This is a genomic window from Ancylobacter sp. FA202, assembly GCF_000380205.1.
Lineage (GTDB): Bacteria > Pseudomonadota > Alphaproteobacteria > Rhizobiales > Xanthobacteraceae > Ancylobacter.
Genome location: NZ_KB904818.1, coordinates 3641583 through 3696596, shown reverse-complemented (window position 1 = coordinate 3696596; position 55014 = coordinate 3641583). Strand labels below are relative to the sequence as shown.

General features: G+C 64.6%; 57 protein-coding genes and 1 pseudogene (1 of these 58 cut by a window edge). 42 read left to right on the top strand and 16 right to left on the bottom strand.

Going from position 1 to position 55014, the window contains the following annotated elements; genetic code table 11:
- Positions 1-1346, bottom strand: partial view of an IS21 family transposase gene (gene istA / locus A3M1_RS0116920; RefSeq protein WP_026221262.1) — the 5' portion only. 184 nt of this gene lie to the left of the window's left edge; 1346 of the gene's 1530 nt are visible here — the first part of the coding sequence; the start codon lies at positions 1344-1346; the stop codon falls past the left edge of the window.
- Between the two features lie 97 nt (positions 1347-1443).
- Positions 1444-3117, bottom strand: a complete 1674-nt coding sequence (locus tag A3M1_RS0116915; protein WP_018390181.1) for a DUF262 domain-containing protein — start codon at positions 3115-3117, stop codon at positions 1444-1446.
- Between the two features lie 833 nt (positions 3118-3950).
- Here A3M1_RS0116915 and A3M1_RS0116910 point away from each other — a divergent pair.
- The 19 genes and pseudogenes from A3M1_RS0116910 to A3M1_RS25940 all read left to right on the top strand — a co-directional run.
- Positions 3951-4274: a DUF736 domain-containing protein gene (locus A3M1_RS0116910; RefSeq protein WP_018390180.1), complete on the top strand. Its 324-nt coding sequence runs from the start codon at positions 3951-3953 to the stop codon at positions 4272-4274.
- Between the two features lie 391 nt (positions 4275-4665).
- Positions 4666-5508 carry a DUF932 domain-containing protein gene (locus A3M1_RS0116905; RefSeq protein ID WP_018390179.1) on the top strand — a complete coding sequence of 281 codons (843 nt, stop codon included), beginning with the start codon at positions 4666-4668 and terminating at the stop codon, positions 5506-5508.
- A 264-nt stretch (positions 5509-5772) separates the two neighbouring features.
- Complete coding sequence (locus A3M1_RS26920) at positions 5773-6027, top strand: transcriptional regulator domain-containing protein (protein WP_085930255.1); 255 nt, start codon at positions 5773-5775, stop codon at positions 6025-6027.
- A gap of 46 nt (positions 6028-6073) precedes the next feature.
- A complete protein-coding gene (locus A3M1_RS0116900; RefSeq protein ID WP_245261717.1) occupies positions 6074-6565 on the top strand; it encodes a DUF2285 domain-containing protein in 492 nt (163 codons plus the stop codon).
- 191 nt (positions 6566-6756) lie between these two features.
- A complete protein-coding gene (locus A3M1_RS0116895; protein WP_018390177.1) occupies positions 6757-7026 on the top strand; it encodes an AlpA family transcriptional regulator in 270 nt (89 codons plus the stop codon).
- Positions 7027-8121: a replication initiator protein A gene (locus A3M1_RS0116890; protein WP_018390176.1), complete on the top strand. Its 1095-nt coding sequence runs from the start codon at positions 7027-7029 to the stop codon at positions 8119-8121.
- Complete coding sequence (parA, locus tag A3M1_RS0116885) at positions 8118-8756, top strand: ParA family partition ATPase (RefSeq protein WP_018390175.1); 639 nt, start codon at positions 8118-8120, stop codon at positions 8754-8756. Before A3M1_RS0116890 ends, parA begins: the two co-directional genes overlap by 4 nt.
- Positions 8753-9007 (top strand): hypothetical protein, encoded by a 255-nt coding sequence (locus A3M1_RS25945; protein ID WP_026221355.1) that lies wholly within the window; start codon positions 8753-8755, stop codon positions 9005-9007. Before parA ends, A3M1_RS25945 begins: the two co-directional genes overlap by 4 nt.
- Positions 9004-9525 carry a DUF2840 domain-containing protein gene (locus A3M1_RS0116875; protein WP_018390173.1) on the top strand — a complete coding sequence of 174 codons (522 nt, stop codon included), beginning with the start codon at positions 9004-9006 and terminating at the stop codon, positions 9523-9525. The genes A3M1_RS25945 and A3M1_RS0116875 overlap by 4 nt, the downstream gene beginning before the upstream one ends.
- Positions 9522-10079 carry a S26 family signal peptidase gene (locus A3M1_RS0116870; protein ID WP_018390172.1) on the top strand — a complete coding sequence of 186 codons (558 nt, stop codon included), beginning with the start codon at positions 9522-9524 and terminating at the stop codon, positions 10077-10079. Before A3M1_RS0116875 ends, A3M1_RS0116870 begins: the two co-directional genes overlap by 4 nt.
- Before the next feature lie 66 nt (positions 10080-10145).
- Positions 10146-10481 (top strand): DUF736 domain-containing protein, encoded by a 336-nt coding sequence (locus tag A3M1_RS0116865; RefSeq protein WP_018390171.1) that lies wholly within the window; start codon positions 10146-10148, stop codon positions 10479-10481.
- A 4-nt stretch (positions 10482-10485) separates the two neighbouring features.
- A complete protein-coding gene (locus tag A3M1_RS0116860; protein WP_245261715.1) occupies positions 10486-11400 on the top strand; it encodes a lytic transglycosylase domain-containing protein in 915 nt (304 codons plus the stop codon).
- Between the two features lie 292 nt (positions 11401-11692).
- The gene (locus A3M1_RS0116855) at positions 11693-13741 is read left to right on the top strand and encodes a relaxase/mobilization nuclease domain-containing protein (RefSeq protein ID WP_018390169.1); all 2049 of its coding nucleotides are present in this window, start codon (positions 11693-11695) and stop codon (positions 13739-13741) included.
- 130 nt (positions 13742-13871) lie between these two features.
- Positions 13872-14588 carry an IclR family transcriptional regulator gene (locus tag A3M1_RS0116850; protein ID WP_018390168.1) on the top strand — a complete coding sequence of 239 codons (717 nt, stop codon included), beginning with the start codon at positions 13872-13874 and terminating at the stop codon, positions 14586-14588.
- 52 nt (positions 14589-14640) lie between these two features.
- Positions 14641-14937 carry a putative quinol monooxygenase gene (locus A3M1_RS0116845; RefSeq protein ID WP_018390167.1) on the top strand — a complete coding sequence of 99 codons (297 nt, stop codon included), beginning with the start codon at positions 14641-14643 and terminating at the stop codon, positions 14935-14937.
- A 140-nt stretch (positions 14938-15077) separates the two neighbouring features.
- A complete protein-coding gene (locus tag A3M1_RS0116840) occupies positions 15078-15476 on the top strand; it encodes a heme-binding protein (protein ID WP_018390166.1) in 399 nt (132 codons plus the stop codon).
- A 16-nt stretch (positions 15477-15492) separates the two neighbouring features.
- Positions 15493-16665, top strand: coding sequence for an MFS transporter (locus A3M1_RS0116835; protein ID WP_018964048.1), 1173 nt, complete (start codon positions 15493-15495; stop codon positions 16663-16665).
- 88 nt (positions 16666-16753) lie between these two features.
- Positions 16754-17635 (top strand): LysR family transcriptional regulator, encoded by an 882-nt coding sequence (locus tag A3M1_RS0116830; RefSeq protein ID WP_018390164.1) that lies wholly within the window; start codon positions 16754-16756, stop codon positions 17633-17635.
- Positions 17636-17686: 51 nt separating this feature from the next.
- A pseudogene (locus A3M1_RS25940) lies at positions 17687-17815 on the top strand (DUF3363 domain-containing protein); the annotation flags it as partial.
- A gap of 18 nt (positions 17816-17833) precedes the next feature.
- Here the strand turns inward: A3M1_RS25940 and A3M1_RS0116825 are convergent.
- On the bottom strand, positions 17834-18733 hold the full coding sequence (locus A3M1_RS0116825) for a LysR substrate-binding domain-containing protein (protein WP_018390163.1): 900 nt from the start codon (positions 18731-18733) through the stop codon (positions 17834-17836).
- 169 nt (positions 18734-18902) lie between these two features.
- Here A3M1_RS0116825 and A3M1_RS0116820 point away from each other — a divergent pair, with 169 nt between their 5' ends.
- Genes A3M1_RS0116820 through A3M1_RS0116810 form a run of 3 tightly spaced genes read left to right on the top strand, consistent with a single transcriptional unit; the run spans position 18903 to position 20636 of the window.
- Entirely contained in the window at positions 18903-19448 is a 546-nt protein-coding gene (locus A3M1_RS0116820) for a hypothetical protein (RefSeq protein ID WP_018390162.1), read from the top strand.
- Between the two features lie 5 nt (positions 19449-19453).
- Positions 19454-19780 carry a hypothetical protein gene (locus A3M1_RS25140; RefSeq protein WP_038196877.1) on the top strand — a complete coding sequence of 109 codons (327 nt, stop codon included), beginning with the start codon at positions 19454-19456 and terminating at the stop codon, positions 19778-19780.
- A gap of 16 nt (positions 19781-19796) precedes the next feature.
- Positions 19797-20636 (top strand): MBL fold metallo-hydrolase, encoded by an 840-nt coding sequence (locus A3M1_RS0116810; RefSeq protein ID WP_018390160.1) that lies wholly within the window; start codon positions 19797-19799, stop codon positions 20634-20636.
- A 130-nt stretch (positions 20637-20766) separates the two neighbouring features.
- Here A3M1_RS0116810 and A3M1_RS0116805 read toward each other — a convergent pair whose 3' ends face one another.
- Positions 20767-21648: a LysR family transcriptional regulator gene (locus A3M1_RS0116805; protein ID WP_018390159.1), complete on the bottom strand. Its 882-nt coding sequence runs from the start codon at positions 21646-21648 to the stop codon at positions 20767-20769.
- A 101-nt stretch (positions 21649-21749) separates the two neighbouring features.
- Between A3M1_RS0116805 and A3M1_RS0116800 the strand changes: the two genes are divergently transcribed.
- Both A3M1_RS0116800 and A3M1_RS0116795 read left to right on the top strand, forming a co-directional pair.
- Positions 21750-22457: a type 1 glutamine amidotransferase domain-containing protein gene (locus A3M1_RS0116800; protein ID WP_018390158.1), complete on the top strand. Its 708-nt coding sequence runs from the start codon at positions 21750-21752 to the stop codon at positions 22455-22457.
- A gap of 38 nt (positions 22458-22495) precedes the next feature.
- The gene (locus A3M1_RS0116795; protein ID WP_018390157.1) at positions 22496-23677 is read left to right on the top strand and encodes an MFS transporter; all 1182 of its coding nucleotides are present in this window, start codon (positions 22496-22498) and stop codon (positions 23675-23677) included.
- Between the two features lie 179 nt (positions 23678-23856).
- Here A3M1_RS0116795 and A3M1_RS25135 read toward each other — a convergent pair whose 3' ends face one another.
- Positions 23857-24813 (bottom strand): AraC family transcriptional regulator, encoded by a 957-nt coding sequence (locus A3M1_RS25135; protein WP_081620337.1) that lies wholly within the window; start codon positions 24811-24813, stop codon positions 23857-23859.
- A gap of 113 nt (positions 24814-24926) precedes the next feature.
- Here A3M1_RS25135 and A3M1_RS0116785 point away from each other — a divergent pair, with 113 nt between their 5' ends.
- The gene (locus tag A3M1_RS0116785) at positions 24927-25940 is read left to right on the top strand and encodes an SDR family NAD(P)-dependent oxidoreductase (RefSeq protein WP_018390155.1); all 1014 of its coding nucleotides are present in this window, start codon (positions 24927-24929) and stop codon (positions 25938-25940) included.
- A gap of 99 nt (positions 25941-26039) precedes the next feature.
- Positions 26040-26957, top strand: coding sequence for a LysR family transcriptional regulator (locus A3M1_RS0116780; protein ID WP_018964049.1), 918 nt, complete (start codon positions 26040-26042; stop codon positions 26955-26957).
- Positions 26958-27081: 124 nt separating this feature from the next.
- Here the strand turns inward: A3M1_RS0116780 and A3M1_RS0116775 are convergent, their stop codons facing one another.
- The gene (locus A3M1_RS0116775) at positions 27082-27330 is read right to left on the bottom strand and encodes a helix-turn-helix domain-containing protein (RefSeq protein ID WP_018390153.1); all 249 of its coding nucleotides are present in this window, start codon (positions 27328-27330) and stop codon (positions 27082-27084) included.
- Between the two features lie 103 nt (positions 27331-27433).
- Here A3M1_RS0116775 and A3M1_RS0116770 point away from each other — a divergent pair, with 103 nt between their 5' ends.
- The 3 genes from A3M1_RS0116770 to A3M1_RS0116760 all read left to right on the top strand — a co-directional run bounded on the left by A3M1_RS0116770 (position 27434) and on the right by A3M1_RS0116760 (position 30295).
- Complete coding sequence (locus tag A3M1_RS0116770) at positions 27434-27733, top strand: DNA -binding domain-containing protein (protein ID WP_018390152.1); 300 nt, start codon at positions 27434-27436, stop codon at positions 27731-27733.
- A gap of 117 nt (positions 27734-27850) precedes the next feature.
- A complete protein-coding gene (locus A3M1_RS0116765) occupies positions 27851-29845 on the top strand; it encodes a conjugal transfer protein TraG (protein WP_018390151.1) in 1995 nt (664 codons plus the stop codon).
- A gap of 12 nt (positions 29846-29857) precedes the next feature.
- The gene (locus tag A3M1_RS0116760) at positions 29858-30295 is read left to right on the top strand and encodes a CopG family transcriptional regulator (RefSeq protein WP_018390150.1); all 438 of its coding nucleotides are present in this window, start codon (positions 29858-29860) and stop codon (positions 30293-30295) included.
- A 29-nt stretch (positions 30296-30324) separates the two neighbouring features.
- Here the strand turns inward: A3M1_RS0116760 and A3M1_RS0116755 are convergent, their stop codons facing one another.
- Positions 30325-30654: a hypothetical protein gene (locus A3M1_RS0116755; protein ID WP_018390149.1), complete on the bottom strand. Its 330-nt coding sequence runs from the start codon at positions 30652-30654 to the stop codon at positions 30325-30327.
- Between the two features lie 201 nt (positions 30655-30855).
- On the opposite strand from A3M1_RS0116755, the gene trbB reads away from it, so the two are divergent.
- The 12 genes from trbB to A3M1_RS25935 all read left to right on the top strand — a co-directional run bounded on the left by trbB (position 30856) and on the right by A3M1_RS25935 (position 41072).
- Complete coding sequence (gene trbB / locus A3M1_RS0116750; RefSeq protein WP_018964050.1) at positions 30856-31866, top strand: P-type conjugative transfer ATPase TrbB; 1011 nt, start codon at positions 30856-30858, stop codon at positions 31864-31866.
- Positions 31863-32195 (top strand): TrbC/VirB2 family protein, encoded by a 333-nt coding sequence (locus tag A3M1_RS0116745; RefSeq protein WP_018390147.1) that lies wholly within the window; start codon positions 31863-31865, stop codon positions 32193-32195. The genes trbB and A3M1_RS0116745 overlap by 4 nt, the downstream gene beginning before the upstream one ends.
- Complete coding sequence (locus tag A3M1_RS0116740; RefSeq protein WP_018390146.1) at positions 32195-32473, top strand: VirB3 family type IV secretion system protein; 279 nt, start codon at positions 32195-32197, stop codon at positions 32471-32473. The genes A3M1_RS0116745 and A3M1_RS0116740 overlap by 1 nt, the downstream gene beginning before the upstream one ends.
- Positions 32474-32486: 13 nt before the next feature.
- Positions 32487-34925: a conjugal transfer protein TrbE gene (trbE, locus tag A3M1_RS0116735; RefSeq protein WP_018390145.1), complete on the top strand. Its 2439-nt coding sequence runs from the start codon at positions 32487-32489 to the stop codon at positions 34923-34925.
- Complete coding sequence (gene trbJ / locus A3M1_RS0116730; RefSeq protein WP_018390144.1) at positions 34922-35695, top strand: P-type conjugative transfer protein TrbJ; 774 nt, start codon at positions 34922-34924, stop codon at positions 35693-35695. Before trbE ends, trbJ begins: the two co-directional genes overlap by 4 nt.
- Positions 35696-35710: 15 nt before the next feature.
- Positions 35711-36073, top strand: a complete 363-nt coding sequence (trbK-alt, locus tag A3M1_RS0116725) for a putative entry exclusion protein TrbK-alt (protein WP_018390143.1) — start codon at positions 35711-35713, stop codon at positions 36071-36073.
- A 2-nt stretch (positions 36074-36075) separates the two neighbouring features.
- Entirely contained in the window at positions 36076-37383 is a 1308-nt protein-coding gene (gene trbL / locus A3M1_RS0116720) for a P-type conjugative transfer protein TrbL (protein ID WP_018390142.1), read from the top strand.
- A complete protein-coding gene (trbF, locus tag A3M1_RS0116715) occupies positions 37383-38066 on the top strand; it encodes a conjugal transfer protein TrbF (RefSeq protein WP_018390141.1) in 684 nt (227 codons plus the stop codon). The genes trbL and trbF overlap by 1 nt, the downstream gene beginning before the upstream one ends.
- On the top strand, positions 38063-39139 hold the full coding sequence (trbG, locus tag A3M1_RS0116710) for a P-type conjugative transfer protein TrbG (RefSeq protein ID WP_018390140.1): 1077 nt from the start codon (positions 38063-38065) through the stop codon (positions 39137-39139). The genes trbF and trbG overlap by 4 nt, the downstream gene beginning before the upstream one ends.
- A complete protein-coding gene (locus A3M1_RS0116705; protein ID WP_018390139.1) occupies positions 39136-40371 on the top strand; it encodes a TrbI/VirB10 family protein in 1236 nt (411 codons plus the stop codon). The genes trbG and A3M1_RS0116705 overlap by 4 nt, the downstream gene beginning before the upstream one ends.
- Entirely contained in the window at positions 40368-40595 is a 228-nt protein-coding gene (locus A3M1_RS0116700) for a DUF2274 domain-containing protein (RefSeq protein ID WP_018390138.1), read from the top strand. Before A3M1_RS0116705 ends, A3M1_RS0116700 begins: the two co-directional genes overlap by 4 nt.
- Before the next feature lie 204 nt (positions 40596-40799).
- Positions 40800-41072, top strand: coding sequence for an AlpA family transcriptional regulator (locus tag A3M1_RS25935; protein WP_081620339.1), 273 nt, complete (start codon positions 40800-40802; stop codon positions 41070-41072).
- On the opposite strand, the gene A3M1_RS0116695 is transcribed toward A3M1_RS25935, so the two are convergent.
- The 5 genes from A3M1_RS0116695 to guaB form a co-directional block, all read right to left on the bottom strand.
- Positions 41062-42318: a tyrosine-type recombinase/integrase gene (locus A3M1_RS0116695; protein ID WP_018390137.1), complete on the bottom strand. Its 1257-nt coding sequence runs from the start codon at positions 42316-42318 to the stop codon at positions 41062-41064. The two genes, A3M1_RS25935 and A3M1_RS0116695, sit on opposite strands and share 11 nt — an antisense overlap.
- 318 nt (positions 42319-42636) lie before the next feature.
- Positions 42637-44217, bottom strand: coding sequence for a glutamine-hydrolyzing GMP synthase (gene guaA, locus A3M1_RS0116690; RefSeq protein WP_018390136.1), 1581 nt, complete (start codon positions 44215-44217; stop codon positions 42637-42639).
- Positions 44218-44285: 68 nt separating this feature from the next.
- Positions 44286-45608, bottom strand: coding sequence for an RsmB/NOP family class I SAM-dependent RNA methyltransferase (locus A3M1_RS0116685; RefSeq protein ID WP_018390135.1), 1323 nt, complete (start codon positions 45606-45608; stop codon positions 44286-44288).
- 25 nt (positions 45609-45633) lie between these two features.
- The gene (locus A3M1_RS0116680; RefSeq protein WP_018390134.1) at positions 45634-46065 is read right to left on the bottom strand and encodes an MAPEG family protein; all 432 of its coding nucleotides are present in this window, start codon (positions 46063-46065) and stop codon (positions 45634-45636) included.
- A gap of 46 nt (positions 46066-46111) precedes the next feature.
- Positions 46112-47602, bottom strand: coding sequence for an IMP dehydrogenase (gene guaB, locus A3M1_RS0116675; protein WP_018390133.1), 1491 nt, complete (start codon positions 47600-47602; stop codon positions 46112-46114).
- A 312-nt stretch (positions 47603-47914) separates the two neighbouring features.
- On the opposite strand from guaB, the gene A3M1_RS0116670 reads away from it, so the two are divergent.
- Complete coding sequence (locus A3M1_RS0116670) at positions 47915-49348, top strand: MFS transporter (RefSeq protein ID WP_018390132.1); 1434 nt, start codon at positions 47915-47917, stop codon at positions 49346-49348.
- On the opposite strand, the gene A3M1_RS0116665 is transcribed toward A3M1_RS0116670, so the two are convergent.
- The 4 genes from A3M1_RS0116665 to A3M1_RS0116650 form a co-directional block, all read right to left on the bottom strand.
- Positions 49345-50076 (bottom strand): RlmE family RNA methyltransferase, encoded by a 732-nt coding sequence (locus A3M1_RS0116665; protein ID WP_018390131.1) that lies wholly within the window; start codon positions 50074-50076, stop codon positions 49345-49347. The genes A3M1_RS0116670 and A3M1_RS0116665 overlap by 4 nt on opposite strands.
- The gene (locus A3M1_RS25130; RefSeq protein WP_018390130.1) at positions 50073-51236 is read right to left on the bottom strand and encodes a Ppx/GppA phosphatase family protein; all 1164 of its coding nucleotides are present in this window, start codon (positions 51234-51236) and stop codon (positions 50073-50075) included. Before A3M1_RS25130 ends, A3M1_RS0116665 begins: the two co-directional genes overlap by 4 nt.
- Before the next feature lie 318 nt (positions 51237-51554).
- The gene (locus tag A3M1_RS0116655; RefSeq protein WP_018390129.1) at positions 51555-52094 is read right to left on the bottom strand and encodes an invasion associated locus B family protein; all 540 of its coding nucleotides are present in this window, start codon (positions 52092-52094) and stop codon (positions 51555-51557) included.
- Positions 52095-52395: 301 nt separating this feature from the next.
- Positions 52396-55014: autotransporter outer membrane beta-barrel domain-containing protein (locus tag A3M1_RS0116650; protein WP_018390128.1), on the bottom strand; the 2619-nt coding region annotated here is incomplete at its 5' end.

The following is a 55014-nucleotide window of genomic DNA, read 5'->3' as shown; positions in this document are numbered from 1 at the left end:
CATGCCAACTCGACGGCCGTGAGCACGACCTGTTCGTCATGCTGCAAGACCAGGGACAGGATCTCGACCATCTCGCGGTCGCCACCCGGTGTTTTGAGCAGATGTTGCTGGAGGGAACGGAAGGCAGTTGGCATCTCGGCGAAGGGAGCCCCGTTCCGCAGGGCTCCGGGTTTGCGCTGGACGACCGCCAGATAGTGCCGCCAGTCGTAGATCGTCTGGCTCTGGCGATCATGAGATCGGACAAAGGCTCGGCGATGCTCGCAGATCGCGTGCCCCTCGGCGACGATGACGATCCGGTCGGGATAGACGCGCAAGCTGACGGGTCGATTGGCGAAGGACGCCGGCACGCTGTATCGATTGCGCTCCAGATGAACCAAGCAGGTTGGCGTCACCCGTTTGGTGTGCTCGACGAAGCCGTCGAAGGGGCGGGGCATCGCCATAAGGTGCCGGACCTCTTCGGCCCACACATCGGCGATCGTACCGGGTTGCGAGCCATGCTCGATCTGTGACCACAACTCCCGGCATCGCTTCTCCAGCCAGTCATTCAAGGCTGCCAGGGACGGGACGTTGGGCAGGGGCTGCCAGAGCCGATGGCGGGCATCCTGTACGTTCTTCTCGATCTGCCCCTTCTCCCAGCCCGAGGCCGGATTGCAAAACTCGGCCTCGAACAGGAGGTGGCTCACCATGGCCGAGAAGCGGATGTTGACCTGGCGCTGCTTGCCACGGCCGACCTTGTCGACGGCCGTTTTCATGTTGTCGTAAATGCCCCGCCGCGGCACGCCGCCGAAAACCCGGAAGGCGTGGTTATGGGCATCGAACAGCATCTCATGGGTCTGGAGTGGGTAGGCGCGCAGCATGAAGGCGCGGCTGTAGGACAGCTTCACATGAGCGACCTGCAGCTTGGTGCGCTCGCCGGCGATGATCGCCCAGTCCTCAGACCAGTCGAACTGGAAGGCCTCTCCGGGCACAAAAGCCAGCGGCACGAAGGTGCCGCGGCCGCTGGTCTGCTGCTCGCGCAGCCGGGCTGCCTTCCAGTCCCGGGCGAAGGCCGCCACCCGATTGTACGATCCCTCATAGCCCAGCGTCACAAGATCGGCGTGCAGCTGCTTCACCGTGCGCTTGTGCTTACGCGACTCGCCAGCCTCGACCTGCAGCATCGCCGCAAGCTTGTCGGCATAGGGATCGAGTTTGCTCGGCCGGTCAGGAGCCTGAAACTGCGGCTCGACGCTGTCCGCCCGCAGATACTTGCGCACGGTGTTCCTCGAGAGGCCGGTGCTGCGGGATATCTCTCGGATCGAGCGACGATCCCGATGATGCCAGCGTCTGATGACGCTCAATAACTCCATGTCGATCACTCCGCTGTCCCCCGCGTAGCCCGCGTGAGACGTGGTGAAAACATGGGTCACTTCTCGATGGAAAAATCCCCGGCAGACGGGTCAGATCTCAATGGAATTCAACACCGGCCATCTCTTCCTCGTAATCGTCATCCCGTGCAGGCTGACCATCCGTATCGATCTGCCGCGAGATGATGCGCCTTCCCAACTCCGCGCTGATCAACAGCGCGCGTTGCTGAAGGAAGGCCTCGTAGTCATTCTCCCAAACGCCAAACTCGTCCAGATCGCCGATGAGATGCGAACTCATGGTCTCGGCAAGCGCCTTGTTGGATTTCTTGAAGCCCTTCATGTAGGTCGCAGGCGGCTTGGCGCGGATTTCTCGCTTGTTCAGATAGTCATCGACAATCGTGATATTGAGGATGTTGTTGATCTTCCACTCTTCGACCTTCGCCTTGCCGAGATAGGCGCGTGGGAAGAAATGGTGGTAGTTCTTACTGTTGGCCTGTTTCAGCCAGTAATTCCGGATGCTGACCAAAGAATTGTCGTTGAACGATTTTGGTTGCTGGAACGCATAGAGGCACAGGATCGCCTTGATCGAGCTTCTGCCCGCGTTGAACCAGCCATTGTCGAGCAGAAATTCCGGCGTGATATCGACGGCCCAGTCGTAGTCCGGTGACTTTCCGTCAAGGATAAGATCGATCCGCCGAACATCCTGCGCCAGCTTGCTCTCCACGGACGACGAGTACCGCGCCCCAAGGGAGCAGCGCCAGAAGAAGTCTTCCAGCAGCGGTCTTTGCTCGACCGAGGGCTTGTCCGGATGATGGTAGAAGAAGTACGCGAACGGCACGAGCAGCGTATTGTACGGCAGCAACTGCGAAACTGGTATCCGATAGCTGTTGCGAAAGAACTCGACCGCTCGCTCAAAGGCGTCGATGGCGCGCGGCCACGCATCGATGAATGCCGTTTTGCTGAGCTTGAGGATCGTCTGCTTCTTGCAATCCTTGGTTAGTATCAGAGAGACTAGTTGGAGCAGCGTGGCGTCCGAGACGGTTTCGTAGTCCAGCGGTTCAAGCTTGGCGATCAGCTCATCGAATTTTTCCGCCAGATCGAACTCCCGTACCTCGTCATAGGTCTTAGCGACCATGATCTCGAAGACGCTGAGCGGTTTGCCGCCGACATTAATGCGAGTGAAAATTTCCGTTGCGACGTCGATCGGAACATCCTTCACCTGGATGATCGAGAAGTCATAGGACTCCACCCGGCGGCGATATTCGGAGAGGCGGGCATGGTAGTGCTGCGGAAATGCCGCGAGCTGCTGGAAGCCGCCGTAGATCAGGTCATGCAGCCGTATCCAGGTTGCGTCCGGCAAGTCCGAAACCTCGGTCAGAACGATCTGATCGTCCTCGCTCGCTTCGAGGTTGATGAACATCTGAGCGAAATCGTCTTCCTTTCCGGAATTGCGCTGAACCTTCAGGCCGCGAAGCGATGCATAGAGGCTGGTGAGACGCTGCTGGCCATCGAGCACGAAAGAGACGGTCTCGCCTTCCTTGGGTTCCGGCAGCGGCGTGTTTCCCAAGTCCCGGACACTACGCAGGCGTTCCTTCGTCGACCAGAATATGAAGGTTCCGACCGGATATCCTTTGATAATGCTGTCGAGCAACGCTGCGGACTTCTGGATCGTCCAGACGAAATCACGCTGGAATTGCGGAATCTTGACCTGTCCGCGCTCAATGTCCGTAAGCAGATTTGTGTAGTTCGAATGCGTCGGACTTGGCAGCATCATAAAATATTCCCCCCAGATCAAGATCAGCTTCAGTTGTTCTGATTCGACTAATCATCCATCGATTGCACATAAGCCGGGAGGTTTCGAGGGGCGTTGCCCTGCGGGCCGCGCTTTCGGCTGCGCCGGAACCACGCCAGGGGCGTGTTTCCGCCATCCGGCTTCAATCGCTAACGCGAAGAGCGGCGGGTGGTGGCCCTTCCGCTAATGAAGCCCTGCTCGGGCGCGAGCCGGGCTTATGAAGTTGTCTGTTCACAGCAGCAGCGGTAGGCCCGTGACGGCGGGATCGCCGTTCTCGGCATCGACACACTCGGTCGGGTAGCGCGTTGGGAAGCTTGAATCGCTAGGCGGCGGGAACGGTCACGTTGCTACGGCGGGTGATCGTCTCCAGCCTGCCAATGCCGGCGTTGCGAATACGGTGAAGATCGGGAAGCAGCCACGTCCGCCGATGGACGATGGACGGGCCTTGCCGTCGGAGGTCAGGGGAAGGTTGAACCGACGGACAGTTCTCCGCCGTTCTTACGTCTGGCGCGGAGGCCGACCGCCGCCATTTTGTCGCATTTCCTTCCGAGTTGCCTGCCAGCCACGCCCACGGCGTCCTCGAATGGATTGGGTCTGACCGAAGACCGGCTGCGCCTCGCTCGTCTTCCCGCAACGTCCGTCGCCAGCTTTTTTCTGCCGCGCGCGAGCGCGCTTTGCATCGCGAAGCAAAAAAGCCGTCGCCGGCCGCCGTCCACTACGTTCCCGCCCCTTCGGGTGCGGGCCGATCGTCCCCGGTCGCACGACCACCATCGATGCCGCGATAGGCGCGGCCGGATGCGAAAAGGAACACGGCAATGGCGACCATCGGCACCTTCACCAAGAACGACAACGGCTCGGCTGGCTTCACCGGCGCGGTCAAGACCCTGACCCTCAACGTCAAGACCGTGAAGTTCGTCACGACCGAGGGCGACAGCGAGCGCGGCCCCGACTTCCGCATCTTCGCAGGGGCCACGGAATTCGGCGCGGCCTGGAAGAAGACCGCCCGAGAGACGCAGCGCGAATATCTCTCCGTCAAGCTGGACGATCCGAGCTTCCCCGCACCGATCTACGCCAGCCTGGTCGAGGGCAAGAACGGCGAAGGCCACAATCTCATCTGGTCGCGCCGCAACGGCGACTGAGACCGGACATCTCAAGAAGCCCCGCTCACCCGAGCAGGGCTTCGTCATGGTCATGGCCGCCCACCGTTTGTCAGGGAATACGGCGATCAGGATGTGCGGTTGTCAGGGTTTGCGACTTTGCACATCCCGATCAGATCCTGATGCCCGGCGCCCGCTGGCGCTCATGCCGGGTGGGTTTTGCTAGGGGTTCCACCCCCGCGCGGCGCAAGGGATCGCTGACGCTCGTCCAGGCCGGTGTCCCCGGCCTTCCTCCACGTCGTTCCTCCGTTCCGTGCAGGCCGGGTGATCCCCCTCCGACCCGGCCACCCTTGCACCTTGCTACCCCGGTCTCGGCGACGGCCAGGGTTGCAGCGCAGCGCTGCGCTCCAACCCAAGCCCACGGAGACAGAACATGTATCATCAACTCGCCACCCGGTTCGGCCGGAATTCCCATCAGGTCAGCGGGCGCGAAGCCCTCGACAACGAAGCCCTCTACCGCCACGTCCCGTCCGTCTTCGCCCGCGAGGCGCATGACAGCCGGTCGGATCGGTATGTTTACGTCCCTACGATCGAGATCGTGGAGGGGCTGCGAAAGGAAGGATGGTTCCCGTTCTTCGCCGTGCAGTCGGTGCCGCGCGACGGCAGCCGCCACGGCCACGCCAAGCACATGCTGCGCCTGCGCCGGGATGACGGCATCGGCAAACCAGAGGCGGCGGAAGTCATCATCGTGAATTCCCACGATGGAACCTCGGCCTATCAGATGTTCGCGGGAATGCTGCGCTTCGTTTGCACCAACAGCATGATTGCGGGCGAGCGCTTCGAGGAAGTCCGCGTTCCCCATAAGGGCGGCATACAGGATCAGATTATCGAGGGCGTCTATACGGTCGCGGAGGATTTCCCGCGCCTGATCGACGCCACCGAGACTATGAAGGACACCAGACTGTCGCAGGACGAACAGCGCGTGCTGGCCGAGGCGAGCCTTGTCGCCCGTTATGGCGAGGACGAAAGCCCCGTCCGCCCGGATCAGATCATCGCGCCGCGCCGCCGCGAGGATGTCGGGCAAAGCCTGTGGAGCACGTTCAACGTCATTCAGGAGAACATGATACGCGGCGGGCTGGACGGTCGCCGCACCAATGCCGATGGCCGTATCCGCCGCAGCCGGACCCGCCCGATCAACGGCATCGATCAGAATGTCGGGCTGAACCGTGCGCTTTGGACGCTGGCGGAAGGGATGCAGCGCCTGAAACAAGGATGATCGTAAAGCCGTGCAGCCGGATTTCCGGTTGCACGGCTTTGCGTCTTTCCGGTTCCGCACATCCCCAGATTTTCCGCCGATCCGTGGAGCCGGATCGGCGAGCGGCTCGCCAAATCACATCTGCGATGTTAAGTAATGATTCACCAATATTGATCGGATTGTACGATCTACATATCCGATAACAGCAAGTTCAAAATATACCTCAAGTTGTGAACACTTCGTCTTTCCGGCGCCGACGGCGCATGGGAAGAAAGAGGTGACGCCATGCCGAGTTCTGACTGGCGGGCGCCGGCCGCCTATGGACATGCTCAGAGCATTCCTGCTGCCGGCTTCGCTTGGGAATATCTCCGCCGCGACGACGAGTATCGCCGCGACTTCCATCGCATGAAACGGAAATCCCGGCACGACACCGAGGCGCGAACCGCGTTCTCCAACCGCTGGGGGTTGCGATTTCGCTGCGGACCCGGACCAGCCTGCCGATCGCGCCGCGCTCTTCTGGACGCCCGCACTCCAGCCTGAAGCCTTCGAGCTTCGTCCATCAGGCGATCCACCCGGCGACTTTGCCATGCCCATTGTGCTGCCGGGGCTTCCCGGTCTCGCGGCACGATCGCCGATGGACACCGCTTGGCACGGTCTTTGGCGCGGATCGGGCGGGGAGCATCGCTTCTGGCTCGCGGCCCCGCCGCCGGACGGCCGGGCGAACTTCGTCGTCGTCCTGCCGCTCGACGCCCTGTTCGAGCTGCGCGCCGAGGCCGCGCTGCGCTTTTGGCTGGCGCTGGCCGGACGACCACCGGGCGACCGGCGGCACGACCTTCCGGCCCAGACCCGCGAGCGTCATATCCTGATCCTGCGCGCGCTCGATGCAAAACTTGCCGGGGCCAGTTATCGCGTCATCGCCGAGGCGTTGTTCGGCTTTCACGGCCGGTCAAAGAACGATTGGGAGGTCAGCCCTTTGAAGAACAAGGTCCGCCGCCTCGTTGCGGACGGCCTGTTCTACATGCGTGGCGGCTATCGCGAGCTGCTCCATTATCCGGTCCGCCTGCGGCGTCGACGCTGAGGAGCGACCTGGCCTCGGTTTCAGCCGACATCTTCGGGGTGCCGGATCGTCACCTCTCCGATTCCGGCATCGGGTGCCGGATTCGTTCCCCCACGATTCCGGCACGCTGCAAGCCGCCGATCCTCCGCCACGGTTCGCCATAGCCCGCTGTCGCCGCCGACAGCCGCCGAACCTGACCCGGAGACCCGACCATGATCGACCCGAAGACGGGGCTACCGCCCCGATTCCTGCGCACGCCCGATGCAGCGCGCTTTCTCGGCATCTCGCTGCGGACGCTGGAGAAGCACCGCACCTACGGCACTGGCCCGACCTATCGCAAGATCGGCGGGCGCGTCGTCTATGCACTGGACGATCTGCAAGCCTGGACGGCCGTCGCCGCCCGCAAATCCACGACCGACAAGGATGCGACCCGCGTTTTCCCAGCGCGTCCCCTGACGCCCGCCGAGCGGGGCGCACGCTGAATGCGCGCCGGTTCATCCCCCGATGCCGGACGGCGTTCGCAACGCCTTATCGGCAGCGAGCGGGCGAGGCTCGATCCTTTCGTCGTCGCGACGGGCGATGCGTCGCCCCGCGACCAGCGCGATCTCATGGAGCGGCCGTTCTTCTCGCTCGCCAAGACCAAGCGGGTGACGCCGATCCTCTACGAATCCGGCGGCGTCCGCGTCGAGGTCTTCGCCATGCCCGAACATGGCATGGCGACCATCTGGGACGCGGACGTGCTGATCTGGGCGGCCTCGCAGATCGTCGAGGCCGAGAACCATGGCCTGAAGACTTCGCGCTTCCTGCGCTTCACGCCGTACCAGCTCCTGCTGGCGATCGGCCGGGGCACCGGCGCGCGCGAATACCGGCTGCTCAAGGGCGCCTTCGCCCGCCTGCAATCGACCGTTATCGCCACGACCATCCGCCATGGCGAGCGTTGGCGGCGACATCAGTTCTCCTGGATCAACGAATGGGAGGAGATGACCACCCATGACGGCCGCGTCGAGGGCATGGAGTTCGTTCTGCCCGACTGGTTCTATCGCGGCGTCATCGACCGCTCGCTGGTCCTGACCATCGACCCGGACTATTTCCGGCTGACCGGCGGGATCGAACGCTGGCTCTACCGCGTCGCTCGCAAGCACGCCGGCCGGCAGCCGCATGGCTGGCTGTTCGAGGTCCCCCATCTCCACGAAAAATCCGGCAGTCTGGCGCGGCCGTCCGACTTCGCGCTCGACATCCGACGTATCGTCGCCCGCCAACCACTGCCCGGCTATCAGCTCAAGATCTCCCGCCAGGGGCGGCGCGAACTACTGCATATCCGGCCGACCTTGTTGTCCACAGTGCCTGTGGACGAGGCTGTTGAAGCGCTCGTGACTTCGGGCGCAAACGGTATCGGGACTTCGGGCGCAGGACTATCGGGATTTCGGGCGCACGGACCGCAGTTAAACCTTTGGCCCGAAACGCGGAATCCGACCGCTAACTTAGAGTCTAACCAAGAATCTAACTCATTTTCTTTGACGCGCGCGGGCGCGACCCATGGTGCCGGTGCCGCCGGGCGATCGAGGCGCGTGCCATGATCGTCGCGCTGCTCAATCAAAAAGGCGGCGTCGGCAAGACGACGCTGGCCCTGCATCTCGCCGGAGAATGGGCAAGGACGGGTAGCCGCGTCACACTGATCGACGCGGACCCGCAGGGCTCGGCGCTGGACTGGTCGCAGCAGCGGGCGCGGGAGGGCCGCCCACGGCTGTTCGGCGTCGTCGGCCTGGCCCGCGATACCTTGCACCGGGAAGCCCCCGAGCTGGCGCGCGATGTCGATCATATCGTCATAGACGGACCGCCCCGCGTCGCCGGGCTGATGCGCTCGGCTTTGCTCGCCGCCGATCTCGTACTGATCCCGGTGCAGCCATCGCCGTTCGATGGCTGGGCTTCCGCCGAGATGCTGGCGCTGCTCACCGAGGCGCGCATCTACCGGCCGGAGCTTGCCGCACGCTTCGTGCTCAATCGCTGTGGCGCGCGCACCGTCATCGCCCGTGAGACGGCCGAAACGCTGGCCGATCACGATCCGCCCTTGCTCACCGCCACCATCGGCCAGCGCGTCGTCTTCGCCGACGCCGCGCAGTCCGGGCGGCTGGCCTCGGAGATCGACGCCGACAGTCCCGCTGCGTGCGAGATAGCCGCGCTGGCTGCCGAGATCGCGAGGCTTACGCCATGAGCGAACGATCCCCGAAACGCGGTTTCGCGGCGCGTCCAGCCGATCCCGAAAGCTGGGTGAAGGCCGCAGACCCGCCATCGCCCCGCACGGGCGACACTGCTGCGTTCACCGCACGATTGACGGTCGACATCACGCCCGAGCTGCGCGGCCGGATCAAGATCCTCGCCTTCCAGCGCGGCGTCACCGTCGCAGACATGCTGCGCGACCTCCTCGCGCGCGAATTTCCACCCACCGAAGGAGACACACCATGACCGGCAACGCGGCTCCCCGTGTGCGCGGCGGCCCCGTGCCGTCAGCGCACCCCTCCGACGACCTGACCCATGTCGAACTGACTCATATCGAGAAGAAGATCGAGCACTGGGTTCGTTTCGGCCACCTCGCGGCGGAAACCATCCTCGACCGCCGTCGTCGCATCTTTTCGTTCCGGCCCGGTGCGATCTTCGCCTTCGTCCGCTGGGCGTCGAATGACTTCGGCACGATCATCTCGCGCATCGACATCGTGCGCACCGTGGAGCCGGGCGAACCCTATCAGACGCTGCCCTTCGTGCGGCCCGGCGGCGATATCCTGCTTAAGATCGATGGCTGGCCCAAGGTCGAACAGGTGCTCCGGCATATCGACGCCATCCAGGCGATCGGCATCGATCCGGAGGATGTTTCGCCCGACCATTGGCGGCACGTCCACAACCGTCTGACCGCCGGACACGAGCCGCGCGCCTATACGGCCGATCAGCATCGGGCGTTCCTGCTGCGCCGGAGGGCCGAGCCATGACCCGCTTCGGCTATGTGATGGTGACGTACTTTTCCATCATGGGCGTCGCCATCGCGTCCTTCATCCCGACGCCGACGCGACTGGTCTGGAACGTCTCCGCCAGCGCACCGATCGGCCTCTATGCCATCGATCCGCCCGGCGACTTGACCGTCACCGATCTGGTCGCGGTCGATCCGCCCGAACACCTCGCCGACTTCATGGTGGCGCGCGGCTATATCGGCCGCGGCGTGCCGCTCTTGAAGCGCGTCATGGGACTGGCGGGGCAAGATGTCTGCCGCATCCGCCGCACCATCACGATCGATGGCGTCGAACTTGGCGCGGCGCTCGACCGCGACCGATCGGGCCGCGACCTGCCGGTGTGGAACGGCTGCCGCCGCATCGCCGGTGACGAGATATTCCCGATGAACGCCGATGCCCGCGACAGCCTGGACGGCCGCTATTTCGGTCCGATCCCGGCGAGCGCCGTCATCGGTCGTGCGACGCCGATCTACACCGACGAGGACGGCGACGGCCGCTTCGTCTGGCGCGCCAAAACCGCAGCAACGTCGCGCTGACCGCCCGATTCCGGCGGGCATGGCGCGCGCCGGCTTCCACCCAACCCCCACATCGAGGAGACTTCCATGCCGCAGATCGGCCAATTCACCCGCGAGACAACAGGCTTCATCGGGCGCGTCCATACGCTCACGCTCTACCGCGAACTCACCATCGTGCCGGCCGAGCCGTCCGATGCCGAGAACGCGCCGGACTATCGCATCCACCACGGCGCCGATGACGGGCCGGAGATCGGCGCGGGCTGGAAACGCACCGGCGAGCGCGCCGGCGAATACATCTCGCTGCTGATTGACGATCCGGCCTTGCCGCAACCGATCCGCGCCAACCTGTTCCGCGACGACGACGGCGGGGCCGCCTGGTCGCTGCACTGGACGCGCCCGGTCAAGCGCGGCGAGCGGGAGTGATCCCATGTGCTATCCCTTCAGAATTGAGCGCCTGCTGTCCCGTCGAAGTCCCATCCCTTTGTTCGCGAACAGACCGTCTCATCCCTTCGTCCCGCTCGACGATCTGTCGGCCGGCGCGCGGAGCGAAGGTCCAGAGCGATCGAAGATCGGCGCTTCGCGCGAACCCCTGACCGTAGCGAGCACGCTGGCAGGCTCGCGTCGATACGGAGACAGGATGCCCGTCCGATCGGCGGTCCTTTTCCTTTCGATCGTGCTCGCCGTCGTAATGCCGCTGCCCTGTCAGGCGCAGCCCGAGCCGGCCCATCGCCAATCCCGGGCCGATCCTCATGCCGCGCACATCGCCGAGGCGGCGCAGCGGTTCGGCATTCCGGCCGCCTGGATTAGGGCCGTCATGCGCGTCGAAAGCGCCAATGACGTGCGGGCGATCTCGTCCAAGGGCGCGATGGGTCTGATGCAGATCATGCCGGCGACCTGGGACGATTTGCGCGCCCGGCATCGGCTCGGCAGCGATCCCTATGATCCGCGCGACAACATTCTGGCGGGCGCGGCGTATCTGCGCGAGCTACACGACCGCTACGGATCGCCGGGGTTTCTGGCCACCTACAATGCCGGTCCCGGTCGATACGAAGAGCATCTCGCGGGCCGTCCGTTGCCCGCAGAGACGCGCGCCTATGTCGCCACGCTCGCACCGCTGATCGGCGGCGGCGCGATCACCGCGCCGGTCGAAGTCGCGGCGGCCGATCCGCAGTCATGGACCCGCGCGCCGCTATTCGTCGCGCAGGCTGAGCGCACATCGTCCGCCGATGCTGTGCAGTCGAATGAGACTCCGGCTGCAACGCCCGTGGGCGATGTCTCGGCGATCGCGCCGCAATCGGGCGGCCTGTTCGTGGCCCGAACAGAAACGGGAGGGCCACGATGAGCATGGCGGTTGGGTGTGCCCGGCGGTCCGTTCCAGTGTGCAGCGTGTATGGATCGGATCAGGCGGAATCAGGGTCAGGACGGGCAGAAGGGGCAGAGAGGCGGGAGGGCAAGATTAAAGCGGACGGCACCCCATGGGTACGATCCGGGGGGCAAGCCCTTGTCTGCACACTGTTTGGGGCGGCACCGTCGCCGAGCCTGCATGGTGCCGCGAGGCGCGGTAAAGCCAGTATCTGCCACGTTCTTCGCGGCACTCTTTCCCGGAATCGGCGGTTTCGGGCGGGTTGCCGCCGATGAGCGCCGACGACGACAACCGCTTCCGGCCGAAGCCCGGCCGCATCCGCTCCGATGCGACGAAGGCCGGCCAGGCCAAGAGCTTCCTCACCAAGGTTCGGAAGATCGCGCGCCAGCAGGGCGCGGCTTCCGATCGGGTGTCGCGCGGCAGCTCCGGAGCATCCGGAGGGCCGGGCCGCAACGGCGCGGTTGCGTCCGGCCGAGGCGTCAAGCGCGGGCGCGGCGCGGCTTTCGTCCGCGCCCGCAACCTGTCGAACGGCTGGAACCATCGTCAGGCCGGCAGCCGCCGTGTCATCGTCAAATCGCGCTCGGTCCGCGCCGCCGGCAAGAGCGGCAAGGCTGCCGCCCATCTGCGCTATATCCAGCGCGACGGCACCTCGCGCGACGGCGAGCGCGGCCGGCTCTATTCGGCGACCGAGGACCGCGCCGATGGCGACGCCTTCCTCGATCGCGGCAAGGACGATCGTCACCAGTTCCGTTTTATCGTCTCGCCGGAAGACGCCGCCGAGATCGAAGACTTGACCGGCCATACCCGCGACCTGATGCGCCAGCTCGAAGCCGACCTCGGCACGAAGCTCGATTGGGTCGCGGTCAACCACTTCAACACCGGCCATCCGCATGTCCATGTCATCGTCAACGGCCGCGACGATCTCGGCGAGGATCTGGTCATCAACGGCGACTATCTCGCCAACGGCATCCGCGAACGGGCGAGCGAGCTGGCGACGCTGGAACTCGGTCCCGTCACCGAGATCGAGCAGCGGCGCAAGCTGACGGCCGAGATCGATCAGGACCGCTTCACCCGCATCGACCGGGCGATGCTGAAGGAAGCCGATGGCGGTGCGCTCGATCTGCGCCACGCGCCCGATGATGCGCGGGGCTGGGAAGACCGGACGCTGCGCATCCGCCGTCTCGGTAAGTTGGAGAAGATGGGCCTCGCCATCGAACCGTCGCCCGGCATCTGGGAACTGAGCGACCGGCTGGAGCCGACGCTGCGCGAAATGGGCGAGCGCGGCGACATCGTGCGCACCATACAGAAGGCGATGCGCGCCGAGGGGCATGAACGCGACCCGATGAGCTTCCAGATACACGACGCCGCGCCCGCGACGCCGATCGTCGGCCGCGTGGTGGACAAGCATCTTTCCGACGAACTGGGCGAGAACCTGACGCTGGTGATCGACGGCATCGATGGCCGCACGCATCACATCTCCGGCGTCGATCAGGCGAAGGTCGCGGACGCCCGCATCGGCAGCGTCATTCAGATCCAAGCGACCGACGCCGGACCACGCCCGGCCGACCGCGCCATCGCCGGCATGGCCGAGGACGGCATCTATCGACCGAGCCGACATCTGGAGCAGGCCCGCTTCGATGGCCGGGTGCCCGGCGGTGACTATGACGGCTTTGTCGATGCCCATGTTCGCCGCCTGGAGGCGCTGGGCCGTGCCGGCATCGCCGAGCGGATCGACGCCGACCAGTGGCGCATCCCGCGGGACTTCGAGGTCCGCGCTGCCGCCCACGATGCGGGCCAGGGCCGCCAACTCAACATCCGTGTCCTCTCGACCTTCGATCTGGAAAAGCAGATCACGGCGGATGGCGCGACGTGGCTCGACCGGAAGCTGGTCGGGCGCGGCCCGTCAGACATCGCACCGGCGGGGTTCGGACAGGACGTGGCCCAGGCCATGGACCGTCGCCGCGAGCGGTTGATCGAGCAAAGCGACGCCACCCGTCAGCAGAACGGCCGCGTCCTCTATCGCCGCGATCTTCTATCGACGTTGGAAGAGCGCGAGGTCGCCCGCGCCGGGGCGGAGCTGGCGGCCACCAGGCCCATGCCGTTCCGCGCGGCCGGCGACGGCGAGACCGTCACCGGCACTTTCACCGGGACCGTCCAGCTCACCAGCGGCAAGTTCGCCATCGTTGAGAAGAGCCACGAGTTCACGCTGGTCCCGTGGCGGCCGGTAATCGACCGGCAACTCGGCAAGGAAGTGACGGGTATCGTGCAGGGCGGATCGGTGTCGTGGCAGATGGGGCGGCAGAAGGGGTTGGGGCTCTAGTCGTTTCGGCGTTATGGCCATACCGCGTTTAGTGCCCGCCTCTCGTTGCGCCCAAATCAGATCTAATTCAACAATGCTGAACTTTTTATGATCATCTTGTGCTATAGTACTCAAAATCCGAAAGGGCGCGATGGTACAGGCCAAACTAATTCAGTCGATTGAGCGAGCGGTTGCTATCTTGGAGATCGTGGCCCGTGAAGGCGGCGCGGCGCGACTTGCCCACATCGCTGACCAGGCCGGGATCGGCAAAACGACGGCGCACAACATCCTCAAGACGCTCGATCATCTCGGTTATGTTCACAGGCGGATCGGAGACACGCGCTATCACCTGGGCGGGCGCATCTTGAACCTTGCCCGTATTGCCGGTGATGACGGCGCGCTGCGTGTGCGTCTGCGCCCAGCGCTGCAAGTGATCGCAAAGACGACTGGTGAGACCGTCTATCTTGCCGTGCCGAGTGGAGACGAAGTCTATTACCTCGACGCCATCGAGTCGGATCAAACGCTGAGAACATCAAGCCCTATCGGCGAACGCGAGCGCCTTGAGGGCTCGGCGATCGGCCTCGTCTTCCTCGCTTTTATGCCTGGTCTTGGCCAGCGGGTGCTCACGATGCGCGAAGATGCGCTTGGGCCAGATATTCAGTCGCAGATCGACGCCGTTGCAACGCGCGGCTACGCCCTCGATCTGGAAGGATATCTTCCGGGCCTCAATTGCGTCGCCGTGCCGTGGCGTGAACGCGGGGAAGTCCGCGCAAGCATTGGTCTCAGCGGCCCTGCCGCCCGGTTGTCGCGCGATGGATTGGCTGACCTGGCCTGGATGATGATGAAAGAGGTGGCGAAGGTGCAGTGAAAGCGCGCCGGAACGGTCTTCATCCGCACCCATGAAAAGATAGGAACTTCCCATGCCCCGTGAAGTTGAGGTGATTGCGATCGTTCAATCCAAGCCCGGCCGAGAACAGGTCGTTGCCAAGATCTTAGAGACTTGTGTGACGCCATCCCGAGCCGAAGCGGGGTGCCGCCTCTATACGCTGTATCGGGATCAGGCTGATGCCAGCCGATTCGTGTTCATCGAGCGATGGGCCGATCAGACCGCGCTGTCGGCCCATGAACAATCGCCGCATTTTCTGGAGTTGATCAGCGCGTTGCCGCCACACGTCGCAAATGAAAGCCGCGTCATGGTACTGGAGAGAGTGGCGTGAGCGGACAGAGGGCCGTGTCAATGCCCGCGACGATCCCTGTTCAACATCATTGAATATACGCAGTTCTGAAAATCCTCTTGTTCCATTATTGATTTCGATGCGTAGTATTCAGGCTTCCTCAAAAACACGAGAAGTCAATCATGAATATTGCAATCGCGGAAACAGTTATTGCCGCCGCCCGCTCGGAAGCGGTCAAGGGCGGTTTCGCCGTCAGCATCACCGTCCTGGATGCGGCAGGTCATCTCGTTGCCTTCACACGAATGGACGGTGCCAACATCGGTCCTATCGATGTCAGCCAGAAGAAGGCCCGCACCGCCGCACTTTTCCAGACCGATAGTGCGGCGCTTGGCGCGGCGGCTCGGCCTGCCGGCGCGGTCTACACGCTCGAAAACACCAATGGCGGGTTGATCAGCTTCGGAGGCGGCGTCGTACTGCGCGACAAGGCCGGATTCGTGACCGGGGCCGTTGGCGTCGCGGGCGCGACCGTCGAGGCCGACGAAGACATCGCTCAGGCGGCTGCCGCCTCCCTTCTGTCGTAACGAGAAGGAGGCTGACATGCCACTTGGACTGTTCGCATTGGCGGTGTCGGCCTTCGCCATCGGCACCACCGAATTTGTCATCGTCGGGCTGATCCCGGAAATGGCGCGCGACCTCGGGGTTACGATCCCGACGGCGGGGTTGCTCGTCAGCCTCTACGCGCTGTCGATCACGCTCGGCGCACCGACGTTCACGGCGCTGACGGGGCGTCTGGCGCGCCGCCCGCTTGCCATTGGCCTTATGGTCATCTTCACCCTCGGCAATCTGATGGCCGCCTTCGCCCCCGGCTACGAGTTGCTGCTAGCCGGCCGGATCGTCACGGGCGTCGCGCACGGCGTGTTCTTCTCAATCGGAGCGACGGTCGCGACCTCGCTCGTCGACAAGTCCCGGTCGGCACAGGCGGTATCGCTGATGTTCGCGGGGCTGACCGTCGCCATGGTGGTCGGCGTGCCGTTCGGCGCTTTCGTTGGCCAACATCTCGGCTGGTGCGCTCCGTTTCTGGCTGTCGCGTTGCTCGGTGCGATCAGCGTCATGGGACTGCTGATCTGGTTGCCTAGGTCTATTGCGCATACGCCGCCCGCGGGGCTGTTGCCGCAACTCGGCCTACTCGGCAATCGGCGGCTGCTTTCGATGTATCTCGTCACGGTCTTCGGCTTCGGCGGCTCCTTCGTCGTGTTCACCTATCTCTCGCCGCTGATGACACAGGTGACGGGCGTCAGTGAGGAAACCATCAGCCTGGCTTTGATGGTGTTCGGTATTGCCACGGTGATCGGCAATCTTCTCGGCGGGCGTTTATCGGACCGGATGGGGGCCAGACCTGCGCTCAGAGTCGTCCTGGTCGGCCTCATCGTCGCTTTGGCCGTGCTGCCGTTCGCCGCGAGCCATGTCGTGGCGATGTTCGCCGTTCTTGCCGTCTGGGGCGTCTTCGCCTTCGCCATCTCGCCGATCGTACAGTCCGGTGTCGTCGCGATTGCCGAGACTGAGGCTCCTGGTGCCGTCGGCACGGCCTCCGGCTTCAATATCGCCGCCTTCAATCTTGGAATTTCGGGGGCATCCTTTCTGGGCGGGATGCTTGTTGCCGGACCGGGCATATTGACGACGCCCTGGGCGGCGGTCGCCGCCGCTGTCGTGGCGCTCCTGATCGTGCAGATGGGGTTGCGCCCCGTCGATGCGCGTCAGCGCTCTGCATAGATCGAGTGTTTATTCAGGGATTATAGGCATGAGGCGGAGAGACGGTAACAGCCTTTGTCATCGGTCGCTGCTCGGTTCACGGATTCCGATGGCATCACTCGTCCAGGCACTGGCCGTCGCCGAATACCTCAACTTTCGCCACGCGGCGAATTTCCTTGGTGTCAGCCAGTCCAGCGTCAGCACGCGCATCAAGGCGCTGGAGGAAGATCTTGGCATCCTTTTGTTCGAACGCCGTCATCGCGGTGTCCGGCTGACCGAGGCCGGACGATGCTTCGTCAAGGAAGTCTCAGCCGGTATCGAGCATCTCGATCTTGCCGTCAAAACAGCCGGCGCGATCGCAACTGGGACGGCCGGCCACCTCCATATCGGTCTGCATTCCTCTATCGCGGCTGGCTTCCTTGGCGATCTCCGACGCCGGTATCGGCAGGATTACCCGAATATCGAACTGGTCATTGCCGAAGGTCGGCCCGCCGAGACGATCCGGCAAGTCCGTGAAGGCACGCTCGACATCGCCTTCGTCATCGGGGCCGTGGATTCTCCAGATTGCCATTCCCGCCAGATATGGACTGAGGCGTTTGTCATTGCCTTGCCAATGGGTCATCCGCTGACCATGGCTGGGGGTTTTTCGTGGTCAGATCTTGTGGCGGAAGTCTTCCTTGTTCTAAAGGGAGGGGCCGGACTACAACTGCACGATCATATCGTCAGGCGGATCACCGAGCGGGAAAGAGCGCCTAGCATTCGCCGCTTCGATGTGGGCCGTGACACTTTGATGCACATGGTCGCGGATGGCGAAGGGATCACGCTCATGACCGAAGCCGCAACGTGTGTGCCGTTTCCAGGCGTCGTGTTTCTGCCGATTGCCGATGAGACGGAACGCGCTCGATTCAGCGCGGTGTGGTCCCCGCAGAACCGCAGCCCGGCGCTGAAAAACCTGCTCGACCTTGCCGATGAAAGGGGCCGCTCAGCCTGATGTCGTCACCAGTACAGCCGGCTCGACATCCAAGGCTTCGGCGATCTGGTGAGCCACGAGTTCACATTGGTCCCCTGGCGACCAGTGATCGACCAGCAGCTTGGGCGGGAGGTAACGGGTATTGTTCGGAGCGGATCGGTGTCGTGGCAATTGGGCCGGCAGAAGGGGCTTGGATTGTGACGGATTCGGAGGTCGCCTTCAAAGCGTTGGATTTGACGATCGCGCCTCCTCGAGGAGCCAGTTCGCGAACACCTGTATTGGACCTTCACTCAACCGGATCGGCTCCGGCAGGATGAGGCAGAAGGTCTTGGAGATCGACTCCCCATCAGGCCAAGGCGCGACCAAGCGACCTTCCGCCAGTTCGCTTTCGATATAGAGGCGCGGCACGAGCGCAACGCCGAGACCGGCCAACGCGGCTTCGATTTGCATGGAGTGAAGATCATAGCGTGGACCGATAGCAGGGTTGGTCAGGGCGATCCCGGTTTCCTGCGCATAGTGTTGCCAGGCATCCGGGTTCTGGCGCCGATGAAGGCGCGGCAGTTCATCCAGGGCCGCTCCAGGGTCTCGGCCCCTGATCAGCGCCGGATGGCAGACCGGAACCAGCACCTCATGCAGCAAGCGGTGCGTCCGCATTCCCGTCCAGGCAGGATGCTCGAAATGGATGGCGGCGTCGAACCCGCTGCCGGTGAGAACGAATGGCTCCATCCGTTCCGCAAGATGCAGGGTGATATTCGGATGCCGCTCCTGGAACGGCTTCAGACGCGGGATGAGCCAACGCGTGGCGAACGTCGGCAGGATTGCGATGTCGAGGCTCGCGCCATCGCTCGGCTGCCCCATCAGATATTGGCTGTCTCGTTCCAGCCGGTCGAGTGTTTCGCGAACCTGAGCCGCATAACGCTCTCCATTCGGCAAAAGCCGGACGCGATTGCCGACTCTCTCGAACAGCGTGACGCCGAGGAAGGCTTCCAACCGGCCGATCTGCCGACTGATCGCCCCTTCGGTCAGGGCTAGTTCGTCGGCCGCGCGCGCGAAGCTGCCATGACGCGCCGACGCCTCGAACGCCATGAGTGCGGAATTGCTCGGAATCTTGCGGCGCATGACGGTTCCTGACAGGCCGGTTCGGCATTCGCTCCGCCGCCACCTTGATATTAGATCACTGAAGCATGATCCATTGTCGATATATCGGCAGAGATAACCAGTCTATCATGAGAAAATATCAACGATAGACAAGGCCGAAAGCTCCATGCCTTCGGTCAAAGGTGATGCAATGATCTATACGGTGGAATGCAGCTTTGCCGATCCGAGCAGCGAAGCGGAATGGAACGACTTTTACAGCCTGGACAAGCTGCCAGCTCTCATTTCGGTGACCGGCTTCCACACCTCGCAGCGTTTCAAGGCGTTGAGCCGCGGCTGCCCCGTCTATCTCGCCATCCATTCGATCGACGGCCTCGACATCCTGACGGGCGAGGAATACCGCCAGAAGGGCGGCGGCAATTTCGCACGCTGGCAACAGCACATCACCGACTGGCACCGGAACCTCTATGGCGGCATCGAGCGAGCGCCGGCCATTGATGAGGGCGAATATCTGGCGTTGAGCGCCACAGGCCCCGAACCTCTGATCCGGCTGGGCCTCACCCCCTATGCGATCCAGGCAGTCGCTATGGAGAAGTTTCCGGAACACCGCTGGCTCGCCAAGGTGGAGCGCAGCAGCGTGCCTGACATCGAGCATCTATCTGAAGGCGTCCATGTCTATGTGCCGATGACGGCGCAGTTGACGAGCGACGGTGACGCCGCTCTCGGGAAGGCGCGGTAGCACCGATGCCGAATGTTACGATCTATATTCCTGCAGACAGGATGCCGCCGGACGAAGCACTCGCAGACCTCACGGAGCAATGCACGGAACTTTGCACCGGCATTCTCCGGGCAGCATTGGCGAACGTGCATATCGTCTATGTCGCTGTCCGGCATGGCCGGGGGCATCCCGCTTTTGCAGAGATCCAATATCGCCTTGAGCCATTTCGGACGCCGCCAGTCATGGACCGGTTCATGGAAGGGCTGGACGAGGCCATCAAGCGCAATATCGGCCTCACCGCGCGCATCCGTTGCTTTGGCTATGCGGCGTCGAACATTCACGCGCGCAACTGAGCTGCTGGAGAACACGATGTCTAAGCTTACATTACCGACCCAGAATGTCGGTTATTTAACAATTACCGCCGTCAGCGATGGCTATCTCCACGCCAGTTTCGATTTCCTCGCGAATATCGACCCTTTCGACGCCGCCCGCATGCAGGAAAATGCGGGGATAACGGATCACACCTCGATCCATATCAACTGCTACCTGGTGCGCAGCGGCGGTCGCACGATCCTAATCGACGCCGGAGCTGGTGGATTCAAACAGTGGGGTGGCCAATTAAAAACGAACCTTCTGCTTGCGGGCATCCAACCTTGCGAGATCGACGCGATCCTGTTGACGCATGCCCATCCCGATCATGTCGGGGGGCTGATGGACGCTTCAGGCGAAGCCGTCTTCCCGAACGCCGAGCTTATCGCCCACCACCTAGAAGTCGCGTTCTGGCAGGATGACGGCAATCTGAGCCGCGCGCCCGAGCGCGCCCGCGGCAACTTCCTCGTGGCGCGTCAGGCGTTCGATGGCTATCGCAACAGGCTACGCACTTTTGAGGGCGGCGAGGTGCTGCCCGGCATCACGGCGATGCCGCTTCCGGGACATACCGCCGGGCATACCGGCTATCGTCTCGATTCAGGTGACAAGAGCCTACTCGTCTGGGGCGACATCGTTCATTTCCCGCAAATTCAGGTCCCGCGCCCGGAGGTGTCGATCGCGTTCGATCAGGATATGCATCTCGCCGCCGATACGCGATCGAGGCTTCTGGACTGCGTGGCCGCAGAGCAACTGCTGATCGCGGGCATGCACCTCGACGAACCCGGCTTCGCACGGATCGAGCGAAAAAAGCTGGCCTACGGTGTCGCATATGAGGAATGAGCGCGTGCCGCTGTCGGCGCGAGCTACGTTCGAAACCGAAGAGCATCCGCTGCGGGGTGCTGGCCCTCGGCCCTTCGCTGCTGTCGAGGGCTATGATGGAAGCGGCAGCCGTTCATCCACGTTTACGCGCTCAAACCGCACGCAGCAGAAAATCTCTGACGTACACGACACGAGGATGGCGCAGCGCCGTCTTGTTCCAGACGAGATAGAGCGTGTTGTCCGGCCCCGGCCGCGTCGTCGGCAGTTCCACGAGTTGCCCGCTCGCCAGCGCTTCGGCGCATAGATAGTCCGGCAGCACCGTCCATCCCGTTCCGGCCTGGGCCATGCCGATCAGGATACGCAGGTCGGGCGCCGTCACCACGGCCTGCATGTCGGGGGCCTTGCCAAAGACGTGTTCGAAGAACGGGTGCAGCAACGGCAGGGTCTCATCATAGGCGATACAGGGCAAACCGCACAGGAATTCGGCGGTGACGATGCGCGCTTTGGTCCGTTCTGTAATAGCCGGTGCGGCGACCAGCATCAGGCGTTCCCGACCCAGTTCGGCAAAGCCATGGACGCTGCCGTTTGGCGATGAAGCGGTGACGGCAAGATCGGCATGGCCCTCGTCGAGCGCCGCATAGATACGCTCGCGATTGCCAGTCTGGATGCGTAGCCGCAGACCTTCCCCGACGAGCGGCGCCAGGGCGGGGCCGATGCGGGCGGAAAGATATTCCGCGGGGCCGACCAGATGGACGGTGCCGCTCAAATGGCTGGAGCGCGCCCGGGCCGCACCCATGGTCGCCTCAATCCCGTCGAGCTGGGAGGCGATCGAACGGGCGAGATCGTCGGCAGCGGCCGTCGGGGCGACCCCGCGCGCCTGCCGGATGAAGAGCGGCTTGCCCAGCATCTCCTCCAGCGAGGCGATGTGTGCGGACGCTGCCGGCTGGGTAATGCCGAGACGCCCGGCCGCACGGGTCAGCGAGCCGGCGCGGTAGGTGTCGAGGAAGGTGCGCAGATAGACGAGGTAGTTCATGAGTACCAAGCCATAGTTGTTTCTATGGCTGATAGCATAATGAATTATTTTTGTCGCGTACTGGCGTGAGGCATGTTCCGGGCAACAACCGGAGTGACCCAATGCCTACCAAGCTCAAAATTCTGATGATCCTTACGTCCAGCGCCACGATGGGCCAGACCGACAAACCGACCGGCCTGTGGTTTGAGGAACTGGCGACACCTTACTACGCCTTCGTCGATGCCGGCGCGTCGGTGACGCTGGCCTCCATTCAAGGTGGCCCGGCGCCGATCGATCCCCGATCGGTAAAAGCCAGAGGCGAGAACGAGGATAGTGTGGATCGCTTCCTGGGTGACGGGGAGGCGTCCGACGCGCTCACAGCGACCACGGCCGTCGAGGACATCGACGTATCCACCTATGACGCTGTGTTTCTGCCCGGAGGGCATGGAACGATGTGGGACTTGCCGCAAAGCACGGCGCTCGCTGCACTTCTCAATGCGATATGGGCGCAGGGCAAGGTGATCGCCGCCGTCTGCCACGGTCCGGCTGGCCTTGTGAACGTCAAAGACGAAACGGGTGCGCCGCTGGTGAGAGGTCGGCGCGTCACCGGCTTCACCGACAGCGAGGAGCGAGCCGTAGGGCTGGCCGAGGCCGTCCCGTTCCTGCTGGAAACCCGCCTGCGCGCGTTAGGCGGCCGCTACGAGAGCATCGCTGATTTTCAGCCGTTCGCCATTGCTGATGGCCGGCTCGTGACGGGCCAGAACCCGGCGTCCTCGGCGCTGACCGCCAAATTGACCCTTGAAGCACTGGCGCTCGCCTCAGCCGATTGAGCCGGGTCTTCGCAACCAATCAAAGAAAGTTACTTTCCATGACTACGCCGCATGCCCGGAGCATTCCGCTCGTCATCTATGTCTTCGCGCTCTCGGCATTTGCGCTGGGCTTCACCGAGTTTGTCACCATCGGCCTCGTATCGGCCATCGCGAACGATCTCCATGTCGGCGTCGATCAGGTCGGCGGCGCCGTCGCCGCCTACGCGTTCGGCGCTACCATCGGGGCACCCATCCTCACCGCGTTGGCCGCCGCCTGGAGCCGCAAGCATCTGCTGCTGGCGGCCATGGCGGTGTTCACTGTCGGCAACTTCGTCGTGGGTCTGTCCGGCGATCTGACCTCGCTGCTGGCAGCCCGGTTCGGATCGGGCCTCGGGCATGGCGTCTTCCTCGCCGTCGCCTCCAGCGCCGCGACCCGGCTGGTGGCACCCGAGCGCGCCGGGAGCGCCGTGGCCGTCGTGTTTGGCGGCCTCACGCTGGCGCTCGCCTTCGGCGTGCCGATCGGGACACTCCTTGGCGGCATCTGGACCTGGCAGGCCATCTTCATGGGCGTCGCCGCCTGTGGCGCTGTCGGCTTCCTCGGGCTGGCCTTTCTGATGCCGAACGGCAGGGATGGCGGCGTGGCGAAGGACGCCTTCCACAATCTGGTCGCGCTATTCGACCGCAGGCTTCTTGGCGCAGCCTTGATCACCGTGTTGGCTTATACGGGGTCATTCGCCCTGTTTTCCTACATCTCGCCGTTGCTGATCGAGGTGACGGGCATGGATGCGCCTCTCGTCGCCGCGATGATGCTGGTCTATGGCATTGCCGCAGCCATTGGCAATATCGTGGGCGGGCGCATGACCGACCGGCTTGGACCCGACAAGGCGGTGATGATCGTCCTGATTGGCTTGGCGCTCGTGCTCGGCGCAATGTGGCCCGCGGCCGGCTCTATTCCCATCATGGCAGTGCTGATCGCGGCTCTTGGCGCGCTGACCTATGCGGCAGTTCCCGCCATGCAGGCCCGCGTAATCGGCATCGCGGAACGGCACGCCCCCCATGCGCTCGCCGCCGCCGCCGGCCTCAACATCGCCGGGTTCAATTCCGGCATCGCACTTGGCTCGATCCTGGGCGGTGGGGTGATCGGAAGTCTGGGTCTGGCGGCCACAGCGCCCCTCGGTGCGGTAGCCGCAGTCGTCGGTATCATCGTGCTGCTGCTGCTGCGAAAAGGAAAACGTGATTGAGCGCCCGAATGAGGATATCGCCGGATAGCCAGCGAGGTGTTGGGAAGCACCCAGTACATGGCACCTTGGCGAGATCCATAAATTGTCGTTCGTCGATTGGACGGGCAAGTTCACGCTCGTCGCAGTTAGGAATTCGCGCTTGGAGGGCCAATCAGCCGGCGGCCGATTCCCGGCTGACCTCACCCAGGCGATTTATACAGATCTGTGATAATCGAGGCAGAGTGCACCGCAGCGGGAGTGCGCCGATACTTCCCCGGCGCACAACCCATCACGCGCCGGAAAACTGTACTGAAGGCCGCTTCGGATTCGTAGCCAACCGCGAAGGCGATCGTGGCCAAGCTATCTTGCGTGCGTCGGAGCCGATCAGCGGCAAGGCGCATCCGCCAACCGATCAAATAGTCGAGCGGCGGTTGACAGACCGCCTCGCGGAATCGCACCGCGAAGGTGGTACGCGACATGCCGGCAATGTCCGCAAGCTCGGCAACCCGCCAGCGTCGGGCGGGTTCGGCATGAAGGGCGCCGATGGCTCTTGCCAGGCGCGGGTCGGAAAGCGCCCCCAGCCAGCCGGAACGCTGGTCCTTTTCGGAAACAAGCCAGAGCCGCAGAACCTGGAGCAGCATGATCTGGGCAAGGTGTTCGGCCATGAGCGCGCCGCCGGGCGGGCGGCTCTTCAGCTCCGCCGCAAGCTGCTCCAGTGCGAAGCGCAGCACGATGGCTTGGTTCGAGGCATCACGCACATGGACGATGGCCGGCAGCGCGCCGAGCAGCATATCGGCATGGTCGCCGGCGAACGAAAAGCGACCGCCAATCAGGAAGAAATCACCGCCGCCATTGCAGGTCGCGATACCGTCCACCGCAGCGTCGTAGATGGTCGGGGACTCGATCGTGGGCAATGCGAGGTCAGTCGCAAAGACGAAGGGGCGTCCACGGGTCAGCAGGAAGCAATCTCCGGCCTCGATCCGTTGGGGCGCGGCTTCACCTTCGACCGCGACCCAGCAGGCACCGCGCATGACCGCATTGAACTTGATGCCCTCGTGTGGCGGAAAACGGATCGCCCATTCACTGCCCGCATCGAGACCGGCGCTGATTGCGCTTCTTGGCTTCAGCATGGAGAGGACTTCAGACAAAGGGTCCAAGGCGATAAATCCGAACGATCGAGAATGAATAACGCATCATATCGCATGGATCATGCGCGTTCCAGCATTCATCATGTCTGGACAGCGCAAGTCGCATTCCTCGGAGAAGCATCATGATCGATCTACAGACGCCACTAGGCTCAGGTTTTGGGCCTCAAACCACAGCAACAGAAGTTCTGACCGGGATCGACCTCTCAGGGAAGGTCGCCATCGTCACCGGCGGTCATTCGGGCCTCGGCCTGGAGACGACGAAGGCGCTGGCCGGGGCTGGCGCGCGGGTTATTGTCGCCGCGCGTCATCCGACTGAAGCCGAGATGGCGACGAAGGGACTTCCCCGCGTCGCGGTCGAGGAAATGAACCTGTCGGACCTCGACAGCGTTCGCTCTTTCGCAGAACGCGTCCTCGCCAAAGATCTCCATATCGATCTGTTGATCAACAATGCTGGCATCATGGCTTGCCCCGAGACGCGGGTTGGTTCCGCCTGGGAAGCGCAGTTCGCCACAAATCACCTGGGACATTTCGCGCTGACCAACCGGCTGTGGCCTGCACTCCGGGGCGGTGCGCGCGTGATCGCGGTTTCCTCCGCCGGCCATCACAACTCATCGATCCGCTGGGACGACATCCAGTTCACGCGCGGCTACGACAAGTGGCTCGCCTACGGGCAGTCGAAGACAGCCAACGCTCTGTTCGCTGTTCATCTCGACTGGCTGGGAAAAGACGATCACGTGCGCGCCTTCTCGCTGCATCCCGGCAAGATATTTACGCCGCTTCAGCGGCATCTGACGATGGAAGAAATGACCGTCGAAGGCTGGCTCGATGCGAGCGGCGTGCCAGCGGACCCGACATTCAAGACACCACAGCAGGGAGCGGCGACCCAGGTCTGGGCTGCGACTTCGCCGCAACTCGATGGGCTTGGCGGGCTCTATTGCGAAGATTGCGACGTGGCGGTCCGCGCCGAAACGGCCAGCGAACCCTTCGTCGGCGTAAAGGTTTATGCTGCCGATGCGCAAGAGGCTGCCCAACTTTGGGCGCTTTCCGCCGCGTCGACGGGCGTCGATACGTTCACGACGGTTAGACGTGACGAGGCGGATGGTGATCGAACCTCTACTGCCAAACTACCGACGTAAAGTGCTAAGGCGATGCGGCGGCTTTCCTCACTCAAGGCAAAAGATAAAAGGCCGCTGCGATCGGACGGGACACGCTCACCTCTAGGCTCTCGTATTCCATTGGCGTCGTTGATCCAAACGTTGGCCGTGGCGGAACATCTGAACTTCCGCCATGCAGCCAATGTTCTTGGCGTGAGCCAGTCCAGCGTCAGCACCCGCGTCAAGCTGCTGGAGCAGGATCTTGGCATCCTGCTGTTCGAGCGCCTACCGCGCGGCGTACGGCTGACCGAGGCGGGCCGGCATTTCGTCGATCAGGTGGCGGTCGGCATCGATCACCTCGACCACGCGGTAAAGACCGCTGGCTTGCTGGCGCGCGGCGAACAGGGGCATCTCCGCATCAGCGCATATGCGCTGATCTCCAACGGCTTCCTCGCCTGTCTCCTGAACCGCTACCGCGAAATGCACCCCGGCGTCGATATCAAGATCGCTGAGCGCAGCGCCGGGGACGCGGTGAAGCAGGTGCGTGACGGGCATCTGGATGTCGCGTTGGTGCTGGGCGCACCGGACATTCCCGATTGTCATTCCAAGCCAATATGGACTGAGCAACTGATGATCGCCTTACCCGCGGCCCATCCACTTGCCGACGGCGCAGGTGTCTTGTGGCAAGACATTTCGGCCGAGACCTTTCTGGTCCGGTATGGTGGAACAGGCCCGCAACTCTATGACCTTATCTTGCTACGCCTCGCCGAGCGTTGGCCGCGACCATCCATCCAGCGCTTCGACGTCGATCGGCTGACCCTGATATCGATGGTGGAGCAAGGTTACGGTGTGACGCTTGCCACAGAGGCTACGTCGCAAATCCGATTTCCGGGCGTGGTGTTCCTGCCCGTTCTTGACGAGCCGGGACCTGTCGTTTTCTCCGCCGTATGGTCGCCAAACAACCGCGCACCAGCACTCCGCGATTTCCTCGACCTCGCCAAAAAGGCCAGTGCTCAGCCCCGCCCTTCTGAATCTTTCAGTAAACCCCTGGCTCGATAACCAACGCTTCTGCTACCCAACCCGAGACGATGAGGCTGGCTGACACGCCTGCGCGTTGGATCGCCGCAACATAAGGGGCGCTCACGCCGCGCGCTCGGCCGGTTCTTCCTCAGTCAGTTGCTTGTCATGACACGCGACCGTCCGATTCGATCCTCGACAGTATTTCAGCGGTGGACACTTCAAGCGCAGCCGCAATATCCACGAACTCGACAACATCAATCCGTCGCTCTCCGTTCTCATACTTGGCGACGAAGGACTGCGGCTTGTTCAGTCGCTCGGCAAGTTCTGCCTGCGTCAGATTTCTGTCCTTGCGTGCTGCCGAGAGAAGTGTCTGAAGAAGTTTTTGGCGGGGCGAGCGCAAGGTTTTCTGCATTCGGAACGGCTCTCCATTGAAAAAGGGGAGCAGTTTTGCTAATCCTGATTTGGGATTATCCCATTTCAGGATTATCGTTTCTGCGGGTCCCAGGGAGGACCAGATGCGTGTCAAACCCGAACTCGATCCTGACGTTGATGACCTGGCTCCAGTGGAGCCCGACGTGACCGTTTATGACGAGGCGCATTTCGTCACCTATCTGCGTCTGCTGGACGCCGAGACCGACGGTGCCGACTGGACGGAGGTGGCGCGGATCGTCCTGCACCGTGATCCGGTCGCGGAAACAGGCCGAACGCGGACGTGCTGGGAAAGCCATCTCGCCCGCGCGCAGTGGATGACCAAGATCGGCTACCGGAAGATACTCGAACAGGCCGTCGAAGAGGCCCACAACACGCGACACTGACCCATCCGATTTCTACGCCATGGTATCCGGCAGCACGCTCGCTGTTCTTTCCTATTGCCTCTCGCGAAACCGACTATTCTCTGATGGGCTCCATCTCTTTTGCCGATTGGAGCCTGTATGTCGGGAAGCCGTGTCCTCTGGGGCCAGATCACCATCGTCGTCACCATCGTGCTGGCGACGATCTGGGGCGCGACCGAGTGGACGGCGTGGCGGCTCGGCTTTCAGGGGCAACTTGGCGCACCATGGTTCGAGCTGGGCGGTTGGCCGGTCTATTATCCGCCAGCCTTCTTCTGGTGGTGGTACTCCTACGATGCCTACGCGCCCGGTATCTTCGTCGAAGGGGCGATCATCGCCGCGTCGGGCGGCTTCATCTCCATCGCCGTCGCCATCACCCTGTCGATCATCCGGGCGCGCGAGGCGAAGAACGTCGCCACCTACGGCTCGGCGCGCTGGGCTTCGCCCGAAGAGGTGAAGGCAGCCGGGTTGCTCGGCCCGGATGGCGTGGTGCTCGGCCGGCTCGATCGTGACTATCTACGCCACCACGGGCCGGAGCATGTGCTGTGCTTCGCGCCGACCCGCTCCGGTAAGGGCGTCGGCCTCGTCGTGCCAACGTTGCTCACTTGGCCCGGAAGCGTCATCGTCCACGACATCAAGGGCGAGAACTGGGGCCTGACGGCGGGTTTCCGCGCCGGGCATGGCCGCGTGCTGCTGTTCGATCCGACCGATGCCAAATCTTCCGCGTACAATCCGCTGCTGGAGGTGCGGCGCGGCGATTGGGAAGTGCGCGACGTCCAGAATATCGCCGACATCCTGGTCGATCCCGAAGGCGCGCTCGACAAGCGCAACCACTGGGAAAAGACCAGCCATTCGTTGCTGGTCGGCGTGATCCTGCACGTCCTCTATGCCGAGGCGGACAAGACGCTGGCCGGCGTCGCCAACTTCCTCTCCGATCCGAAACGCCCGGTGGAAGCGACACTGCGCGCCATGATGTCCACGCCGCATCTGGGCGAAGCCGGCGTCCATCCTGTCATCGCCTCGTCGGCGCGCGAGCTGCTCAACAAATCCGACAACGAGCGCTCCGGCGTGCTGTCCACCGCAATGTCGTTCCTCGGTCTCTATCGCGATCCGGTCGTGGCGAAGGTGACGGCGCGCTGCGACTGGCGCATCGCCGATCTCGTCGCGGGCAAGCGGCCGGTCAGCCTTTACCTCGTCGTACCGCCCTCCGACATCGCTCGCACCAAGCCACTGATCCGCCTGATCCTCAATCAGGTCGGACGGCGCCTGACCGAGGAATTGAACGCCTCCGCCGATCGCCACCGATTGCTGCTGATGCTCGACGAGTTTCCCGCACTTGGCCGGCTCGACTTCTTCGAGTCGGCGCTGGCGTTCATGGCCGGCTACGGCATCAAGAGTTTCCTGATCGCGCAGTCGCTGAACCAGATCGAGAAGGCCTATGGCGCGAACAATTCGGTGCTCGACAACTGCCATGTGCGCGTCGCCTTCGCCACCAATGACGAGCGCACCGCCAAGCGGGTGTCGGATTCGCTCGGCACCGCGACCGAGATGCGCGATTCCACCAACTATGCCGGCCACCGGCTATCGCCCTGGCTCGGCCATCTCATGGTGTCGCGGCAGGAGACGGCCCGGCCGCTGCTCACCCCCGGCGAGGTGATGCAGCTTCCACCCACCGACGAACTGCTGTTGGTCGCGGGCGTGCCGCCGATCCGGGCAAAGAAGGCGCGCTATTACGAGGATGCCCGTTTCAAGGAGCGGCTGCTGCCTCCGCCGAACCTGTCCGCCGTGGTCAAGGCGTCGAGAGCGCCATCGCACGACGACTGGTCGGCGCTGACAATCCCGACGCCCGCCGTACCATCCCCGCCGCCGATGCTCGACGCCGCTGCCACCGATCCCGCTAATGCCGGCATCCGCCGCGAACCGGAACTACCCGAGCATGAGGAGATCGTGCCGGACGAACGTCCAGTGCCTGGCGAGTTCGACGTGCTCGACGACGAACCGGACGTGGACGCCGCCAAATCCCGAACCATGCGCCAACAGGTCACGTCCGTCGCCCGTCAGGCGACGATGGACCCGGCCGACGGCATCGAACTGTAAGGAGCCGCCGCCATGCAGACCAAGACCCGCATGAACGTCTATTTCGAGCCGGACCTGTTGAAGAAGGTCGAAGCGCTGGCGCTGCGCCGCAACGTCTCCAAGTCGGCCGTGATCGAAGCGGCCGTCGCATCCTTCCTGTCGGCCGATGCCTCCGAGCGGCTGGAGGCGGTGTTCGCCCGTCGCATGGACAAGCTCGGCCGACAGGTCGATGGGCTGGACGAGGATCTCGCCATCCTCGGCGAGACGCTGTCGCTGTTCATCCGCTTCTGGTTGACCGTGACCCCGCCGCTGCCCGACAGTGCCCAGGCGTCAGCCCGTGCAAAGGGCGCGGAGCGGTTCGATGGATTCCTGCAATCGCTCGGGCGCAGATTGGCGACGGGTGATCGGTTCCTGAAAGACCTGTCGCGAGACATCGACTCAGGACGAGTTGGTAGCGATAAGGCTGTATAATCGACGCCGCTGATCGTCCGTCGCACGACCTATGATCGGTCGATCGGAACATAGCTCTTGGCGAACTCGGCCTCCAACGCCTGCGATTCCTCCCATGTCATCGGGTTCTTGTTCGCCTTATCCCAGGCGCTGACCGCCTTGTCGGCGTGCTTCATCGACTGGCTGATTTCCGATAAGCCCGGAAACAGAGCTTCCGCCTCCGCACGCGCTTTCCTGCCGACTTCGCTACGAGCCTCGCGCCACGCCCGATAGGCCGGATGATGCGCCTGCTTATACCCGTCCAGCGCCCGGTCGCGATCGTCGCGCTCCCGCTTGACCCACGGCGCAGGCTTGCCTTTCTTTCCCGGATTATTGCTCATTGCGTTGCCTTTTCTGATTTCGATAGGCGTAGACATAGCCCATCACTATCGATCGTGGGATTTTCAATCCGCCGATTGCCGCCTTTTCTTCGCCATGGCCGCCGGCTGTTAGATACTTGTTGAATCCGCCAAACTTCCGGCTCTTTTAATCATCCCCGTCCGGGAAGCGTCTGTGTTGTCCCCGGCGAGATCGGGGATCGGATGGCGGTATCGCACCAGAATTCGGAGAGTTTGACGCGGGGCGCGCGCATGTTGCGCACCGCGCTCGGCCCCGCCATCGCGCGTTTTCTGGAAGATCCCACCGTCGTCGAGGTGATGCTGAACCCGGACGGGCGGCTGTGGATCGACCGGCTGTCGGAAGGCCTGTCCGACACTGGCGAGTTTTTGGCCCCCGCCGATGGCGAACGCATCGTGCGCCTGGTCGCACATCATGTCGGTGCCGAAGTCCATGCCGGCGCACCCCGCGTATCGGCGGAGTTGCCCGAAACCGGCGAACGGTTCGAGGGGCTGTTGCCGCCCGTCGTCGCCGCGCCGTGCTTCGCGATCCGTAAACCCGCCGTCGCCGTGTTCACGCTCGACGATTACGTCGCCGCCGGGATCATGTCGGCGGAGCAGGCCGAGTCGCTGCGTTCAGCCGTCGCGTCGCGCGCCAATATCCTTGTTGCGGGCGGCACCTCGACCGGCAAGACCACGCTGACCAATGCGCTGCTGGCCGAGGTGGCGAAGACCGCCGATCGCGTCGTCATCATCGAGGATACGCGCGAGCTGCAATGCGCCGCGCCGAACCTCGTCGCCATGCGCACCAAGGATGGCGTCGCCTCGCTCTCAGATCTTGTCCGCTCATCGCTGCGCCTGCGCCCCGATCGCATTCCAATCGGTGAGGTACGCGGCCCGGAGGCTCTCGACCTCCTGAAGGCGTGGGGCACCGGCCATCCCGGCGGTATCGGCACTATCCACGCAGGCAACGCCATCGGTGCGATCCGCCGCCTCGAACAGCTCATTCAGGAAGCCGTCGTCACGGTGCCGCGCGCGCTGATCGCCGAGACGATCGATCTCGTCGCGGTGCTCGCCGGACGCGGATCGCAGCGCCGCCTTGTCGAACTCGCCCGTGTCGAAGGTCTCGACGCGCAAGGCGATTACCGCGTCGTGCCGGCCGTCAACGACGGCGGCGACATCCAGCCCGTCCTCAACCTCACAGGAGATATCCGATGATCCGCACGCTTTCGCGCGGCTGCCGCCACATGGCGATGGCCGCCGCCACCGTTTCCCTCAGCCTCATGTTGGCGCCCGCCGCCTACGCCTCCGGCTCGTCAATGCCGTGGGAAGCGCCGCTGCAATCCATCCTCCAGTCGATCGAAGGCCCGGTCGCCAAGATCATCGCGGTGATCGTCATCATCTCGACCGGCCTAGCGCTCGCCTTCGGCGACACCTCGGGAGGTTTCCGGCGTCTGATCCAGATCGTCTTCGGCCTGTCGATCGCGTTTGCCGCGTCGAGCTTCTTCCTGTCGTTCTTCTCGTTCGGCGGCGGGGCGCTCGTCTGATGGTCGGCGTCGTCGAGCAGGCCGAGGTGCCGGGCTATTCCGTAGCCGTCCACCGGGCGCTGACCGAGCACATCCTGCTCGGCGGCGCACCACGGGGGCTCGCCATCCTCAACGGCACACTGGCGGCAGCGCTCGGCCTCGGTCTGCGCCTCTGGCTGGTCGGTCTCGCCATCTGGGCCATCGGCCATCTCGCGGCCGTCTGGGCGGCCAAGCGCGATCCGATGTTCGTCGATGTGGTGCGCCGCCACCTGCGCATCCCGGGCCACCTGTCGGTTTGAGGAGGCTGATGCCATGATGAATTTGGCCGAATATCGTCGCACCGCCACCCGTCTCGCCGACTTCCTGCCCTGGGTGGCGCTGGTCGGTTCCGGCGTCGTCCTCAACAAGGACGGCAGCTTCCAGCGCACCGCGCGGTTTCGCGGTCCCGACCTCGATAGCGCCGTCCCGGTCGAACTTGTCGCCGTCGCAGGCCGATTGAACAACGCCTTCCGTCGCCTCGGATCGGGATGGGCGATCTTCGTCGAAGCACAGCGCCATGAGGCCGCGTCCTATCCAGCGAGCATGTTTCCCGATGCCGCCTCGGCGCTGGTTGATGCCGAGCGCAGAGCGGATTTCGAGGAAACCGCCTCGCACTACGAGTCCAGCTACTTCCTGACTTTCACCTATCTGCCCCCAGCAGAGGACGCCGCACGGGCCGAGAGCTGGCTGTACGAGGGTCGCGAGCGGTCTGGCGTCGATGGACGCGAGATGATCACGGGCTTTGTCGATCGCACCGACCGCGTGCTTCAACTGGTGGACGGCTTCATGCCGGAATGCGTCTGGCTCGATGACGCCGAGACGCTGACCTACCTGCATTCGTGCGTCTCGACCCAGCGCCATCGCGTCCGTGTGCCGGAGACGCCGATGTATCTCGACGCGCTCGTCGCCGACCAGCCGCTCACCGGCGGGCTGGAGCCGCGATTGGGTTCGACGCACCTGCGCGTCCTGACCATCGTCGGCTTCCCGACCGCGACCACGCCCGGCCTGCTCGACGAGCTGAACCGGCTGGCCTTTCCCTATCGCTGGTCCACCCGCGCCATCCTGCTCGACAAGACCGACGCCACCAAGCTGCTGACCAGGATCCGGCGGCAGTGGTTCGCCAAGCGCAAGTCGATCGCCGCGATCCTCAAGGAGGTGATGACCAACGAAGCCTCGGCGCTGGTCGATACCGATGCCGCCAACAAAGCGGCCGATGCTGATATAGCCCTGCAGGAACTCGGCGCGGACTATGCCGGAGTCGCCTATGTAACCGCGACGATCACGGTCTGGGACGACGATCCGCGTATCGCCGACGAGAAGCTGCGGCTGACGGAAAAAATAGTCCAAGGCCGCGATTTCACGGCGATGGCGGAAACCATCAACGCGGCGGACGCCTGGCTCGGCAGCTTGCCCGGCCATGTCTACGCCAATGTCCGGCAACCGCCGATTTCGACTTTGAACCTTGCCCACATGATCCCGCTTTCGGCGGTATGGGCGGGTCCGGAACGGGACGAGCATTTTGCAGCGCCCCCACTGCTCTTCGGCAAGACCGAAGGCTCGACCCCGTTCCGGTTATCCCTTCACGTCGGCGATGTCGGCCACACGCTGGTCGTCGGCCCGACCGGCGCCGGCAAGTCCGTGTTGCTGGCACTGATGGCCGTGCAGTTCCGGCGTTACCCGCAAGCGCAGGTGTTCGCCTTCGATTTCGGCGGCAGTATTCGTGCCGCCGCGCTGGCGATGGGTGGGGACTGGCATGATCTCGGCGGCGGATTGTCGGATGGGGCGGAGGAGAGCGTGTCGCTCCAGCCGCTCGCCCGTATCCATGACGTGCCCGAGCGCGCCTGGGCCGCCGATTGGATCGTGGCGATCCTCACCTGCGAAGGCGTCTCCATCACGCCCGAGGTCAAGGAATACATCTGGACCGCGTTGACTTCGTTGGCGTCCGCGCCGGTCGGCGAAAGGACGATCACGGGCCTGTCCGTGCTCCTCCAGTCCAACGACCTGAAGCAGGCGCTCCGGCCTTATTGCGTCGGCGGCGCCCATGGCCGCTTGCTCGATGCCGAGGCCGAATATCTCGGCTCCGCTACGGTTCAGGCCTTCGAGACCGAGGGGTTGATCGGCACCGACGCCGCGCCTGCCGTGCTGGCCTACCTGTTCCACCGCATCGGCGACCGGCTCGACGGCTCACCGACGCTCATCATCATCGACGAAGGCTGGCTGGCGCTGGACGACGAAGGGTTCGCCGGCCAGCTCCGCGAATGGCTGAAGACGCTGCGCAAGAAGAACGCCAGCGTGATCTTCGCCACCCAGTCGCTGTCCGACATCGACGGTTCGGCCATCGCGCCCGCCATCATCGAAAGCTGCCAGACCCGGCTTCTACTCCCGAACGAACGGGCGATCGAACCGCAGATCACGGCCATCTATCGTCGCTTCGGCCTCAACGACCGCCAGATCGAGATCCTCGCGCGGGCAGTTCCGAAGCGGGACTATTACTGCCAGTCCCGGCGCGGCAACCGGCTGTTCGAGCTGGGTCTGTCCGACGTGGCGTTGGCGCTCTGCGCCGTCTCGTCGAAGACCGATCAGATCGAGATCGCCCGCATCGTCGCCGAGCACGGCCGCGCCGGCTTCCTTGCCGCCTGGCTGCGCCATCGCGGCCTGACCTGGGCGGCAGACCTCATCCCCAACCTCACCAACATGGAGATTCCGTTATGACCTCTCGCCGTTCCCTTCACGTCCGCTTCGCCGCTGTCTTGCTGGCCGCCCCGATCGCTCTTTCGCCGATCTTCGTGACGACGCCTGCGCACGCGCAGTTCGGCCGCATCGTGTTCGATCCGTCGAACTATGCGCAGAACATCCTGACGGCGGCGCGCACGCTCCAGTCGGTCAATCAGCAGATCACCCAGCTTCAGAACGAAGCGACGATGCTGATCAATCAGGCGCGCAATCTGGCCAGCCTGCCATATTCGTCGCTCCAGCAATTGCAGCAGTCGGTCCAGCGCACCCAGCAGCTTCTCAGCCAGGCGCAGAACATCGCTTTCGATGTCCAGCAGATCGACCGCGCCTTCCAGCAGCAATATGGCAACATCTCGATGTCGGCCTCCGACAGCCAGCTTGTCTCCGACGCCCGCTCGCGCTGGCAGAACACCGTCGGCGGCTTGCAGGACGCCATGAAGGTGCAGGCCGGTGTAGTCGGCAATATCGACACCAACCGCGCTCAGATGTCGGCCCTGGTCGGATCGAGCCAATCCGCCACCGGAGCGCTTCAGGCGACGCAGGCCGGCAACCAGCTTCTCGCGCTCCAGGCCCAGCAGCTCGCCGATCTCACCGCCGTCGTTGCCGCCAACGGCCGGGCGCAGGCGCTGACCGAGGCCGAGCGGGCCGCCGCAGCCGAACAGGGCCGCGAGCAACGCCGCCGCTTTCTGACGCCGGGCACGGGCTACCAGCCCGGCAATGCGCAGATGTTCAACAACGGCAACAACTGACCGGGGAGACGCGCCATGGAAGGCAAAACGCTCGCCCGTATCGCCGCCGCCGTGTTCGCGGGCGTTGCGATCACCGCCACCGCGATCGAAATGACCCGCAAGGACGACACGCCGGCCGATCCGGCTCCGGCCGTAGTTGCGCCGGCCGCGTCCGATCCGCTGCGTGTGGGGCAGCGCCGGTGCCAGCGTCTCGGCGAGGATGGCGCGCGTGATGCCGAATGTTTGCGCGTCTGGGCCGAGAGCCGCGATCGCTTCCTTGGTCTCGACAGGTCGCCGCGACCCATGGCCCCGCAATCCGCGCCTTCCATCTCTGCGAACGACGATCCCGTCACCAAGCAGACCGCGCCGGCCGAGCCGAGCATGGCCGGGGAGCGCTGACCATGGGCGGCACCGGCGTCATCGACCAGTTCCTGGCCGTCTTCACCCGCTACATCGACAGTGGTTTCGGCCTGCTGTCGGGCGAGGTCGCCTTCATCGCCACGACGCTGATCGTCATCGACGTGACGCTGGCAGCGCTGTTCTGGTCGATGGGCGGCGATGACGACATCATCGGCCGGCTCATAAAGAAGACCCTGTTCGTCGGTGTCTTCGCCTACATCATCGGCAACTGGAACAGCCTTGCCCGCATCGTCTTCGAGAGTTTTGCCGGCCTTGGCCTGAAGGCGTCCGGCACGGGCTTCACGACCGCCGATCTCCTTCGCCCCGGCAAGGTGGCGCAGGTCGGTCTCGACGCCGGACGGCCGCTGCTCGAATCGATCTCCGGCCTGATGGGCTGGATCTCCTTCTTCGAGAACTTCATCCAGATCGCCTGCCTGCTCTTCGCCTGGGCGCTGGTGCTGCTCGCCTTCTTCATCCTCGCCATCCAGCTCTTTGTCACCCTGATCGAGTTCAAGCTGACGACGCTGGCAGGCTTCGTGCTGATCCCGTTCGGGCTGTTCGGCAAATCCGCCTTCATGGCCGAACGGGTGCTGGGCAACGTCATCTCGTCGGGCATCAAGGTGCTGGTGCTGGCCGTCATCATTGGCATCGGCTCGACGCTGTTCAGCCAGTTCACCGCGGGCTTCGGCGGCACGGCGCCGACGATCGACGACGCCATGGCGATCGTGCTGGCGGCGCTGTCGCTGCTGGGCTTGGGAATCTTCGGTCCCGGCATCGCCAACGGTCTCGTCTCCGGCGGCCCGCAGCTCGGTGCGGGTTCGGCCATTGGAACGGGTCTCGCCGCAGGCGGTATGGTCGCCGCCGGAGGTGCTGCGATCGGCGCCGTCGCGTCCGGCGGGGCCGCTCTCGCCGGAGGAGCCGCCGCTGCCGCCCGAGGCGGCGCGAGCCTCGCCGGTGGAGCCACGGCCGCCTATCGCGCCGGTGGCGCATCGGGTGTCGCCAGCACCGGCGCATCCAAGACCGGGTCCGCTATCGCCAGTCCGTTCAAGCGGGCCGCATCTTCCATGAAAGACAGTTTTCAAGCCGGCGAACGCTCCGTCAGCGGCGAGGCTGCGCCGGATGACGCCACCGGATCACCGTCCGCATTATCCTCATCTCACGCCAGCGCCGGCGGACCGCCCGCATGGGCCAAGCGCATGAAGCGCGGCCAGCAGGCCTCGCACGGCATTCAGGCCGCCGCCCATGCCGTCAAATCCGGTGACAGCCACGGCGGCGGCTCTTCCGTCAACCTCTCCGAAAGCGACCGCTGATGTTCAAACGACCTTCCACCCATTATGGCAAGACGCCCCAGCCCGAGACCCCATACCAACGCGCTGCCCAGGTCTGGGACGACCGCATCGGCTCCGCCCGAGTGCAGGCGAAGAACTGGCGGCTGATGGCCTTCGGCTCGCTGATCCTGTCGGCCGGGCTATCCGGCGCGCTGGTCTGGCAATCCGCCAACGGCTCGATCGTGCCGTGGGTGGTGCAAGTCGATAAGCTTGGGGCAGCACAGGCCATCGCGCCCGCCGTCGCCGATTATCGCCCGACCGATCCGCAGATCGCCTGGCATCTGGCGCGCTTCATCGAACAGGTCCGCTCGATCCCGGCCGACGCCATCATCGTCCGGCAGAACTGGCTGCGCGCCTATGAGTTCACGACGGATCGCGGGGCGATGGCGCTCAACGACTATGCCCGCGTCAACGACCCCTTCACCAAGGTCGGCAAGCAACAGATCGCCGTCGATGTCTCGTCCGTCATCCGGGCGTCCCCCGATAGCTTCCGCGTCGCCTGGGTCGAGCGCCGCTATCAGGATGGCAGCCTCGCAGAGACCTCGCGCTGGACCGCCATCCTCACCATCGCCGTCGCGCCACCTCGCGACGCCGAAAAGCTCCGGGCCAACCCGCTCGGAATCTACGTCAACGCCATCAACTGGTCGAAGGAGCTTGGACAATGATCCGGCCGTCTCATCTGACCGCCGGACATCCGGCGAACCGTATTTCCATGAAGCCGCCGATACGCGGAGCCGGAAAGCCTGTTTTCCGTAAAGCTGCGTTTGCGTTTCTACTGCTCTCCGCAACGACGCTCGCCGGATGCGCCACGACGCAAAAACCGCCCGAGATCGCCTATGACGATGCCGCGCCTGCCGTGCAGACCGTCGATCCGCCATCGCCCGTCACCGTCGTCGAGCTGCCGCGTCCACTGCCGTTGCCCGGCCAGATGAAGCCGGTGGAGGCGTCCCGCCGTGCGCCGGAGCCGACCGATCCCGCCGCCCGCGTCAACCAGGCCAACGCCGCCGCGCGCATCCAGCCGGTGCGGGACGGCTTCATTAACGCCATGCAGGTCTATCCCTACACGGGCGGCGCGCTCTATCAGGTCTACACCGCCGTCGGCCAGATCACCGACATCGCGCTCCAGCCGGGCGAGACGCTGGTCGGCTCCGGCCCGGTCGCTGCCGGCGACACGGTGCGCTGGATCATCGGCGACACGCTCAGCGGCTCCGGTGCGACCCAACAGGTGCATATACTGGTCAAGCCGACGCGGCCCGAGCTGATGACCAATCTCGTCATCAACACCAATCTGCGCACATATCACATGGAGCTGCGCTCGACCGAGCGGACCTATATGGCCTCGGTGTCCTGGCAATATCCGCAGGATCAGCTCATCGCGCTGCGCCGTCAGAACGTGGCTGCCGAGGCCGCGCAGCCGGTCGCATCCGGTGTCGATCTCGCCAACGTCAATTTCCGCTATGCGATCGAGGGCGACCGCACGCCGTGGCGGCCGCTGCGCGCCTTCGACGACGGCCGGCAGGTGTTCATCGAGTTCCCGCGCGGCATTGCCCAGGGCGAGATGCCGCCGCTCTTCGTGGTCGGTCCCGAGGGCGACACCTCCGAGCTGGTGAACTACCGGGTTCGCGGCCGTCACATGATCGTCGACCGGCTGGTCGCCGCCGCCGAATTGCGCTTCGGCACGGGCGACAATCAGAAGCGCGTCCGCATCACCCGTACTGACGGGAGGCCGGCATCGTGAGCGACATCGGTCCCGACAAGAAGCCGACGCCCGAGCTGGATGACGACGAGGCCAAGCCGCTGACCGGCGAGCCGGTGGCGCCCATGCGCCTTCGTGCCGAGCCGCCACGCGTCACCCGGCTGTCGCGCAAGGTTCTCGCCGGCCTCGGCCTGGTGGCCAGCGTCGGAATTGGCGGCGCGCTGATCTATGCGCTCCAGACCCGCGATGGCGGCGGGGGAAACAGCGAACTCTATTCGACCGAGAACCGCTCGACCGCCGATGGCCTTGCCGGTCTGCCGCGCGACTATACCGGCCCGATCCTCGGACCCGCTTTGCCGGGCGATCTCGGCCGCCCGATCCTCGACGCCCAGAACCGCGGCCGGCCCGTGCCCGCGCCGGGCATAGGCACACCCGCCGCGACACCGCCGGGTCTCAGCGCCGAAGAGCAGCGTCGGCTTCAGGAAATCGAAGCCGCGCGGACTGGCCGGCTATTTGCTTCGACCGAGACGCGGACTACCGCACCGTCTGCCATCGCGACCACTACGCCGCCAATGCCGGACCTGACCAGCCTCGGCCTCGCGCCGCAGCCGGCGACACCGACCGCGCAGGACCGCCAACTCGCCTTCCTCAATCAGGCGGCCGACCGGCGCACCGTCGCGCCCGATCGCGTCGCCGCACCGGCATCGCCGAACGTGCTTCAGGCGGGTGCCGTGATCCCGGCGGCGCTCATCACCGGCATCCGCTCCGATCTGCCCGGCCAGATCACCGCCCAAGTCACGGAAAATGTCTATGACAGCCCGACCGGCCGCATCCTGCTCGTGCCGCAGGGCACGCGGCTTATCGGCCAGTACGACAACGGCGTCGGCTTCGGGCAGCGCCGTGTCCTGCTGGTCTGGAACCGGCTCATCCTGCCCAACGGCCGCTCGATCGTGCTGGAGCGCCAGCCGGGCACGGACGCCGAAGGCTATGCGGGGCTGGAGGATGGCGTCGATTATCATTGGGGAGAACTGTTCAAGGCGGCAGCCCTTTCGACGCTGCTCAGCATCGGCGCCAACGCCGGATCGTCCAGCAACGAGAGCGACTTGCTCAGCGCCATTCGCGACGGCGCTTCCGACAGCATCGGCCAGACCGGCCGGCAGATCGTCCAGCGCCAGCTCAACATCGCCCCGACGCTGACCATCCGGCCGGGATTCCCCGTCCGCGTCATCGTCACCCGCGATCTCGTGCTCGAACCCTATGGAGCCACGCCATGACCAAGCTCAAGCTCGGCCCGATCGCCGACGACAAGCCGGTGAAGGTCACACTGGAATTGCCCGCCGTCCTTCACCGCGATCTTGCTGCCTATGCCGACGTGCTCGGCCGCGAGAACGGCCATCCGCCAACCGATCCCGTCCGCCTGATCGTGCCGATGCTCGAACGGTTCATCGCGACCGATCGGGCCTTCGCGAAGGCGAGACGTAACGCTGAAAGTACCTGATCGCGTGCGGGTGCGGCCAAAGCAGGTATGACCTTACATTGAGCATTGCCATCGCGACTACGGAAGGCCTGCCAATGGCATTGCGCAAACCATCCGTTTCCTACGCCAACACCGCCGTTTCTACGCTGGCATTCGGCCCGATATTCCCAACCCTAACGTCTATCGGCTTCTATCGTCCTCAGATTTTAGAACCGAGGAGTCACCATGAATCATCCGCAATCAACCTTGAGCAAACGAACTATTCGCCGAAGCCAACTCCGCGAGATCGTGCCACTTGCCGACACCACAATCTACGACATGGAGCAGCGGGGAGAATTTCCGCAGAGGTTCTATCTGACGTCCCGCTGCGTCGTATGGGATCTGGCGGAAGTCGAAGCCTGGCTAGCGATGCGCCGTCAGGCTTCAAATACGAAGGCAGTCAAACGCGCACCGTCTCCAGACGTACATCTGAGGAAGACCCGGCCGGTCACACGGTAGGTTCCGGCACCAGCAGGTCCATCGACGGCGGATATAGTGTCGGGGTGTGTTTCTGTCCGGCGACCCAGGCGTCCACGAGGTTCGCCCATTCCTGCATCATGTGACGGCGCTGATGCTCATACTCGGCTTTGTTATAGATACCGCGCGACGAACGACCGTCCTCATGGGCGAGGCACTTCTCGATCCAGTCGCTGTTGAAGCCCAGCTCATTGAGAAGCGTCGAGCCGGTTCGCCGAAGATCGTGGACCGTGAACGGCTCCAGCGGCAATCCCTCCTTTTTCGCGCGAACCACCACAGCGGTCGTGATCCGATTGAACGTGGCACGCGACATCGGCGCGTTGGCTTCATAGCGCGATGGCAGCAGGTACTTCGAGTTACCCGCGCATGTCTTCAGCGCGATGAGTATGTCGATCGCCTGCTGGGCAAGATAGACGTTGTGCGCCTTGGAGCGCTTCATTCGCTCCTTGGGAATCGACCAAACGGCGTTTTCGAAATCCACCTCGTCCCACGTCGCATCCTGTAGTTCGCTCTTGCGGACCATCGTGAGCAGGATCAGGCGCAGACCGAGCCGTATCGTCGGCAGCGTCGGCACATGGTCGAGCTGCCCGAGCATGACCCGGATCTCCGAGGGCGAGAGCGAGCGATCCTTCGGCACGAAGGTTGCGATCGAGGACGGTCCAACCTCGTCAGCCGGATTGGCTACCTTCTCGCCGTGCAGGATCGCGAAGGAATAGATTAGCTTCACGATGTCACGGACATGAACCGCCGTGGCCGGCGCGCCGCGCTCTTTGACCTTCGCGCACATCGCCCGCAGATCGTTCGGCGCGATCTCCGTCAGCAGTCGATTTCGAAATGTCGGTCGGATGTCGCGCTCGAAGATTGCGCGCCGCATGGCCCTAGTGCTGTCGGCCATCTTCGCCTCTTGCATCCAACGCTCGCCGAACTCGCCGAAGCTCTTGGCTTCCTTGAGGCGACGCTTCTCGCGCTGCTTCTCATGGGCCGGCGAGCGACCCTCGCCGATCGCTCGCTTAGCATCGATCAACTTCTCACGCGCCCGCCCCAAGGACAGGTCGGTTGGGGCGTACCGTCCGAGCGTCACCGTCTCGCGCCGGCCATTCAAACGGTAGTCGTAGCGGAATACGATTTTGCCTGATGGCTGCACCAGAGCATACATACCGTCACGGTCAGCAATTTTATATAATTTGTCTTTTGGTTTCAGGCTCTTAAGAGCTGCATCAGTCAGCATAACTCCCTCCAAAAATGGACGATTTTCCGGGGAGAGTCTCGAATTATACCGTCAGGCCAAAATCACCATCTCTGAAGCGGATTTAGCGCTTTATTTTCAACGTGATATGGCTAAAAAATATACCGTCAAGGCTCTCTTGACCCTGACGGTATATTGGTTTTGGTGGTCAATCAAGATTCGACCATACCGTCAGCCATACCGTCATTCTGTTCGCTTGCCCTGCGATAGATGCCGATAAGCGACGAGAGATAGTTATTTTATTTCAATAGCTTGTATCGTATCATAGCGTAGTTTCGGCGGCGTTCGGATGGGCCTGAATCATTCCCACTCGATGGTCCCCGGCGGCTTCGACGTCACGTCGTAGACCACGCGGTTGACGCCCTTGACCTCGTTGACAATGCGGGTAGCGACGCGGCCGAGGAAGGCCATGTCGAACGGGTAGAAATCCGCCGTCATGCCGTCCACCGAGGTCACGGCGCGCAGGCCCACCACATAGTCATAGGTGCGGAAGTCGCCCATCACGCCCACCGTCTTCACCGGCAGGATGACGGCGAAGGCCTGCCAGATCTCGTCATAGAGACCGTGGCGGCGGATCTCTTCGAGGTAGATCTCGTCGGCGAGGCGCAATATGTCGAGCTTCTCGCGGCTGATCTCACCGGGGCAACGGATCGCGAGGCCCGGCCCGGGGAAGGGATGGCGGCCGACGAAGACTTCCGGCAGGCCAAGTTCGCGGCCCAATGCGCGCACCTCGTCCTTGAACAGTTCGCGCAGCGGCTCGACGAGCTTCATGTTCATGCGTTCAGGCAGGCCGCCGACATTGTGGTGGCTCTTGATCGTCACCGAGGGGCCGCCGGTGAAGCTGACGCTCTCGATCACGTCGGGATAGAGCGTGCCCTGGGCCAGGAAGGCCGCGCCGCCGACCTTCTTCGCCTCGTCCTCGAACACGTCGATGAACAGCTTGCCGATGGTCTTGCGCTTCACCTCGGGGTCGGTGACGCCTTCCAGCGCGCCGAGGAACATCTCGGAGGCGTCCACATGCACCAGCGGGATGTTGTAGGCGTCGCGGAACAGGGTGACGACCCGCTCCGCCTCGCCGAGGCGCAGCAGGCCGTGGTCGACGAAGACGCAGGTCAGCTGGTCGCCAATCGCCTCATGGATCAGCACCGCCGCCACCGAGGAATCGACGCCGCCGGAGAGGCCACAGATCACCTTCTCCGACCCCACCTGCTCGCGGATGCGGCGGATGGATTCCTCGCGATAGGCCTTCATCCCCCAATCGCCGCGCGCACCGGCGATCTTGCGGACGAAATTGCGGATCAGCGCCGCGCCATGCGGCGTGTGCACCACCTCCGGGTGGAACATGGTGGTGTAGATGCGGCGTGCCTCGTCCACCGCGACGGCGAAGGGCGCGTTCTCGGAGGTGGCCACCACCTCGAAGCCTTCCGGCAGGCGGGTCACGCGGTCGCCATGGCTCATCCACACCGGATAGCGCTGGCCGACGTCCCACACGCCGTCATAGAGCGCGCTCGGCTTGTGCACCGTCACCTCGGCACGGCCGAATTCGGCGGCGTGACCGCCCTCCACCTCGCCGCCGAGCTGCAGCGCGCAGGTCTGCTGGCCGTAGCAGATGGCGAAGATCGGCACGCCGAGCTCGAACGCCTCCTGCGGCGCGCGCGGGCTGCCTTCGTCCATCACCGAGGCCGGGCCGCCCGAGAAGATGATGCCGACCGGATTGAGCCGCCGCACCGCCTCGGCCGCGCTCTGGAACGGCACGATCTCGGAATAGACCCCCTCCTCACGCACGCGGCGGGCGATGAGCTGCGTGACCTGCGAGCCGAAGTCGATGATGAGAATGGTGTCGTGTTCGGCGGTGGCGGCGGTCGGTTCAAACTGGGTCATGGCTGGCTCTGTCTGGCGGGCTCTGTCTGGCGGCTCTCGGCGGTGGGGGGCAGTCTCGTCTGCGTTCATTATCCGGCTTGATCGCCGCGCACCATCAGGCTGATGAAGAAGCCGTCAGTGGCGGTGCGGCGCGGGGTCAGCAGCAGGCCCTCGGGGCGCTCCAGCGCGGCGGCGCGCAGCGTCATGCCGCGTTCGCCCAGCGCCAGCACCATCTCGGCCGGCGGCACGAGGCGGAAGCCGGGGTGGCGGTCGAGGAAGCCGCGCACTTGGCCGACATTCTCCTCATCGAGCAGCGAGCAGGTGACATAGGCGAGACGCCCGCCGGGCTTCACATAGCGCGCGGCGGTGTCGAGGATCGCCGCCTGTTCCTTCATCCGCTCCGCCAGCGCGCCGGGGCGCATGCGCCATTTGGCGTCGGGGTTGCGGCGCCAGGTGCCGGTGCCGGTGCAGGGGGCATCGACCAGCACGAGGTCCATGCGGTCCTCAAGGTCCTCCAGCACGTCGGCCTTGCCACGCGGCGAGCGGACCTGGACGTTGTGGGCGCCGGCGCGCTGCACCCGCTCGTGAATGGGGGCGAGGCGACGCAAATCGTCGTCATAGGCATAGAGCTGGCCGGCGCCATCCATCAGCGCGGCGAGTTCTAGCGTCTTGCCACCGCCACCGGCGCACAGATCCAGCACCTGCCCGCCGCGCGGGGGGGCGGCAAGGATGGCGGCGATCTGCGAGCCTTCGTCCTGGATTTCCACCAGCCCCTTGAGATAGGCCGGCTCGGAGGTGAGCGGCGGCGCCTTACCATCGGCCTCCAGCGCGATGCGCAGGGCAAGCGGCGACCAGCGGCCGGGCGCAGGCGACAGATGCGCGATCAGCTCGCCCGCCTTGTCGACATCGCCCTTGAGCGAATTGACCCGGAGGTCGAGCGGCGCCCGTTCGGCAAGCGCCGCGCCTTCCTCCACCCGCGCCTCGCCGAACACGGCGGCCAGCGCCGCGTCGAGCCATTCGGGGTAGTCGCCGCGCACATGAGCGGGGGCGTCGTCGAGCGAGGCGTCCACCAGCCGCGCATGCTCGTCCTCGCTCAAAGGCGCGGGGGCGAAGCGGGAGCCGTCGCACAGCGCCGCGATGGCGCTCGCGTCGAGGCCGCGGGCGACCTTCAGCATGCCGAGAACCAGCCCGCGCGGGCTCTCCTCGCCGATCCGTTCGCCCATCACCCAGGCGGCCGAGGCGCGGCGGCGCAGCGCGTCATAGACCAGCGAGGCCAGCGCCGCGCGATCGCCTGACCCGGCGAAGCGGTGGCTGCGGCCCCAGTCCTTCAGCACGTCGGCGGCCGGGCGGCGTTCGGCGAGAAGGGTGCCGATCACCTCGATAGCGGCGGAAAGCCTGGCAGCCGGCGTCATCTGAATTCCACTCTCAAAAAGGGCATCACGGCAGCGCCGGCGCCAGCAGGATAGCCAGCGCGAACATCACCCACATAGCCAATAGCACCAGCGCACCGAAGGCGAAGGCGCCGAAGCGCCAGCCGATGTGGTTGCTGGTCACATAGACGAAGGCGTGGACGATGCGGCTGATTACGAAAAGCCACGCCAGCACGTGGAAGAAGTCGCTCGTCTGGCGCGTCACCAGCGCCAGAACGACCAGCACATAGAACAGCACCGGTAATTCGAACTGGTTGCGGAAGCAGTTGCTGGCCTGCCGCACCTTCGGCGGCCAGCCCCTGTCGTCAAGCACCACCTCCTCGCGGACGAGACCGCCCGCGCGGATGGCGGCGAGCCGCACCGCTCCAAGCCGGAACAGCACGACGAAAGTGAGGGCGACCTGCACGAACACGGGCAGAAGAGTGGCGGTGACGTACATGGATCAGCCCTCCCTCATCGGTTCAGCGCGGGCGGAAGCCCGGCGCTCAGACGGCGCCCGGGTAGTTCGGGCTCTCGCGGGTGATGGTCACGTCGTGGACATGGCTCTCGCGCAGCGAGGCGCCGGAGATGCGCACGAACTGTGCCTTCTCGCGGAAATCCTGCAGCGTGGCGCCACCGACATAGCCCATGGCGGCCCGCAGGCCACCGGCCAGCTGGTGCAACACGCCGCCGACCGGCCCCTTATAGGCCACCTGCCCCTCGATGCCTTCCGGCACGAGCTTCAGCGTGTCCTTCACCTCGGCCTGGAAATAACGGTCGGCCGAGCCGCGCGCCATGGCACCCACCGAGCCCATGCCGCGATACGACTTATAGGAACGGCCCTGGTAGAGATAAACCTCGCCCGGGCTCTCATCGGTGCCGGCCAGCAGCGAGCCGATCATCGCGCAGTCGGCGCCGGCGGCCAGCGCCTTGGCGAGATCGCCCGAGAACTTGATGCCGCCATCGGCGATGACAGGCACGTCGCTCTTCCGCGCCGCTTCCACCGCGTCGAGAATAGCGGTGAGCTGCGGCACGCCGACGCCGGCGACGATGCGGGTGGTGCAGATCGAACCCGGCCCGATGCCGACCTTGATGGCGTCCGCGCCGGCATCGATCAGCGCCTGCGTGCCCTCGGCGGTGGCGACGTTGCCGGCGAGGATCTGCACGCTGTTGGACAGCGTCTTGATGCGGCTCACCTGGTCGAGAACCTTGCGCGAATGACCATGCGCGGTATCGACCACGACGAGATCGACGCCGGCCTCGATCAGCAGCTCGGCACGACGATAGCCGTCCTCGCCCACCGTGGTGGCGGCGCCGACGCGCAGGCGGCCCTGCTCGTCTTTCGCGGCGTTGGGATTGGTGACGGCCTTTTCCATGTCCTTGACGGTGATGAGGCCGACGCAGCGGCCTGCATCGTCCACCACCAGCAGCTTCTCGATGCGGTGCGTGTGCAGCAGGCGCTTGGCCTCGGCCTGATCGACGCCCTCGCGCACCGTGATCAGCCGCTCCTTGGTCATCAGCTCGGAAATCGGCTGAGCCGGGTTGGTGGCGAAGCGCACGTCACGATTGGTGAGGATGCCGACGAGCCTGCCGGAGCGGCCGTTCGGGCCGCGCTCGACCACCGGGATGCCTGAAATGCCGTGGTTCTTCATCAGCGCCAGCGCATCGGCCAGCGGCTGGTCGGGATGGATGGTGACCGGGTTCACCACCATGCCGCTCTCGAATTTCTTCACGAGGCGCACATGCTCGGCCTGCACCTCGGGATCGAGGTTGCGGTGGATCACGCCGAGGCCGCCGGCCTGCGCCATGGCGATGGCGAGACGCCATTCGGTGACCGTATCCATGGCCGAGGACAGGATGGGTATGTTGAGCGAGATGGTGCGCGTCACCCGCGAGCGGATGTCGACTTCACCCGGCATGACATCGGACAGGCCGGGCTTCAGCAGCACGTCGTCGAAGGTAAGCGCTTCCCGCGCGAGGCCGTCATAGACCGACATCGCCAACTCCCGATTGGGGGCAAGGGGAGCATGGCTCCAGACCCGCCCGATGAATGGATGGACGAAGCGGGCCGGCCTGGCAGAGAACGCCCGCTCGCTTCGAGTTGGCGAGGGCTCATACCATGGCCCGTCACGCTTTCCTAGGCATCTATCTCTGTGCCTGGCGCAATGCCGCTGCGCGTCGCACGGCCCCTGCGTAACCCGCCTGTGATGACAGATTTGTGCGTGCATTTCCGGTCGCCGGATGGCTGCGTCGGCGTTATAGCCGAAACCCGCCTGTCTCTCCCCCCGCCCGCGAATCCGGACCGGCCCGTGCGCTCCGAACGTCTCGTCCCGCTGATCGTCGCCTGCGCGCTGTTCATGGAGCAGCTCGATTCGACGGTGATCGCCACTTCTCTGCCGGCCATCGCGGCCGACCTGAAGGAAGACCCGATCGCGCTGAAGCTGGCGCTGACGTCCTACCTGCTGAGCCTTGCGGTTTTCATTCCGGCCAGCGGCTGGTTCGCCGACCGATTCGGCTCGCGCACCGTGTTCCGCGCCGCCATCGTCATCTTCACCGCCGGCTCGCTTCTGTGCGGCCTTGCCCAGGCGCTGCCGGACTTCGTCGCCTACCGCATCCTCCAAGGAATGGGCGGGGCGATGATGGTGCCGGTCGGGCGCCTCGTTATCCTGCGCACCGTGCCGAAGGAAGAACTCGTCTCCGCGCTGGCCTGGCTCACCATTCCAGCGCTGCTGGGCCCGGTGATCGGCCCGCCGCTCGGCGGCTTCATCACCACCTATTTCGACTGGCGCTACATCTTCTTCCTCAACCTGCCGATCGGGCTGCTCGGCTTCGTGCTGGTCAGCCGCTTCATTCCCGACATTCGCGAGCCGAACGTGCCGCCTTTCGACCTCCGGGGCATGTGCCTTTCGGGCCTGGGCCTTGCCGGCCTCGTCTTCGGCTTCGCGCTGCTCGGCCAGCATGCGGTTGCCCCCTCGCTCGCCTTTGCCGTCATCGCCGTCGGCGCGGTGTCGATGGGGTTCTATATCCGCCACGCGCGGCGGACCGTGAAGCCCATCCTCGATCTCGCGCTGCTGAAAATTCCTACCTTCTTCGCCGGCGTCGTGGGCGCCTCGCTGTTCCGGGTCGGCATCGGCGCCCTGCCCTTCCTGCTGCCGCTGCTGCTGCAGCTCGGCTTCGGCTTGAGTCCCTTCGCCTCGGGCATGATTACCTTCGCCTCGGCGGCGGGAGCGATGACGATGAAGTTCACCGCCGCCCCCATCATCCGCACCTTCGGCTTCCGCCGGGTGCTGGTGGTGAACTGCGTCATCGCGGCGGCGTTCATCGCGATCGGAGCGCTGTTCCGGCCGGACATGCCTTATCTGGTGCTGATCGGGGCGCTGCTGCTCGGCGGTTTCTTCCGCTCGCTGCAGTTCACCAGCACCAACGCACTTTCCTATGCCGACATCCCCTCCGAGGCGATGAGCCGGGCCACCAGCTTCGCCAGCGTGGCGCAGCAGGTGTCGATCTCCACCGGCGTCGCGGTGGCGGCGCTGGTGCTCGACCTCATGCGCGGCTGGCGCGGCGATGGCACCATCGCGCTCGGCGATTTCAGCGTCGCCTTCCTCGTGGTGGCGGCCATCGCGGTGTGCTCGGTGTTCTTCTTCCTGCGCCTGCCGGCCGACGCCGGCGCCGAACTCGCCCGTGGTCGGGTGAAACCGGCGCAGGTGCCCGCGCCAGCCGGCGAGATGGGCAGTGCGGGCTAATCGGCGGCGGACGCCGCATCGGGCGCCGCTTGCCGCCCTCTGAACCCCGTCGCCACCACATAGAGCTCGGAGGAATCCGCCCGGCTCGCCTGCGGCTTGATGTGGCGCACCGTGGTGAAGTCGCGCTTCAACTCGGCCAGCAGCGTGTTTTCCGTGCCGCCCTGGAACACCTTGGCGATGAACGCCCCACCCGGGGCCAGCACCTGGCGGGCGAAGTCGATCGCCAGTTCCACCAGCCCGACGATCCGCAGATGATCGGTTGCCCGATGCCCGGTGGTGTTGGCCGCCATGTCCGACATGACAAGGTCAGCGTCGCCACCGAGCATCGCCTTCAGCCGCGCCGGCGCCTCGTCGGTGAGGAAGTCCATCTGCGCGAAGTCGACGCCGGTGATCGGGTCGATTTCCAGCAGATCGATGGCGACGATGTGCCCGCGCCCCTCCTCCATCTTCATCCGCTTCGCCGCGACCTGGCTCCAGCCGCCCGGGGCGGCGCCGAGATCGACCACCCGCAGGCCGGGCCGCAGGATCTTCAGCCGGTCGTCGATCTCGATCAGCTTGAAAGCGGCACGCGAGCGCCAGCCTTCGCGCTTGGCGCGCGCGACATAAGGATCGTTGAGCTGGCGCTGCAGCCATTTCTGCGAGGAGGAGCTGAGCGAGCGGGCCTTCTTGAGCCGCACTTTGAGCGGCCGCGCCTCGCCGCCCTTGCCGGGCTGGGGCTTGTCGATCACGTCGGGGCTCCAGCCCTCTGACGCCACACACCATCGGCACGCATCAATTCCACCAAAATTCCTTCCCGCAGGCCGCGATCAGCGACGCGCAGACGGTCGCAGGGAAAAGCCCGGCGCACCGATTCCAATATCGCACAGCCGGCCAGCACAAGATCGGCACGCTCGACGCCGATACAGGGATTGGCGGCGCGCTCGGCAAAGGGCATGGCGAGCAGCCGGTCGACCACCACCCGCACCTGTTCCGCACCGAGCCACGTACCATCGACCTGCGAGCGATCATAGCGCGGCAGGTCGAGATGCACGCCGGCAATCGTCGTCACCGTCCCCGAAGTCCCGAGCAGATGCAGCCGGCCGCAATTATGCGGCCCAACCGCCGACACGAAGCCGGCGAGATGCGGGGTGAACTCATTGACCATCGCCTCGAAATCGTCGCGCGTCACCTTCACGCCGCCATGACGCTCGGCCACCGTGACGACACCGAGCGGCACCGATACCCAGGCCCGGATCACCGCCGCCGGCGGGCCGCCGTCGCGCGTCTCCAGCCGGTCGAGCCAGACCACCTCGGTCGAGCCGCCGCCAATATCGAACAGCACGGCGCCGTCCGAGGTGGGGTCGACCAGCGGCGTGCAGCCGGAAGCCGCCAAACGCGCCTCGGTCTCGCGGTCGACGATCTCCAGTTCGAGGCCGGTCTCACGGGTGACGCGGTCGATGAACGCCGCGCCATTCACCGCCGTTCGACAGGCCTCGGTGGCGATCAGCCGACGGTCGACGATGTGGCGCGCCTCGATTTTGGACGCACAGACCTTCAGCGCCTCGACCGCGCGGTCCATCGCCGCCTCGCTGAGGCGGCCGGAGCCGATCAGCCCTTCGCCCAGCCGGACGATGCGCGAGAAGGCATCGACGACGCGAAAGCCACTCCCCGTCGGACGGGCGACGAGGAGCCGGCAATTATTGGTACCGAGATCCAGCGCGGCATAGCAGGGATCGTTGTTGCGCGGCCGCGCATGGGACCGCGGGTCACGCCCCGTCGCTCCGGCCGGTGCGCCGCCCTGGGACGGTCCACCGCCCTGGCGATGGCGCGCATGCGCCGGGGGCCGCTCGTCGCGAGCCGACGTTTCCGTCACCCGCTCCCCGGCCCATATCTGGGTCTCGTCGACCATTTCAGTTTCCCCGGCCGAAGCCGTCGTCCCGGCCGCGCCGAAGGGCAGCCCAGGCTCGCATTGTTCAACATCTCGGGTGAAATGTAACATTCGCGAGCGCTGGCGCAATCGACTTCATGGCAGACCGGCGCGGGAGGCGGGGCTGGGTGCGCCGCAAAGACCCGCAGGGCAAGGGCGCGGCGCTATTGCCGCCCATGCATCGAGGGCGGCGCTTTTTGCCTGCCGCCGCCCCCCATACCGATTCGGCTCGGGCCGTGTCGGGCGGCCCGGCCAGCCCGCGTCTCACGTCACGGCATGCAAGGGCCGCAGGCGACCGGCTCAGCCCTTCAGAGCCGGCAGCGCCTGGGCGATGCCGGAGATCGGCAGGGTCACATTCACGGTCTGGCCATTAGCGAGCACGAAGCTCGCGACCACTTCCTTGGCGGTCATAAGTTCCTTGCCGAACGCTTCCTCGAACGGGCCGATAGCCTCGCAGCCGCCGCGGCTGCAGGAAGCGTAGTCGATCTTGCGCGGCTTGCCCTTGCCGATGGTGATCTGCACACCATCCTTCAACCGCACGCCGAGCGGGGTGCGGACCAGATAGGTCGGCGTCCCGGCCTTGTCCTGGCCGACCTGCCAGAGCAGCACGGTCTTCTTGGACTTGGCCTCCGTCACCTTCATCGTCGCGACGCAGGTTTTCTTCGCGCCCTTCTCGACGCTGGCGCGGCAGGTCACGATCCAATTGTCATAGGTGGTGGATTCGGTACGGACCGGGGCCTTGCCCTCGGCCGGCGCCGTCTGCGCCAGGGCGGCGGGAATGCCGGCCAGAAGGCAGGGTGCCAGCAGCAATGCGGCGGCCCGTGTGGCGAAAATGGTCATGATGTCCTCCGGCGGATATCCCGGGTCAGTCGACGTCGGCTCTGCGCCGCCGACCAGCGCCACGGGATGAGAATCACTGATCTGTTGTGCCATTGCGCGCGGCAGATGGCGAGAGGCACAGGAGAAGAGGAAGGTTCGCCCAAGGGCCGCAGTTCCGAGGAACTACCGGCTCGAAAGGTCTACTGCCGCATCCCGTGCCCGATGACGAATGCCGCCTAAAAAAGCAATGGGCCGACCACGAGGGCCGGCCCAGGCTTAACTCGTTGGCGCGCAGCCGGGACCGCGCGCCATCCGTCACATCCTACCAGCGGAACTTGATGCCGCCCTGGCCCGCCCAGCCCTCGACATCGCCGAAATTGTATTCGCCGGTGCCGAACAGGGCCACGCTGCCATTCAGGTCGGCGGTGAAGCCGATGCCGGCATTGTACCAGGTGCCGTTGATGTCGCTGGTCAGGACAGTGCCCGCCACGTTGGTCTTGTTGTCGCCGAGGAACTCGGAATTGATGTTGAAGATCGCATAAGGCGTGATCGTCTGACCCGTGGCCATGACGAAGGTCGACTGGACCTGCAGGCCCAGGCGGCCGATCAGCGATTCAGCATCGCCCGGCGAGACGGAGGTGCCGATCGAGTCGAAATAAGCGTCCTGGCTCGCGCTGGCATAGGCCAGTTGGGCCTGGGGCTGGAGCACCCAGCCATTCGCCAGTTCGAAACCATAGCCCATCTCGATCGAGCCGCCCCACACCGTGGCGTCGGTATTCGCCGTCACGTTGCTGGTCGAGGCGATGTCGAGGTCGAGCACGTCCACCTTGCCGACGAGGTCGGTGTAGAAGCCGGCGCCCGGAACAAGGCCCACCTGGCGGATCGAGGCGTAGATACCCGCGTTCCAGCCATTGATCTCCAGGCTGGAGCTGCCGCCCCAGGACGTCCAGTCGCCATCCACGTCGACATCCGACCAGCCATAGCCGCCGAACGCGCCGGCGGTGATGCGCCAGTCATTATAGTCGAAGGTGTAGTCGCCGCCGGCCTGCAGGCCCCAGGTCTGCTGCGAGAAGTCCCACCCGCCGCTGACGTCGTAGCTCAGATCGGCGCCACCGCCGCGGCCCCACATCTGGAACTTCGGCGCCGGCACCGGCTGATAGGCCGGGGCCTTGGTGACCGACTGCGCGAGATCGGCATTACGGCCTTCGAGCTGATCCTGCTGGCGCACCTCTCCAAGCCGCTTATTCAGCGTGTCGAGGCCGGCATAGAAGTGGCGCTGCATGGCAGAAGGCGCCGTCGCATAGCCAGTGGCCTGGGCGGTATAGCCCGCGCGCAGATACCAATCGCCAGCGCCGGTGTCGATCGACTTGGCAAAGGAGGGCGCCTCATTGTCGGGGTCCTGGTACAAGCGGTAGGAGTAGGCGCCCGCCATGACCTCGCGCTGGCCGCTGACCGTGTTGCGCGCCAGCTGGAAGGCGTCATCCGGCGACACGCCGCCCTCGGAGACGTCCACCACCTTGATGCCCTGACCGAGGCCCGTGCCGGTGTAAACGCCCTGGCCGGCATTGGTGTTGTTGACGTAGATCGTCGTCGTGCTCTCGGCCGCGACATTGCCGTTGATGACCAGAACGTCAGTCGGGCTGGCCGCGTCGTAGAGGTAGGTGTCGATCAGCAGATTGCCGCCGCCGACATAATCGCCATTGATGGTCAGGCGATCGCCGGCAACATCGTCAATGCCATTGTGAAGGGCGATCGTGCCCTGGTTGACGAAGGTCGCGCCCGGCAGGCTCACACGCAGCTCGCCGCCCTCAGTAGCGGTCAGTTCGACCTGAGTGTAGGCAAGGCCGGTGGCCGTGGTGCCAGAGACATCCAGCACGCCGCCGGTCTGGTCCAGCCAGCCGGCATCCCGGCCGGTGTAGATCGAGCGGTAACCGAGTTCGCCGTCCTGCGAGGCCTCGAGAACGACGGTTCCGGTGTCGAGGTCGGCCTCAAGATCGGAAAGCCGGAGGTAGGAGGTCGCATCGACCGTTACCAGCCCGTTGGCTTCGCTGTTGCCGTTGAAGTTCACCCAGCGCTGGGTGAGTTCGAGATAGGAACCTTCTTCAACCCCGAGCTGCTGGAAGTGCTCGACATCATCGAGCGACAGCGTGCTGCCATTGGTAACGACGAGTGTATCGAAACCGCGCCCGCCGTCGACTTCCCCGCCGATGAAGAAATTGGAGTTCATGTTGTCGAGACCCGACAGCACGACGAGATCATCGCCGCTGCCGCCGCGAATATTGTCGAGGGAGATCCAGGTCCCCTCCGCATCGGTTCCGCCGATAAAGATGTCGTCGTCGCCCGAACCGCCGTCAATGTCGTCGATGCGGATGCCACCACCATCGGCGCGGAGGGCAATCTGGTCGTCGCCCCAGCCGCCGTCAATGTCGTCGCCGGTGATGTCGCCACCGTCCGTCGCGGAGAGCACGATCCGGTCGTCGCCGCTCGACAAGAAGCCGCCGTCGCCGGAGATGTCGTCAAAGCGGATCTCGCCGCCCTTCGACGCTACGAGACGAATGGAATCATCGCCATCGCCGCCGGAGATGTCCTCGACGCGGATTTCGCCGCCCTTGGTGGCGATCAGGCCGATCTTGTCGTCACCGAAGCTTCCGTCGATGTCGTTGCCGGAAATCTCGCCGCCCTTGGTCGCCAGCAGCCCGATGACGTCATCGCCAAAGCCACCGGAAATGCTGTCGAAGCGCACTTCGCCGCGTTCCGAAGCGAAGAGACCGATGAAGTCATCGCCGAGGCCGCCCGAGATGTCATCGACACCGACGTCGCTGCGCCGGTCCGTCGCCGACAGCAGGATCGTGTCGTCGCCCCAGCCGCCGTCGATGTCGTCGACGCGGATGTCGCCGCCTTCGGAAGCGAACAGGCCGATGAAGTCATCGCCAAGATTGCC

What these genes read in the sequence shown, in the direction of transcription:
- A3M1_RS0116915 (WP_018390181.1), bottom strand. Translation starts at nt 3,117, where the DNA reads ATGATGCTGCCAAGTCCGACGCATTCGAACTACACAAATCTGCTTACG.
- A3M1_RS0116910 (WP_018390180.1), top strand. Translation starts at nt 3,951, where the DNA reads ATGGCGACCATCGGCACCTTCACCAAGAACGACAACGGCTCGGCTGGC.
- A3M1_RS0116905 (WP_018390179.1), top strand. Translation starts at nt 4,666, where the DNA reads ATGTATCATCAACTCGCCACCCGGTTCGGCCGGAATTCCCATCAGGTC.
- A3M1_RS26920 (WP_085930255.1), top strand. Translation starts at nt 5,773, where the DNA reads ATGCCGAGTTCTGACTGGCGGGCGCCGGCCGCCTATGGACATGCTCAG.
- A3M1_RS0116900 (WP_245261717.1), top strand. Translation starts at nt 6,074, where the DNA reads ATGCCCATTGTGCTGCCGGGGCTTCCCGGTCTCGCGGCACGATCGCCG.
- A3M1_RS0116895 (WP_018390177.1), top strand. Translation starts at nt 6,757, where the DNA reads ATGATCGACCCGAAGACGGGGCTACCGCCCCGATTCCTGCGCACGCCC.
- A3M1_RS0116890 (WP_018390176.1), top strand. Translation starts at nt 7,027, where the DNA reads ATGCGCGCCGGTTCATCCCCCGATGCCGGACGGCGTTCGCAACGCCTT.
- parA (WP_018390175.1), top strand. Translation starts at nt 8,118, where the DNA reads ATGATCGTCGCGCTGCTCAATCAAAAAGGCGGCGTCGGCAAGACGACG.
- A3M1_RS25945 (WP_026221355.1), top strand. Translation starts at nt 8,753, where the DNA reads ATGAGCGAACGATCCCCGAAACGCGGTTTCGCGGCGCGTCCAGCCGAT.
- A3M1_RS0116875 (WP_018390173.1), top strand. Translation starts at nt 9,004, where the DNA reads ATGACCGGCAACGCGGCTCCCCGTGTGCGCGGCGGCCCCGTGCCGTCA.
- A3M1_RS0116870 (WP_018390172.1), top strand. Translation starts at nt 9,522, where the DNA reads ATGACCCGCTTCGGCTATGTGATGGTGACGTACTTTTCCATCATGGGC.
- A3M1_RS0116865 (WP_018390171.1), top strand. Translation starts at nt 10,146, where the DNA reads ATGCCGCAGATCGGCCAATTCACCCGCGAGACAACAGGCTTCATCGGG.
- A3M1_RS0116860 (WP_245261715.1), top strand. Translation starts at nt 10,486, where the DNA reads ATGTGCTATCCCTTCAGAATTGAGCGCCTGCTGTCCCGTCGAAGTCCC.
- A3M1_RS0116855 (WP_018390169.1), top strand. Translation starts at nt 11,693, where the DNA reads ATGAGCGCCGACGACGACAACCGCTTCCGGCCGAAGCCCGGCCGCATC.
- A3M1_RS0116850 (WP_018390168.1), top strand. Translation starts at nt 13,872, where the DNA reads ATGGTACAGGCCAAACTAATTCAGTCGATTGAGCGAGCGGTTGCTATC.
- A3M1_RS0116845 (WP_018390167.1), top strand. Translation starts at nt 14,641, where the DNA reads ATGCCCCGTGAAGTTGAGGTGATTGCGATCGTTCAATCCAAGCCCGGC.
- A3M1_RS0116840 (WP_018390166.1), top strand. Translation starts at nt 15,078, where the DNA reads ATGAATATTGCAATCGCGGAAACAGTTATTGCCGCCGCCCGCTCGGAA.
- A3M1_RS0116835 (WP_018964048.1), top strand. Translation starts at nt 15,493, where the DNA reads ATGCCACTTGGACTGTTCGCATTGGCGGTGTCGGCCTTCGCCATCGGC.
- A3M1_RS0116830 (WP_018390164.1), top strand. Translation starts at nt 16,754, where the DNA reads ATGGCATCACTCGTCCAGGCACTGGCCGTCGCCGAATACCTCAACTTT.
- A3M1_RS0116825 (WP_018390163.1), bottom strand. Translation starts at nt 18,733, where the DNA reads ATGCGCCGCAAGATTCCGAGCAATTCCGCACTCATGGCGTTCGAGGCG.
- A3M1_RS0116820 (WP_018390162.1), top strand. Translation starts at nt 18,903, where the DNA reads ATGATCTATACGGTGGAATGCAGCTTTGCCGATCCGAGCAGCGAAGCG.
- A3M1_RS25140 (WP_038196877.1), top strand. Translation starts at nt 19,454, where the DNA reads ATGCCGAATGTTACGATCTATATTCCTGCAGACAGGATGCCGCCGGAC.
- A3M1_RS0116810 (WP_018390160.1), top strand. Translation starts at nt 19,797, where the DNA reads ATGTCTAAGCTTACATTACCGACCCAGAATGTCGGTTATTTAACAATT.
- A3M1_RS0116805 (WP_018390159.1), bottom strand. Translation starts at nt 21,648, where the DNA reads ATGAACTACCTCGTCTATCTGCGCACCTTCCTCGACACCTACCGCGCC.
- A3M1_RS0116800 (WP_018390158.1), top strand. Translation starts at nt 21,750, where the DNA reads ATGCCTACCAAGCTCAAAATTCTGATGATCCTTACGTCCAGCGCCACG.
- A3M1_RS0116795 (WP_018390157.1), top strand. Translation starts at nt 22,496, where the DNA reads ATGACTACGCCGCATGCCCGGAGCATTCCGCTCGTCATCTATGTCTTC.
- A3M1_RS0116785 (WP_018390155.1), top strand. Translation starts at nt 24,927, where the DNA reads ATGATCGATCTACAGACGCCACTAGGCTCAGGTTTTGGGCCTCAAACC.
- A3M1_RS0116775 (WP_018390153.1), bottom strand. Translation starts at nt 27,330, where the DNA reads ATGCAGAAAACCTTGCGCTCGCCCCGCCAAAAACTTCTTCAGACACTT.
- A3M1_RS0116770 (WP_018390152.1), top strand. Translation starts at nt 27,434, where the DNA reads ATGCGTGTCAAACCCGAACTCGATCCTGACGTTGATGACCTGGCTCCA.
- A3M1_RS0116765 (WP_018390151.1), top strand. Translation starts at nt 27,851, where the DNA reads ATGTCGGGAAGCCGTGTCCTCTGGGGCCAGATCACCATCGTCGTCACC.
- A3M1_RS0116760 (WP_018390150.1), top strand. Translation starts at nt 29,858, where the DNA reads ATGCAGACCAAGACCCGCATGAACGTCTATTTCGAGCCGGACCTGTTG.
- A3M1_RS0116755 (WP_018390149.1), bottom strand. Translation starts at nt 30,654, where the DNA reads ATGAGCAATAATCCGGGAAAGAAAGGCAAGCCTGCGCCGTGGGTCAAG.
- trbB (WP_018964050.1), top strand. Translation starts at nt 30,856, where the DNA reads ATGGCGGTATCGCACCAGAATTCGGAGAGTTTGACGCGGGGCGCGCGC.
- A3M1_RS0116745 (WP_018390147.1), top strand. Translation starts at nt 31,863, where the DNA reads ATGATCCGCACGCTTTCGCGCGGCTGCCGCCACATGGCGATGGCCGCC.
- A3M1_RS0116740 (WP_018390146.1), top strand. Translation starts at nt 32,195, where the DNA reads ATGGTCGGCGTCGTCGAGCAGGCCGAGGTGCCGGGCTATTCCGTAGCC.
- trbE (WP_018390145.1), top strand. Translation starts at nt 32,487, where the DNA reads ATGATGAATTTGGCCGAATATCGTCGCACCGCCACCCGTCTCGCCGAC.
- trbJ (WP_018390144.1), top strand. Translation starts at nt 34,922, where the DNA reads ATGACCTCTCGCCGTTCCCTTCACGTCCGCTTCGCCGCTGTCTTGCTG.
- trbK-alt (WP_018390143.1), top strand. Translation starts at nt 35,711, where the DNA reads ATGGAAGGCAAAACGCTCGCCCGTATCGCCGCCGCCGTGTTCGCGGGC.
- trbL (WP_018390142.1), top strand. Translation starts at nt 36,076, where the DNA reads ATGGGCGGCACCGGCGTCATCGACCAGTTCCTGGCCGTCTTCACCCGC.
- trbF (WP_018390141.1), top strand. Translation starts at nt 37,383, where the DNA reads ATGTTCAAACGACCTTCCACCCATTATGGCAAGACGCCCCAGCCCGAG.
- trbG (WP_018390140.1), top strand. Translation starts at nt 38,063, where the DNA reads ATGATCCGGCCGTCTCATCTGACCGCCGGACATCCGGCGAACCGTATT.
- A3M1_RS0116700 (WP_018390138.1), top strand. Translation starts at nt 40,368, where the DNA reads ATGACCAAGCTCAAGCTCGGCCCGATCGCCGACGACAAGCCGGTGAAG.
- A3M1_RS25935 (WP_081620339.1), top strand. Translation starts at nt 40,800, where the DNA reads ATGAATCATCCGCAATCAACCTTGAGCAAACGAACTATTCGCCGAAGC.
- A3M1_RS0116695 (WP_018390137.1), bottom strand. Translation starts at nt 42,318, where the DNA reads ATGCTGACTGATGCAGCTCTTAAGAGCCTGAAACCAAAAGACAAATTA.
- guaA (WP_018390136.1), bottom strand. Translation starts at nt 44,217, where the DNA reads ATGACCCAGTTTGAACCGACCGCCGCCACCGCCGAACACGACACCATT.
- A3M1_RS0116685 (WP_018390135.1), bottom strand. Translation starts at nt 45,608, where the DNA reads ATGACGCCGGCTGCCAGGCTTTCCGCCGCTATCGAGGTGATCGGCACC.
- A3M1_RS0116680 (WP_018390134.1), bottom strand. Translation starts at nt 46,065, where the DNA reads ATGTACGTCACCGCCACTCTTCTGCCCGTGTTCGTGCAGGTCGCCCTC.
- guaB (WP_018390133.1), bottom strand. Translation starts at nt 47,602, where the DNA reads ATGTCGGTCTATGACGGCCTCGCGCGGGAAGCGCTTACCTTCGACGAC.
- A3M1_RS25130 (WP_018390130.1), bottom strand. Translation starts at nt 51,236, where the DNA reads ATGGTCGACGAGACCCAGATATGGGCCGGGGAGCGGGTGACGGAAACG.
- A3M1_RS0116655 (WP_018390129.1), bottom strand. Translation starts at nt 52,094, where the DNA reads ATGACCATTTTCGCCACACGGGCCGCCGCATTGCTGCTGGCACCCTGC.